Annotated in this window: 53 protein-coding genes and 1 tRNA gene (2 of these 54 running past the window's edge); 30 read left to right on the top strand and 24 right to left on the bottom strand. The window is 65.2% G+C overall.

All coding sequences use genetic code 11. From position 1 onward, the window contains the following. Positions 1–682 carry the 5' portion of a murein biosynthesis integral membrane protein MurJ gene (murJ, locus tag DEIPE_RS16025; RefSeq protein ID WP_015237017.1) on the bottom strand. 860 nt of this gene lie to the left of the window's left edge, so 682 of the gene's 1,542 nt are visible here — the first part of the coding sequence; it begins with the start codon at positions 680–682; its stop codon lies beyond the left edge, outside the window. 261 nt (positions 683–943) lie between these two features. On the opposite strand from murJ, the gene DEIPE_RS16020 reads away from it, so the two are divergent. The 3 genes from DEIPE_RS16020 (at position 944) to DEIPE_RS22465 (ending at position 4,131) form a co-directional block, all read left to right on the top strand. Further along, positions 944–1,033, top strand: a tRNA-Ser gene (locus DEIPE_RS16020). 62 nt (positions 1,034–1,095) lie between these two features. Next, entirely contained in the window at positions 1,096–2,943 is a 1,848-nt protein-coding gene (gene hflX, locus DEIPE_RS16015) for a GTPase HflX (protein ID WP_015237016.1), read from the top strand. A gap of 246 nt (positions 2,944–3,189) precedes the next feature. Then, entirely contained in the window at positions 3,190–4,131 is a 942-nt protein-coding gene (locus tag DEIPE_RS22465) for a hypothetical protein (protein WP_015237015.1), read from the top strand. Positions 4,132–4,222: 91 nt separating this feature from the next. Here the strand turns inward: DEIPE_RS22465 and DEIPE_RS16005 are convergent, their stop codons facing one another. Then, complete coding sequence (locus DEIPE_RS16005) at positions 4,223–5,083, bottom strand: metallophosphoesterase family protein (protein ID WP_015237014.1); 861 nt, start codon at positions 5,081–5,083, stop codon at positions 4,223–4,225. A 103-nt stretch (positions 5,084–5,186) separates the two neighbouring features. Here DEIPE_RS16005 and cysK point away from each other — a divergent pair, with 103 nt between their 5' ends. Further along, on the top strand, positions 5,187–6,155 hold the full coding sequence (gene cysK, locus DEIPE_RS16000) for a cysteine synthase A (RefSeq protein ID WP_015237013.1): 969 nt from the start codon (positions 5,187–5,189) through the stop codon (positions 6,153–6,155). A gap of 17 nt (positions 6,156–6,172) precedes the next feature. Here cysK and DEIPE_RS15995 read toward each other — a convergent pair whose 3' ends face one another. Beyond that, positions 6,173–6,586, bottom strand: a complete 414-nt coding sequence (locus DEIPE_RS15995) for a hypothetical protein (protein WP_015237012.1) — start codon at positions 6,584–6,586, stop codon at positions 6,173–6,175. 54 nt (positions 6,587–6,640) lie between these two features. After that, entirely contained in the window at positions 6,641–9,151 is a 2,511-nt protein-coding gene (locus DEIPE_RS15990; RefSeq protein WP_015237011.1) for a heavy metal translocating P-type ATPase, read from the bottom strand. Between the two features lie 170 nt (positions 9,152–9,321). On the opposite strand from DEIPE_RS15990, the gene DEIPE_RS15985 reads away from it, so the two are divergent. Together DEIPE_RS15985 and DEIPE_RS15980 are read left to right on the top strand one after the other, a co-directional pair. Further along, positions 9,322–9,531 (top strand): CopZ family metallochaperone, encoded by a 210-nt coding sequence (locus DEIPE_RS15985; RefSeq protein ID WP_015237010.1) that lies wholly within the window; start codon positions 9,322–9,324, stop codon positions 9,529–9,531. 86 nt (positions 9,532–9,617) lie between these two features. Continuing rightward, positions 9,618–9,881, top strand: a complete 264-nt coding sequence (locus DEIPE_RS15980) for a metal-sensitive transcriptional regulator (RefSeq protein WP_041230944.1) — start codon at positions 9,618–9,620, stop codon at positions 9,879–9,881. Positions 9,882–10,096: 215 nt separating this feature from the next. Here the strand turns inward: DEIPE_RS15980 and DEIPE_RS15975 are convergent, their stop codons facing one another. Further along, positions 10,097–10,471, bottom strand: a complete 375-nt coding sequence (locus tag DEIPE_RS15975; RefSeq protein WP_015237008.1) for a hypothetical protein — start codon at positions 10,469–10,471, stop codon at positions 10,097–10,099. Between the two features lie 273 nt (positions 10,472–10,744). On the opposite strand from DEIPE_RS15975, the gene DEIPE_RS15970 reads away from it, so the two are divergent. Continuing rightward, complete coding sequence (locus tag DEIPE_RS15970; RefSeq protein ID WP_015237007.1) at positions 10,745–11,689, top strand: lysylphosphatidylglycerol synthase transmembrane domain-containing protein; 945 nt, start codon at positions 10,745–10,747, stop codon at positions 11,687–11,689. Between the two features lie 67 nt (positions 11,690–11,756). On the opposite strand, the gene DEIPE_RS15965 is transcribed toward DEIPE_RS15970, so the two are convergent. Continuing rightward, complete coding sequence (locus DEIPE_RS15965; RefSeq protein ID WP_015237006.1) at positions 11,757–12,908, bottom strand: MalY/PatB family protein; 1,152 nt, start codon at positions 12,906–12,908, stop codon at positions 11,757–11,759. 172 nt (positions 12,909–13,080) lie between these two features. Here DEIPE_RS15965 and DEIPE_RS15960 point away from each other — a divergent pair, with 172 nt between their 5' ends. Genes DEIPE_RS15960 through DEIPE_RS15950 form a run of 3 tightly spaced genes read left to right on the top strand, consistent with a single transcriptional unit; the run spans position 13,081 to position 14,828 of the window. Then, on the top strand, positions 13,081–13,803 hold the full coding sequence (locus DEIPE_RS15960) for a 5'-methylthioadenosine/adenosylhomocysteine nucleosidase (RefSeq protein ID WP_015237005.1): 723 nt from the start codon (positions 13,081–13,083) through the stop codon (positions 13,801–13,803). Between the two features lie 9 nt (positions 13,804–13,812). Continuing rightward, positions 13,813–14,163, top strand: a complete 351-nt coding sequence (locus tag DEIPE_RS15955; protein ID WP_015237004.1) for a CidA/LrgA family protein — start codon at positions 13,813–13,815, stop codon at positions 14,161–14,163. Beyond that, on the top strand, positions 14,160–14,828 hold the full coding sequence (locus DEIPE_RS15950; protein WP_015237003.1) for an LrgB family protein: 669 nt from the start codon (positions 14,160–14,162) through the stop codon (positions 14,826–14,828). The genes DEIPE_RS15955 and DEIPE_RS15950 overlap by 4 nt, the downstream gene beginning before the upstream one ends. Before the next feature lie 13 nt (positions 14,829–14,841). Here the strand turns inward: DEIPE_RS15950 and DEIPE_RS15945 are convergent, their stop codons facing one another. Continuing rightward, a complete protein-coding gene (locus DEIPE_RS15945; RefSeq protein ID WP_015237002.1) occupies positions 14,842–17,760 on the bottom strand; it encodes a GAF domain-containing protein in 2,919 nt (972 codons plus the stop codon). A gap of 45 nt (positions 17,761–17,805) precedes the next feature. Beyond that, positions 17,806–18,477, bottom strand: a complete 672-nt coding sequence (locus tag DEIPE_RS15940; RefSeq protein WP_015237001.1) for a response regulator — start codon at positions 18,475–18,477, stop codon at positions 17,806–17,808. A gap of 67 nt (positions 18,478–18,544) precedes the next feature. Between DEIPE_RS15940 and DEIPE_RS15935 the strand changes: the two genes are divergently transcribed. Continuing rightward, positions 18,545–20,476, top strand: coding sequence for a chorismate-binding protein (locus DEIPE_RS15935; protein WP_052326729.1), 1,932 nt, complete (start codon positions 18,545–18,547; stop codon positions 20,474–20,476). After that, a complete protein-coding gene (locus DEIPE_RS15930; protein WP_015236999.1) occupies positions 20,473–21,210 on the top strand; it encodes an aminotransferase class IV in 738 nt (245 codons plus the stop codon). The genes DEIPE_RS15935 and DEIPE_RS15930 overlap by 4 nt, the downstream gene beginning before the upstream one ends. 71 nt (positions 21,211–21,281) lie before the next feature. Here DEIPE_RS15930 and DEIPE_RS15925 read toward each other — a convergent pair whose 3' ends face one another. The 5 genes from DEIPE_RS15925 to DEIPE_RS22460 form a co-directional block, all read right to left on the bottom strand. Further along, on the bottom strand, positions 21,282–21,890 hold the full coding sequence (locus DEIPE_RS15925; protein WP_015236998.1) for a hypothetical protein: 609 nt from the start codon (positions 21,888–21,890) through the stop codon (positions 21,282–21,284). Between the two features lie 85 nt (positions 21,891–21,975). After that, positions 21,976–22,902: a methylmalonyl Co-A mutase-associated GTPase MeaB gene (meaB, locus tag DEIPE_RS15920; protein WP_015236997.1), complete on the bottom strand. Its 927-nt coding sequence runs from the start codon at positions 22,900–22,902 to the stop codon at positions 21,976–21,978. Beyond that, entirely contained in the window at positions 22,899–23,633 is a 735-nt protein-coding gene (locus DEIPE_RS15915; protein WP_015236996.1) for a histidine phosphatase family protein, read from the bottom strand. Before DEIPE_RS15915 ends, meaB begins: the two co-directional genes overlap by 4 nt. Before the next feature lie 3 nt (positions 23,634–23,636). Further along, on the bottom strand, positions 23,637–24,689 hold the full coding sequence (gene purM / locus DEIPE_RS15910) for a phosphoribosylformylglycinamidine cyclo-ligase (protein WP_015236995.1): 1,053 nt from the start codon (positions 24,687–24,689) through the stop codon (positions 23,637–23,639). Between the two features lie 200 nt (positions 24,690–24,889). Further along, positions 24,890–25,846: an HD-GYP domain-containing protein gene (locus DEIPE_RS22460; protein ID WP_083865834.1), complete on the bottom strand. Its 957-nt coding sequence runs from the start codon at positions 25,844–25,846 to the stop codon at positions 24,890–24,892. A 108-nt stretch (positions 25,847–25,954) separates the two neighbouring features. Here DEIPE_RS22460 and DEIPE_RS15900 point away from each other — a divergent pair, with 108 nt between their 5' ends. From DEIPE_RS15900 to DEIPE_RS15890, 3 genes are all read left to right on the top strand, one after another. Then, entirely contained in the window at positions 25,955–26,929 is a 975-nt protein-coding gene (locus DEIPE_RS15900; RefSeq protein ID WP_015236994.1) for a polyprenyl synthetase family protein, read from the top strand. Between the two features lies 1 nt (position 26,930). Next, positions 26,931–28,178: a cytochrome P450 gene (locus DEIPE_RS15895; protein ID WP_015236993.1), complete on the top strand. Its 1,248-nt coding sequence runs from the start codon at positions 26,931–26,933 to the stop codon at positions 28,176–28,178. A gap of 88 nt (positions 28,179–28,266) precedes the next feature. Continuing rightward, the gene (locus DEIPE_RS15890) at positions 28,267–28,569 is read left to right on the top strand and encodes a hypothetical protein (RefSeq protein ID WP_015236992.1); all 303 of its coding nucleotides are present in this window, start codon (positions 28,267–28,269) and stop codon (positions 28,567–28,569) included. 55 nt (positions 28,570–28,624) lie between these two features. Here the strand turns inward: DEIPE_RS15890 and DEIPE_RS15885 are convergent, their stop codons facing one another. The 3 genes from DEIPE_RS15885 to DEIPE_RS15875 form a co-directional block, all read right to left on the bottom strand. Continuing rightward, complete coding sequence (locus tag DEIPE_RS15885) at positions 28,625–29,350, bottom strand: hypothetical protein (RefSeq protein ID WP_015236991.1); 726 nt, start codon at positions 29,348–29,350, stop codon at positions 28,625–28,627. A 31-nt stretch (positions 29,351–29,381) separates the two neighbouring features. Beyond that, on the bottom strand, positions 29,382–29,585 hold the full coding sequence (locus DEIPE_RS15880; protein WP_015236990.1) for a helix-turn-helix domain-containing protein: 204 nt from the start codon (positions 29,583–29,585) through the stop codon (positions 29,382–29,384). Between the two features lie 279 nt (positions 29,586–29,864). After that, entirely contained in the window at positions 29,865–31,310 is a 1,446-nt protein-coding gene (locus DEIPE_RS15875; RefSeq protein WP_015236989.1) for a pyridoxal phosphate-dependent decarboxylase family protein, read from the bottom strand. Between the two features lie 99 nt (positions 31,311–31,409). On the opposite strand from DEIPE_RS15875, the gene gatC reads away from it, so the two are divergent. Together gatC and serS are read left to right on the top strand one after the other, a co-directional pair. After that, a complete protein-coding gene (gene gatC / locus DEIPE_RS15870; protein WP_015236988.1) occupies positions 31,410–31,712 on the top strand; it encodes an Asp-tRNA(Asn)/Glu-tRNA(Gln) amidotransferase subunit GatC in 303 nt (100 codons plus the stop codon). Between the two features lie 50 nt (positions 31,713–31,762). Then, a complete protein-coding gene (gene serS, locus DEIPE_RS15865) occupies positions 31,763–33,022 on the top strand; it encodes a serine--tRNA ligase (RefSeq protein ID WP_015236987.1) in 1,260 nt (419 codons plus the stop codon). Between the two features lie 76 nt (positions 33,023–33,098). On the opposite strand, the gene DEIPE_RS15860 is transcribed toward serS, so the two are convergent. The 3 genes from DEIPE_RS15860 to DEIPE_RS15850 all read right to left on the bottom strand — a co-directional run bounded on the left by DEIPE_RS15860 (position 33,099) and on the right by DEIPE_RS15850 (position 36,200). Further along, a complete protein-coding gene (locus DEIPE_RS15860) occupies positions 33,099–34,484 on the bottom strand; it encodes a leucyl aminopeptidase family protein (protein ID WP_015236986.1) in 1,386 nt (461 codons plus the stop codon). Positions 34,485–34,561: 77 nt separating this feature from the next. Next, complete coding sequence (locus tag DEIPE_RS15855) at positions 34,562–35,347, bottom strand: HAD-IIB family hydrolase (RefSeq protein WP_245557547.1); 786 nt, start codon at positions 35,345–35,347, stop codon at positions 34,562–34,564. Between the two features lie 49 nt (positions 35,348–35,396). Next, complete coding sequence (locus DEIPE_RS15850; RefSeq protein ID WP_015236984.1) at positions 35,397–36,200, bottom strand: enoyl-CoA hydratase/isomerase family protein; 804 nt, start codon at positions 36,198–36,200, stop codon at positions 35,397–35,399. Positions 36,201–36,314: 114 nt separating this feature from the next. Here DEIPE_RS15850 and DEIPE_RS15845 point away from each other — a divergent pair, with 114 nt between their 5' ends. Continuing rightward, on the top strand, positions 36,315–37,766 hold the full coding sequence (locus DEIPE_RS15845; RefSeq protein ID WP_015236983.1) for an ATP-binding cassette domain-containing protein: 1,452 nt from the start codon (positions 36,315–36,317) through the stop codon (positions 37,764–37,766). 67 nt (positions 37,767–37,833) lie between these two features. Here the strand turns inward: DEIPE_RS15845 and DEIPE_RS15840 are convergent, their stop codons facing one another. The 3 genes from DEIPE_RS15840 to ftsH all read right to left on the bottom strand — a co-directional run bounded on the left by DEIPE_RS15840 (position 37,834) and on the right by ftsH (position 41,626). After that, a complete protein-coding gene (locus DEIPE_RS15840) occupies positions 37,834–38,982 on the bottom strand; it encodes an MFS transporter (RefSeq protein ID WP_015236982.1) in 1,149 nt (382 codons plus the stop codon). Between the two features lie 37 nt (positions 38,983–39,019). Continuing rightward, positions 39,020–39,622: a hypothetical protein gene (locus tag DEIPE_RS15835; protein WP_041231639.1), complete on the bottom strand. Its 603-nt coding sequence runs from the start codon at positions 39,620–39,622 to the stop codon at positions 39,020–39,022. Positions 39,623–39,733: 111 nt separating this feature from the next. Further along, on the bottom strand, positions 39,734–41,626 hold the full coding sequence (gene ftsH, locus DEIPE_RS15830) for an ATP-dependent zinc metalloprotease FtsH (protein WP_015236980.1): 1,893 nt from the start codon (positions 41,624–41,626) through the stop codon (positions 39,734–39,736). Positions 41,627–41,878: 252 nt separating this feature from the next. On the opposite strand from ftsH, the gene dnaK reads away from it, so the two are divergent. The 3 genes from dnaK (at position 41,879) to DEIPE_RS15815 (ending at position 45,416) form a co-directional block, all read left to right on the top strand. Continuing rightward, positions 41,879–43,756: a molecular chaperone DnaK gene (gene dnaK / locus DEIPE_RS15825; RefSeq protein WP_015236979.1), complete on the top strand. Its 1,878-nt coding sequence runs from the start codon at positions 41,879–41,881 to the stop codon at positions 43,754–43,756. 76 nt (positions 43,757–43,832) lie between these two features. Further along, on the top strand, positions 43,833–44,447 hold the full coding sequence (locus DEIPE_RS15820; protein ID WP_015236978.1) for a nucleotide exchange factor GrpE: 615 nt from the start codon (positions 43,833–43,835) through the stop codon (positions 44,445–44,447). Between the two features lie 84 nt (positions 44,448–44,531). Then, a complete protein-coding gene (locus DEIPE_RS15815; RefSeq protein ID WP_015236977.1) occupies positions 44,532–45,416 on the top strand; it encodes a DnaJ C-terminal domain-containing protein in 885 nt (294 codons plus the stop codon). A gap of 140 nt (positions 45,417–45,556) precedes the next feature. Here the strand turns inward: DEIPE_RS15815 and DEIPE_RS22455 are convergent, their stop codons facing one another. Both DEIPE_RS22455 and DEIPE_RS15805 read right to left on the bottom strand, forming a co-directional pair. After that, positions 45,557–46,018: a lipocalin-like domain-containing protein gene (locus DEIPE_RS22455; RefSeq protein WP_015236976.1), complete on the bottom strand. Its 462-nt coding sequence runs from the start codon at positions 46,016–46,018 to the stop codon at positions 45,557–45,559. Between the two features lie 21 nt (positions 46,019–46,039). Further along, positions 46,040–46,771, bottom strand: coding sequence for a FadR/GntR family transcriptional regulator (locus tag DEIPE_RS15805; RefSeq protein ID WP_015236975.1), 732 nt, complete (start codon positions 46,769–46,771; stop codon positions 46,040–46,042). Between the two features lie 140 nt (positions 46,772–46,911). On the opposite strand from DEIPE_RS15805, the gene lhgO reads away from it, so the two are divergent. The 9 genes from lhgO to DEIPE_RS15760 form a co-directional block, all read left to right on the top strand. Beyond that, positions 46,912–48,147, top strand: a complete 1,236-nt coding sequence (lhgO, locus tag DEIPE_RS15800; protein WP_052326727.1) for an L-2-hydroxyglutarate oxidase — start codon at positions 46,912–46,914, stop codon at positions 48,145–48,147. A gap of 26 nt (positions 48,148–48,173) precedes the next feature. Next, positions 48,174–49,154, top strand: coding sequence for a TAXI family TRAP transporter solute-binding subunit (locus DEIPE_RS15795; RefSeq protein ID WP_015236973.1), 981 nt, complete (start codon positions 48,174–48,176; stop codon positions 49,152–49,154). A 1-nt stretch (position 49,155) separates the two neighbouring features. Beyond that, positions 49,156–49,551, top strand: coding sequence for a hypothetical protein (locus tag DEIPE_RS15790; RefSeq protein ID WP_015236972.1), 396 nt, complete (start codon positions 49,156–49,158; stop codon positions 49,549–49,551). Then, positions 49,497–51,602 carry a TRAP transporter permease gene (locus DEIPE_RS15785; RefSeq protein WP_015236971.1) on the top strand — a complete coding sequence of 702 codons (2,106 nt, stop codon included), beginning with the start codon at positions 49,497–49,499 and terminating at the stop codon, positions 51,600–51,602. The genes DEIPE_RS15790 and DEIPE_RS15785 overlap by 55 nt, the downstream gene beginning before the upstream one ends. 88 nt (positions 51,603–51,690) lie before the next feature. Next, the gene (locus tag DEIPE_RS15780) at positions 51,691–52,860 is read left to right on the top strand and encodes a CaiB/BaiF CoA transferase family protein (RefSeq protein WP_015236970.1); all 1,170 of its coding nucleotides are present in this window, start codon (positions 51,691–51,693) and stop codon (positions 52,858–52,860) included. Beyond that, positions 52,853–54,013: an acyl-CoA dehydrogenase family protein gene (locus tag DEIPE_RS15775; protein ID WP_015236969.1), complete on the top strand. Its 1,161-nt coding sequence runs from the start codon at positions 52,853–52,855 to the stop codon at positions 54,011–54,013. Before DEIPE_RS15780 ends, DEIPE_RS15775 begins: the two co-directional genes overlap by 8 nt. Before the next feature lie 68 nt (positions 54,014–54,081). After that, positions 54,082–55,005 (top strand): dihydrodipicolinate synthase family protein, encoded by a 924-nt coding sequence (locus DEIPE_RS15770; RefSeq protein WP_015236968.1) that lies wholly within the window; start codon positions 54,082–54,084, stop codon positions 55,003–55,005. Next, entirely contained in the window at positions 55,002–55,796 is a 795-nt protein-coding gene (locus DEIPE_RS15765; protein ID WP_015236967.1) for an SDR family oxidoreductase, read from the top strand. The genes DEIPE_RS15770 and DEIPE_RS15765 overlap by 4 nt, the downstream gene beginning before the upstream one ends. Continuing rightward, positions 55,793–56,607, top strand: partial view of a 2-hydroxyacid dehydrogenase gene (locus tag DEIPE_RS15760; RefSeq protein ID WP_052326726.1) — the 5' portion only. Its footprint extends 166 nt past the window's final position; the window shows 815 of its 981 coding nt (coding positions 1–815); it begins with the start codon at positions 55,793–55,795; the stop codon falls past the right edge of the window. Before DEIPE_RS15765 ends, DEIPE_RS15760 begins: the two co-directional genes overlap by 4 nt.

The following is a 56,607-nucleotide window of genomic DNA, read 5'->3' as shown; positions in this document are numbered from 1 at the left end:
GCAGCAGTGCCGGATTGACGCGCAGGCGCGGCGTGGGAAGCAGGCCAAAGCGGCGCAGTGCGGGCAGCTGAACCAGGAACTGCGCCAGCCCGCCGACCGTCCAACCGATACCAAGCCAGGTGGCCGTTTTGGGCAGCAGCAGCAACATGGTGATCGAGGCAATGTTGAAGGCGATCGGTGCGAAGCTTGATTCACGAAAGTGCTCATCGGCGTTCAGCAGCCCCATCGCGATGCTCGACAGGCTGATCAGCAGCAGAAAGGGCATCACCAGCCGGGTGATGTAGATGGCCAGCTCCGCGTCGATGTTCGAGTTGCTCGCCAGCAGCACCCCCTGCACGATCCAGGGCGCCGCGAAAATGCCCAGCGCGACCACCAGCAAATTGATGGCGATCAGCACGCCGGTGAACGTCCGGGCGAGCTGCCGGCGTTCTCCTGCATCGAGGCTCTTGTATACCGGAATGAAGGAGTTGACGAGCGCCCCTTCCGCCAGCAGCTCACGAAAGAGGTTGGGAACCCGCGATGCCGCACTGAAGGCATCGACAAGCCGGTCGTCGAAGAGGTTGATGATCTGCTGGCGCACCACGCCCGAGAGCCGCGAGCCGAGGGTTCCGGCCATCACGATCAGGGTGTTGCGCAGGGCGCTGCGAGAAAGCGCGGCCGTCTTTTCGGTGGGTGCGTTCATAAGGCAGGGGCGATCACCCGGCAAGGCGGGCGCACAGCGCTACTGTAGCGCGAAGACTTGGTTGTCCGGTTCCGGCACTTCGCAGCAGGTGGCTCACGACTCAACTCGGATCGTCGCTGCACCCTTTCGTGTCGTCTGAGGCCTTCTTGCCAAGCCCCTGGGCGCGTGCTAAATTCTGGCTTGCCGCTTGGCCTGGGTGCTTTCACCTGGAGCTCTTGTTTCGCGCCCGGTCAACGACCTCGCGCCGAAGCCGGAGCAGATGGAGAGGTGCCAGAGCGGTTGAATGGGACGGTCTCGAAAACCGTTGTAGGGGCAACTCTACCGTGGGTTCGAATCCCACCCTCTCCGCCAAAAACGACCGGACCAGTAAAACTGGTCCGGTCGTTTTTACGGCCGGTAACCCGGCGGGAGACATGGCAGGTTCTGTCTGGGCGAAACTTCACCAAAGTTACGGCGTTTCGGCACTGAAGCGAGTAAGGTGGAGGAACTACTTCCCCGTCCGCCCTTCGTTACAAGCTTCATCAGGAACGCAAAGCTTCTTTGCGGGAGGAACGACCATCGAGAAAGTCCACGGAAATACCAGCGGCCTGAAGAGCGGCCAACTGAAACAACTCTCCAACCTGTACCGCCGCCGCCTGGCGCCCGGCACGCTTACCTCACCGGAACTGGCGCGCAACCTCAGCGAGCTCTCGCACGAGTTGCGCCGCGAGGTGAGCGTACTGATCGACCGCCGTGGGCGTGTCCTCTCGGTCAGCGTGGCCGACGCCAAAGGTACCGAACTTCCGCCCGTGCGCGTGGGCGAAACGCGCCTGGCGGGCTTTCACCTGCTGCACACCCACCCCAAGGGCGGCGCGCTCAGCAAGGGTGACCTGTCGACCCTCTTCCTCAATCGGCTCGACGCGGTGGCAGCCATCGAGGTGCGCCCAGACGGTCTGCCCGGCAACGTGCACTTCGCGCACCTGACCCCGCCCGGAACCACGGGAGAGGAAGAAGACTGGCGCGTGTACCCGCCCCAGAGCGCCTACACCGTCGAGGACTTCGATCTGGGCGCGCAGGTTTCGGCGCTCGAGGAAGAAATTGCGCGCTCGCGACGTCTGCGTGAAGCCCGAAAAGACCGTGAACGCGCCTTGCTGGTGCAGATCGATTCGGGCGCTTTCGACGCCGAGGAGCGGCTGGAGGAGCTGACGGAACTGGCCCACACCGCCGGGGCCGAAGTGGTCTACAAGGAACTGGTGTTCCGGCGACACCTCAAACCTGGAACGCTGGTGGGGGCGGGCAAGCTCGAGGAGCTCACCTCACGTGCCTACCACCTCGATGCGGACCTGCTGGTCTTCGGGCAGGAACTCTCCCCTGCCCAGGCACGCGAAATCGAGGAAGCGACCGGGCTGAAAGTGCTCGACCGTACCCAGCTGATTCTGGACATCTTCGCCCTGCACGCACAGGGTGTGGAATCGCGCCTGCAAGTCGAACTGGCGCAACTGCGCTACATGAAGCCGCGCCTGCTCGGTCAGGGCACGCGCCTGTCACGCATCGGCGCTTCAGGCGGCAGCGCGGCGGGCGGCGCCATCGGGACACGCGGACCGGGCGAAACCAAGCTGGAGATGGATCGCCGGCGCATCAACGACCGCATTGCCTTTCTGGAAAAGCAACTCACCGAAGTGGCCGTGCGGCGCGAAGAGCGTCGCAAGAGCCGCGCACGCAACGACGTGCCGGTCATCTCGATCGTCGGGTACACCAACGCGGGTAAGAGCACGCTGCTCAACGCTTTCACTCACGCCGCCGAGGAACCACGCAAGGTACTGGCCGAAAACAAGCTCTTCGCCACGCTGCGTCCCACCTCACGTCAGGGATTCATTGATGGTGTCGGTCCGGTGGTATTCACGGACACCGTGGGCTTCATCCGTGATCTACCCACCGATTTGCAACGCGCTTTCCGCTCCACCCTCGAGGAAATCGGCGACGCCGACGTCCTGCTGCACGTCGTGGACGTCGCCACTCCCGGTGCGGACACCCGACACGGCGCAGTCGAGCGTATCCTGCGCGATCTGGGCATTCAGGAACTCCCCAGCGTGGTTGCACTGAACAAGGCGGACGCGGCCGACCGGGAAGTGATCGAGCGTGAACGAGACCGGCTGGGCGGCGTGGCTGTCAGTGCCGCTCAAAATACCGGTCTTGACGACCTCAAGGTGGCCCTTCACGAGGCGTTGCGTCCGTATGTGGAAGTCCCGGCGCTCAACCTGCCCGGCCTGCCCGCCGACTGAACCCCGTTTCTGCACGGAGAGACGGCGATGGCTCGCCGTCTCTTTTCCGTTTGACTTGTCCGGCTCCAGAAACCATTTCGCTGCAGGCCGCGTACCCATTTCCGGAGCCAAGCAGACCCAGCCGACGAGCGGCGACGCTTTCCATCGGCTGCGAGGCTGAAGGTTTCGCCAAGCGGACTGTCACCGCGTCCACAGCGGACGCACAAATCATAAAAGGGAGCTCATGCTCCACCAAGGAGGCTTGCGGTGTTCGACAACATTCTGGATTCGCTGAAACGTGGTGCCCAACGCGCCCGCTCACGTGGTGAAGAGGTCGCTCAGACCACCCGCCTCCGCTTCGAGGTGTACCAGCTCAACCGGGACCTCGACGCCCTCTATGGCCGCCTGGGGCGCGCCTACCACTCCGGAGCCGAAGTGGCCATCCTGCAGCCAATGCGAGATGAGATCGCGCGAATCGACGAGGAAATCGCGGCGCGCGAACGGTTGATCACCGAACTGAGCGAAGGCGAGAAAGCGTCAGGTACGGCTCCAGACAGGACAGCCGACTCCACCGACGTGCCCCATGAAGCCGGCACAACGGTCGTCACACCCATGGGACACCGGGTCGAACCAACCTCGCACAGCGCACCTTCCACCACGTCATTCGGTCAAGGTGGGATCATCGGTGGCACGCCGGAGATCGGCAGGCCAGTTCAACCCGCCCCAGCCAGCGCAGGCCCCACTGTAACCGGTACCGTGCCGACCCCGCCCGCCTCGACGATGGCCACGCCCGGCGTTCCCAGCGCCGCGAGCGTGTACCACACGAAACGACAAGAGGAGAACCCCATGGCGCACGACGACCAGACCACCAACGATCACGGCCTGACCAACGAACAGGAACGCAATCCTCTCATCACTTCCTCGAACGAGCGCAGTGCCCTCAAGGACAAAACCAACGAGGATTACCAGCAGCGAATCGATCAGGGACAGCAGGTCTCGCCGGGCACCAAAACCGACGCGGATCTGCACGGTTCCGACGCGCCCATTCCACGCATCGGTACCCAGGCCGGCAATGCACAGGGCATACTTCGCGCGCCCGTGACACCCAACGTCGACGACACCGAGGTGCTGCACGACAAGGCCATGCTGCGCGAGGAGCACATCGAAGCCGAACGGGCCAGCCGCGATCCAAGTCCGCTCGAAGACTGATACGACTTCCGATTAATTGGGCACGGGCGTACCCGTTCAATCGGAGTTGAGCGAGCAGGGCAGCCGGACGCTGGCTGCCCTGCTCGCGGTATCAACCTACGGGCGTCAGGCCGTACTGCGGCAGCACGATTCGTTCGAATTCCCGCCAGGCATTCCAGTCCTTGGCCCGGTTTTCGCCTTCCACCCATTCCCAGAAGCGGGCGTAAATCGGATACGCCGCGGGCAGTTCCTCGCGGAAGATGTGGGCGCTGAGTCCACCGTGCGAAAGCAGGCCACTTTCCTCGTAGTTGCGCAGCACGGCGCTCAGGTCGTAAGGAACGAAGCGGATTTCAGGCTGCCAGCAGTCTCCTTGCAGGCGAAGCAACAGGTACTGCGCACGCGCGTCACGGTTGAAGGGCGCGCCAACCGCGCCCGTATTGATCAGCAGCTTGCTTCCCAGGCGCCACTCGCCGGGAACATGGGTGTGCGAGCCCACCAGGACGTCGGCGGCGGACTCGTCGAGCAGCTGCCCCATGCGCGCCTCGCTCATGCGCCGCCCGATACCTTCGCGGTAATGGTCGGGCGTGCCGTGGGCCACCACCACGCTGGGCGCGCCTGGCACGTCAACGCGCAGCGTCATGGGCCAGCGGGTGAACTCCTGGAGCAGACCCGCCCGACTCAGTTCGTTTGCACACCAGCTGAACGAAGCGAAAAAAGGATCGTGAAACCACTCGGTGGGAATTTCAGGGTCGCGGTCGTGCCAGAGGTTCATCAGTGCGTCGTGGTTGCCCAGGGTGAACTGGGCCCCCTGGGCCAGCAGGTCTTCCATGACCGCCACCCCGTCGGGCCCGCGGTTGACCACATCACCGTTCACGATCAGCCGGTCGGCCCCGACAAGTCGGACATCGGCCAGAACGGCATCGAGGGCCGGCTTGTTGCCATGAACGTCGGCGATGATGGCAAGGCGCACCATCTGATTGTAGGGTGCCGGTCATCCGCGCGTACGGGACACCAGCCATTTCATGCAGCGTGGGTTGCCCGCAATCCCTGCGTCCCTACCCCGCTAGTATCGGGGCATGATTGAAAGGCATATCGGCCATACGCCCATGGTGGAACTGACCCGCGTGGTGGAAAGCGGCATGGCACAAGTCTTTGTCAAACTCGAGGGGCAGAATCCGGGCGGATCGATCAAGGACCGCACGGCCCTCGGCATGATCGAGGACGCCGAAGCCCGCGGTCTGATCAAGCCCGGTGATACCATTGTCGAACCGACTTCGGGCAATACGGGGATCGGCCTTGCCCAGGTGGCAGCGTCCAAAGGGTACAAACTGATTCTGTGTATGCCCGCGCAGATGAGCGAGGAACGCAAACGGACGCTGCAAGCGTACGGCGCCCGGCTGATCCTGACCGATCCGGAGCGACGCATGCTCGCGGCCATCGAGGAAGCCCGGAAGATCGCCGACGACACGGGCGCCTGGATGCCCAACCAGTTCGCTAACCCGGCGAACCCGGCCACCCACGAGCGCACGACCGGCGCGGAGTTGTGGCAGCAGATGCACGGACAGGTGGACGCCTTCGTGTACGGCAGCGGAACGGGAGGCACCATCACGGGCGTGGGGCGTTTTCTCAAGCGCCACCGGGCGGACGTACAGATCGTGGCCGTCGAACCGGCACGCAGCAACGTTCTCTCGGGCGGCGAGCGAGGAGAGCACGGTTTTCAGGGTATGGGGCCCGGTTTTATTCCCGAGAATCTTGACCGGAGTGTCATCGACCGGGTGATTCAGGTATGGGAAGAAGACGCTTTTCCGTTGGCCCGGCGCCTCGCGCGTGAAGAGGGCGTCTTCGTGGGCATGTCCTCAGGCGGAATTCTGTGGGCCGCCCTGCAGGTCGCGCGCGACCTGGGCCCGGGAAAACGGGTGGCCACCATCGCTTGTGACAGCGGCGCCCGTTACCTCACCACAGCGCTGTACAGCGAAAGCGGCGACACGCCCAGCGGCTATCTGCCCTACTCGCGTGAGCGACATGAACAACACCCAGAGCGCTGAACGCACCGACGCGCTGTTCAGGTTGACCGTGGCGCGAGTGCATCTCGCAGACGAACGAGGAGTTCTTCGGCGCGGTCAAAGCCGGGACGCATGAAGATCATGGCCGTGTTGCTCCAGTCCTGCACGGCGGCCACTTCCTGCCCGCCGTCATTGAGTTTCAGATGCGGATATGCGCCGTATTCCACGAAACAGTCGAATTCCTGTGCGACCTGCTCCAGCGCGGTGGTCGTCTGCTCGGTCCAGCGAACCAGATACGGCAGCAAAAACGCGGGCTTGCCGCACGAACCCCCCAGACCGACGAGGGGGAGACCGGCAACGGTGGGAACTTCATCGCGAAAGCGGGCGCGCTCCAGGAACGCCTGACGGTCCCGGACCTGGGCGGGTGAGGTTTTCATGCTGGCGACATACGGGCCGACGGTGAGTTTGGTCATGGGACTCCTGAGAGCAGGGGTAGCCTGCGGGCTGCTCCTGGCATAAAAACAGGTTTACGCGTGGGCTGAGGCTGGTGTCTGGACGGGTGCGGCGTCCAGACGAACGGGCGGCTGAAAATTCCGTAAACGCAGGGCGTTGGTGAGCACGAAGACACTGGAGAAGCCCATCGCGGCGGCGGCGAGCACCGGACTCAGCAACCAGCCGAAGGCAGGGTACAGGACGCCCGCCGCGACAGGAATCAGCAAGATGTTGTACCCGAAAGCCCAAACCAGGTTCATCTTGATGTTGCGCAGGGTCGCCCGGCTGAGGGCGAAGGCGTTGGGTACGCCGCGCAGGTCACCGGACATCAGGATGACGTCGGCGGTTTCCACGGCCACGTCCGTTCCGGTGCCGATGGCGAGGCCCACGTCGGCCTGCGCGAGCGCGGGCGCGTCGTTGATGCCGTCCCCGACGAAGCCGACCTTGTGACCTTTGCCTTGCAGCTCCTTCACGGCGTCACTCTTGCCACTCGGCAGGACTTCGGCGAGAACGTCGTCGATGCCCAGCTGCCGGGCAATGGCGCGCGCAGTGCGAGCGTGGTCCCCGGTGATCATGGCCACCCGCAGGCCCTGCTGGTGCAAGGCGCGGACCGCTTCCAGGCTGCCCTCCTTGATGGGGTCGGCCACCGCGATGATGGCGGCGAGCCGTCCGTCGATGGCCGCGTACAGGGGCGATTTGCCTTCGTCACCGAGTTGCGCTGCCTGATCAGCGAAGCGGCTGAGGTCGACCTTCAGCTGCCGCATGTAGCGGTCCGCGCCAACCTGTACCAGGTGACCTTCGACTCTGGCCTCCAGGCCAAAACCGGGAACCGCTTCAAAGTCGCCCGGTTGCAGGATGGCAATACCGTCCGCCTTGGCGGCGTCCACGATGGCGCGTGCGATGGGATGCTCGCTTTGATTTTCAGCTGCAGCGACCAGTTTCAGGACGGTCACGCGGTCGAAATTCTCGGTGGTGATCAGGTCCGTCAGTTCGGGTTTTCCTTTGGTGAGGGTGCCGGTTTTGTCCATTGCGATGACGTTCAGGCCCTGCAAGCTTTCCAGGGCCGTGCCGTTGCGAAACAGCACGCCGAGTTCTGCGGCCTTGCCGGTACCAACCATGATGCTGGTCGGTGTGGCCAGCCCCATGGCGCAGGGGCAGGCGATGATCAGGACGGCCACAGTGTTGATGACCGCAAAGGTCAGCGCGGTCTGCCCACCAAAAAGCATCCAGGTCAGGAAAGTCAGTGCCGCGATCACCAGCACGGCCGGTACGAAGAGGCTCACGACTTTGTCAGCCAGGCCCTGGATGGGCGGTTTGCTTCCCTGCGCCGTTTCGACGAGCCTGATGATCTGCGCGAGCGCGGTGTCCGCGCCAATGCGGGTAGCGCGGAACTGGAGCGCACCGTTCTGGTTGATGGTACCGCCCACGACCTGCGCACCGGCGTTCTTGGCGACGGGGACGGGTTCACCGGTGATCATGCTTTCGTCCACATATGAGCTGCCTTGCAGCACCTCGCCGTCCACCGGAATTTTTTCGCCCGGGCGAACTGAGATCAGATCGCCAATCAGCACTTCATCCGTTGGCAGTTCGAGTTCCTGCCCGCCACGGACCACTCGGGCAGTTTTGGCCTGCAGGCTCAGCAGTTTCTTCATCGCCTCACTGCTCCTGCCCTTGGCAAGCGCTTCAAAGTACTTGCCGAGCAGGATGAGCGTGATGACCACCGCTGCCGCTTCGTAGTAGACGTGGGCGGTGCCAGCCGGGAACAGGTCGGGCGCGACGGTGGCCACGAGCGAGTAGAAAAATGCGGCGCTGGTACCGATCATCACCAGGCTGTTCATGTCGGGGCTGCGGTGCGCGAGGCTCTTGTAACCCAGCCGGTAAAAGCGCAGACCAGGACCGAACTGGACGGGAATGGCAAGGGCCAGCATGATCCAGTTCATCGTGGTCATGACTTCGTGTCCGTACGTGTTCATCAGCCGGGTTTCGATGCTGGGAATCAGCATGGGAACCATGGCGATCAGCATCAGGGGCACCGCGAAGACCGCGCTGAACATCACGCTGTTGCGCAGGCTGGTGACTTCGTGTTCACGCGCGAGGCGTTCCTGATCTTCGCGGGAGGCACCAACTTGCTGTTCGAGCACTTCGTAGCCGGAATTCTTGATGGCAGCTTTGAGCTGCCCGGCACTGACATTGCTGGGCAGGTACGTGACCGTCGCCCGTTCGGTGGCGAGGTTGACGCCGGCGTCCAAGACGCCGTCCACTTTTTTGAGTGCGCGTTCGACCCGGCTGACGCAACTGGCGCAGGTCATGCCCTGCACGCCCAGTTCCAGGCTGCTGACGACAGGCTCGTAACCGACGTCTTTGACTTTGGCCAGCAGCGCCTGTGGGCTGGTGAGGGCGGGATCAAAGGTCACAGTCGCCCGTTCGGTGGCCAGATTGACGCTGGCGTCATGTACGCCTTCGACTTTCCTGAGTCCGCGCTCCACCCTGCCGACACAGCTGGCGCAGGTCATGCCTTGGACGCCAAGTTCGATGGTCTTGCTCATACGTCTCCTTGGTATCCCCCTCGGGGGGATGATCTGACATCAGCATAGTACGGGACCATAGGGGGATGCAACAGTCTGTAGAGAATTCCGCATCCCATAATGAACTTTCCTGCTTCCGAATTGACACCCACCTGGGGTGGATGTAGAATATTGCCAAGGAGGTAGCATCCATGAGTCAAATCGAACTGGACATTACCGGCATGACCTGCGGACACTGCCAGGCTGGCGTGACCAAAGCCCTCAAGGACGTTCCCGGTGTACAGGACGCGCAAGTTGACCTTGTCACCGGCAAAGCCATCGTGCAGGGCGACGTCGAGCCGCAGCAGCTGGTCAGTGCTGTCGTGGAGGAAGGCTACGGCGCCCAGGTAGCCAGCCGCTGATGACCGGACGCGCGACCGCCCCTCAAGCAGAAACCACCCCCCACCCGGGGGAATCCTGCCACTCGCACGGGCCTGACCACCTCTGCATGCCAGAGGAGGCCCGCAGGAAAGCGGCGCGCCGTCTTGCCATCGCGCGCGGACACCTCGAGAGCGTCCGTAAATCTCTCGAAGACCCCGACGTGTACTGCGTCGATGTCCTCAAGCAACTCAAAGCCGTGCAAGGTGCACTGCAAGGCGCAGCGGGTGTCGTGCTGCGCGGTCACCTCGAATCACACGTCGCCACCGCACACGAACGCGGCGACGAGCAGAGAATCGTCGATGAGCTGATGGAAGTCTTCAAGTACACCTGATCGCAAGCTGCGCTGCCTGCTTCACTGCGCTCAGCCACGAGGTTGCATCAATAGAGGAGCACCCGAGCGGTGTTCGCAAGGGCTCCGAAATTCAGGCGAGTTCGTACAACGACACGATCAGGAATGACGCGAGGGCTACGCTTCACCTCACTTCATTGCCCCACGGGCGTCAGCACACGGCCGGTCCACTCAAGGACCGGCCGTGTGCGTTATTGTCAGTCCGCGCGGCGGTTCAGCGTCTCAACGGCAAAACTGACGGCAACCGAGGTACCGTTGTGGTGCCGGTAGTATTTCAGGCAGGCAAATCCCTGGGAAGGCAACTGAGACGGCTGGACGTCGGCAGGATCCAGGATCGCCTGCAACCGGCGCTCACCATAAGTCTCCGCGACCAGGAATATCTGGGTCGGCTGATCACGACGCATCAGGCCTTGCCACTCGGTCCATGACCGGCTCCAGCTGGTAGGGCCGAAGTGCCCATGATGGATATCCAGGTCGGCCTCCCAGGTGCCCAGAGCAGGTTCTGTCTGCGCCAACGCTGCAGGTGCGGGGCTGCGCCACCGTCGATTCAGCCAGCGCCAGGTAATCGTCATGCTTCTACACTAAATACAGCTTCATGACAGATTTCTTACCACACGTTCATGCCTGGCTCAGCGTTAACTCCCAGCAATCGAGATTCAAGGTCAGACCGGGAAGCTGGGTTGTCGGTTGCACGACCCGGTGTGGGGGTGTGAATGTACGCGTTTCTCGCACTCCGGGGCGTTGGCGAGTTAGTGTGCTGACGTGATCGACGTGCTTACGGCGGCCCATACCGCAAGGTCGCAGCCTGGCCCGCGCCGTTCCAGGTGTCTTCTGTCGGAGCTCGGATGAAGCGGTCGTGGACGCTGCTGCTCAACGGAGCCGTTCTGGCTGGGCTGGCGCTGGCCGTTCACCGCTATGTCAACGGTGAGGACCTGCTGGCGCTGTTGCGGACCACCCGGCCCGCCGAGGCAGTGGTCGTCATGCTGCTGGGTCTGGTGTACACGCTGATCAAGGGCGCGCGTTTTGTCGGTATGGCCGTGGCAGTGGGAGCGCCCAACGGCGCTATGGTAATGCACGCGTACCTGGCCGCCGAAAGTGCGACCGTACTGCCCGGCGGCGTGGCCTTCCGGGCTGCCCTGCTGGCTCAGGCGGGACTTCCCGTGGCGCGGGGCAGCGTTCCCGTCGTGCTGTCGAGTGTCGTGGACCAGGGTGTGTTTGCGCTCTGCACACTGCTGGCGGCGCTGCTCGATCCACGCGCGCATGAGGCCGTGCTGACTGCGGGGCTGGTGCTGGGCCTGTTCGCGCTGGTCTGGATGTTTCCCGCGGCCCGCCACCGACTCGCAAGGTGGTTGCTGTGGCTCTTCGGACAGCTGAGGATCGCCGAGACCTTTACCGTCTTCCTTGCCGGCGCGCACGCTGCCCTGCGTGCGGGCCCACTACTCAGCGCCGTGGGGCTGACCCTGGTCTCGCTGGTGGTCAAGGTGCTGACCTTGCAGGCGGCGCTGGCCGCCCTGGGCACGGCGGCGCCCTGGCTTGTGGTGTTCGTAGCCGTGATTGTACCCACCATGCTGGGCCGACTCACTCCCGTACCCGGAGGGGTGGGCGTCACCGAGGCAGGGATGGTCGGCCTGCTGGTATCAGGCAGCGAGGTCGGCACCGAGGCGGCACTGGCAGCCAGCCTGCTCTACCGGGTATCCACCGTATTTCTGCCCGTGCTGCTGGGCGGTCTGATCTACTTTCTGACCTGGCAGCGGGCGGTGAAGATGAGCGGGCAGCAGGCCCGGGGCTGAGAAAGTATGCCGGTTCCCGCCGGCGCTGATTCAGCAGAATGCAGAGCGCATCGGACGATTGGCCGTCTCAGGACGCCGCGTGGACAATGCGGGCGAGGGCCTCTTGCAGCACGGCGCGCGAGGTGGCGAAATTCAGGCGCAGGAAGCCCTGGTATCCGGGGCCGAACGTCGGCCCATTGTTGAGCCCCACCCTGGCCTCGCGCAACAGAAATTCGTATGCCTCGTCGCTCCAGCGAAAAGCGCGGAAATCCAGCCAGGCCAGGTAGGTGGCCTGAGGTGGCGTAAACCGCACCTCGGGCAGGTTGTGGCGCAGTTCCTGCGCCAGGAACTCGCGGTTGCCCTTCAGGTAATCCAGAACCTCGCCGAGCCAGCGCTCTCCGTGGGTGAGGCCAGCCCGCCACATTTCGATCGAGAGCGCGCCCGGATGCGCCATCACGCCCCGGGTCGCAAGTTGCAGCCGCGCAATCAGCGCCGGGTTGGCACTCATCGCGGCTCCAATCGGCAGACCGGCCGTGTTGAAAGTCTTGCACGGGCCAGTCAGGGTGACCGTGCGCTGGGCAATGTCTGCACCAAGGCTCGCCAGGGAAACAAACTCTCCATCGAGGACCAGATCGGCGTGCAGTTCGTCGGACACCACCCACAACCGGTGACGGAGTGCGAACTCGCCGAGGCGCTCGAGTTCCTCGCGCGTCCAGACGCGGCCCGTCGGATTGTGCGGCGAGCAGAAGAGCAGCAGCCGGGTGGCCGGCGTGACACTGTCCTCCAGAGCGCCCCAGTCGATCTCCCAGCCGCTCTCCTGCTGCAGGAGCGGCACCGGGCGCGTCCGTCGCCCGTGATCTTCGATGGCGCTCAGGAAGGGCGGGTAAATGGGCGTGTGCGTCAGCACTTCTTCGCCAGGGCCGGTCAGGCCAAGGACGCTGGCATAGAGTCCCGGAACGACGCCCGGCAGCAGCCACATTCCTTCGCGCGGCAGGTCGGGGTGACCGCGTGCGGTCTGCCGCGCGGCGAGCAGATCGAGCAACGCGGGGTCGCCCTGCAATTGCGGATAACCGACCGAGCGCGTGAGCCGCCGGTGCAGCGCGTCGGTGATTTCCTCGGCCACGGGAAAATCCATGTCGGCCACCCAGAGCGGAAGCACCTCCGCGGGGTGGGTGGTCCACTTGTACGAATCGGCGTGGCGAAGGTCCTCGGGGCGCACATCGTCAAACAGGTGCGGCATGAGCCATCATGTCATACGGGCACGTGGTCCGCGTGTCCGGCGCATTCGCAGATGCTGGCTTCGTGTGCAGGCGGTCACCAGGAGCGCCACCAACACTCAAGCGGCCCTCGCCCCACGTCAGCGACGGCAGTGCTGCCCACCGCCCCGAAGCCCGCTATACACTGGCGGCAGCATGAGCAAGGCAGCCCCAGAATCCGCGCGCGGTACCATCGGCATCATCGGTGCGATGTCCCAAGAAACCGAACTCCTCTGCGCCGAACTGCAGCACAGCGACGAGCGTGAGGTCATGGGCTTTCGTTTTTATGCCGGGCAGCTTGATGGCCAGCAGGTCATCGTCACGCAATGCGGCATCGGCAAGGTCAACGCGGCCATGGGCACGACGGCTTTGTTGTCGCAGGGCGTCTCGCGCGTCATCTTTACCGGTGTGGCCGGCGGGGTGCATCCGTCGCTGAAGGTCGGTGACATGGTCGTCTCGACCGACTGTCTGCAGCACGATGTGGACGTGCAGGCCCTGGGGTATGCGGCCGGCCTGATTCCCGGCGAGGCACTCTCCTGGCCGGCTGACGGCGAACTGCGCAAGTTGGCCGTGCAGGCGGCCCGCACGGTCGAGGGCGTAGGCGTGCTGGAAGGGCGGGTGGTGAGCGGAGACCAGTTCATCGCTTCTCCGCAAAAGGCGGAGTGGCTGCGCACCACGTTCGGCGCCGTCTGTGCCGAAATGGAAGGTGCGGCGGTGGCGCAGGTGTGCGCCCGCTGGAACGTGCCGTTCGTGGTGATTCGCTCTATGAGTGACACGGCCGATCACACTGCCAACGTCGATTATTCCAGCTTCATGCCCGTCGTGGCCCGGCGCGCCAAGCAGGTCGTGCGGGAGATGCTGCGCGGCATGGCCCGCTGACGGGACCACATGCTGCCCCTGCATCAAGGACTGGTCGGGCTGGGACTCCTGTTTGCCTTCACGGCGCTGGGTGAGGGCATGGCGCGGCTGCTGCACCTGCCCTTGCCCGGATCGGTCATCGGGCTGGCGTTGCTGTGGGCTTCCCTGAGCGCCCGCGTCATCAAGTTGTCGTGGATCGAGCGGGCCGCCGACGCACTGCTTTCCGTGCTGGGACTGCTGTTCGTGCCAGCAGGCGTGGGGCTGATGGCTTACCTGGACCTCTGGCGGGCCTGGCCGGTGTGGTTTGCCATCGTCGCGCTGGGCGTTCTGGTCGGCGCGACGCTGTCCGCGCGGTTGGCGAGCCGACTGGAGCACCGATGACTTTATACGCGGCACTGCTCGCCCTGACCTTGCTCACTTACGCGCTGGGGCTGACACTGCAGCGCCGCTGGCGCTCTCCCCTGCTCAACCCCACCTTGACCGCCGCAGCGCTGCTCATCCCCGTCCTGCTGCTGCTCGGCGTGCCTTATGGGCAGTACGTGCAGGCCACGACACCGCTGAGCAGCCTGCTTGCCCCGGCAGTGGTGGCGCTGGCCGTTCCGATGTACCGGCAGCGTGCCCTGCTCGCCCGGCAGTGGCGCGCACTGCTGCTGGGGAGTGCATTGGGCACCCTCACGGCCGTCTCCGTCGGTGCGTTCACCGCGCACCTCGTGGCGCTGGAAAGGCCGGTGGCCCTGGCACTCACCACGGCGAGCGCCACCTCGCCCGTGGCGCTCGCCGTGGCACAGCGGCTGGGCGGCGCCCCGCCACTCGCGGCCACGCTGGCGATTGTGGCGGGCCTGATTGGCGCCGCGCTGCTTCCAGCCCTCTTCGATCGCCTGGGGTTGCGTTCGCCGCTCGCGCGGGGTGTGGCCGTGGGAAGCGTCGCGCACGGCATCGGCACGGCCCGCATGCGCGAGGAAAGCGAGCTGGCCGGAGCGGCCAGCACCCTTGGCATGGGTCTGGGCGCGCTGTGGGTGACCTTCGTGAGTGCGTTCCTGTCGTGATTCCCCGGGCGTGTCAGCCCGGCAACAGAAACTGCAGCACCGAACCGCGCCCGGGTTCGCTGGTGACCGTCAGTGAACCCCCGGCCAGCTCCACCCGCTCGCGCAATCCCATCAGGCCCAGGTGCCCGCGCGAAGCGAGTTCCCCGACGCGGTCGAGCGGATCACCGTCACCATCGCCAGGCACCTGGAAGCCCTGACCGTCGTCGTACACGCTGATGTCCACACCGTGCGGCTGGAACTGCACCCGCACGGCAGCGCTGTTCGCCTGGGCGTGCTTGTCCACGTTGGTGAGGGCTTCCTGTACCAGCCGAAACACCGTCAGCTCGATTCCGCTGGGCAGGCGGCGTTCGCTTCCCTGCACTTCCAGGCGGGTGGGCGTGCGGGCCTGCTGGGCGATCCACTCGAGCGCGGGCAGCAGGCCCAGGTCGTCGAGCACACTGGGACGCAAATTGCGCGCGAATCGCCGCACCGACTCGATGGCGGCATTCAGATCGGCCCGCACGTCCTCGGCCTTGCCCCGGCTTTCACCCGCGAGTTCCTTGACCAGCCGGTCGAGCCGCCGCCCGATGGCCACCAGCACCTGAGCGGTGTCGTCGTGCAGTTCACGCGAAATACGCCGCCGCTCTTCTTCCTGGGCCTGCGTGAACAGGCTCAGGTAGGAGCGCAACTCCAGCTGTCGTGCTGAGGCGGCTTCGAGCGCCTGGCCTCGGCGGGTGATTTCTTCGGCCAGCCGGTGCTGTTCGCTCAGGTCTCGCGCGACCAGCAGCACACCCAGCACCTCGCGCTCACGCACGACAGCGCTGAGGCGCACCTCCAGGCGCAGGCCGCCGGGCAGGCCCGTGACCTCCACCTCACAGGTCACACCGCGCTCGGGCGCGCCCAGGCAGTCTCTCCAGGCCCGCTCGAACACGGCCCGCCACTCTTCGCTCAGCAAGTCGCGCAGGCTGCGTCCGGCAAGCTCTCCCAGCAGACGCCGGGTAGCGGGGTTGGCGTAACTGACCTTTCCAGCCGCGTCGCAAGCGAGAATCAGGTCGTGCACGCCTTCGGCCAGCAGACGGTAACGGGCTTCCTCGCGCTCCAGTGCACCCAGCAGACGCTCCTGCCCCACGGTCAGGGCGATCTGGTCGGTGATGGCGCGTGACAGTTGCAACACCCGGTCGCTGGGCGCTTCTTCGCGCAAGGAATCGGCGTATAACAGACCGAAGACATTACTGCCCGAGCGGATCGGTACGATCAGCGCCGAATTCGCTCCCTGCAGCGCTCCGCGCCGGGTGATGCGCCGGGGGCCCCGGCCCAGTTGAGGCAGCAGTCGCATGGCCTCCCGCAGAGGAACGTTCAGGTGGTAGCGCCCCAGCTCGGCCTCCTCACCGCGCTCATCGAGCAACAGAATCAAACCGCGCTCGGCGTTCAGGGCCAGCACCGCCCGCTCGGCTGCTTCGTCCAGTGCACCGTCGGTCCGACCACTGCCCAGCAGGCGCGACAAGTGGAGCAGCACTCCGGACTCGCGCTCACGGCGCACCTCCTCTTCGTACAGGCGGGCATTCTCGATGGCCAGCGACGCCTGGGCCGCCAGCACGTCTGCCAGCGAAAGGTCGTTTTCATCGAGGTCGAGCGGACCCTCGAAAAACAGCGCCAGACCGCCGAAGGGTTTCCCACGTGACGCCAGGGGCAGACCCAGCACACCCCGAAAGGGATAGCGGCCGGTTGCCAGAAGCTGGCGCGTATAGCGTGAACCGGCTTCGCTGCGCTCCTCTACCACGTCATGCACACCGACGCGCGCACCACGTTCGACTGCACGGCCCACCACGCCCACGCCCACCTTCGACTGCGCCCGCAGGACATACTCCGAGCTGAGGCCAAGCGCACTGCGGATGCACAGCGTACGCCCGTCGCTCTGCAGCTCATAGACCGCGCAGGCCGAGGCGTGGAAGAGTGTCCGCGCGTGGTAGAGCAGCTTTTCCAGGGTATCGGCGAGCTTCAGACTGCCCGACAAGGCGCTGCCGACCTCGCGCAGCACCTCGGCCGAGCGGCGCTTGCGCGATTCCTCCTCGTACAGGCGGGCGTTGTCGATGGCCAGTGCGGCCTGCTCGGCCAGCGCGAGGGCCAGCCACACATCATCCTCACCCAGCGGCGCACCAGGCCGCTGGGTATCGACGTACAGTACGCCCAGCGGTCGCCCACGGGCGGCCAGCGGCACGAGCAGGCAGCGCTCGGGCGCCAGGTACGACAGGCCCGCAGCCAGCGGCGAATGCTCGTCACGTGCCCGGTCGTACAGAATCGGTTCGCCACGCCGCACCAACCGATCGAAGGACATCGGACCCACCGTGATGCCACGCTCGAAGGCGCCTTCGAAGCCGAAGGTGAACACCTCACCGGTCTGGGCGGTGCTGTCACCCACCATGCTGAACAAGCCGACGAAGGCCCGCTCGAAGGTCAGCGCCCGTGCTGCCGATTCCGCCGTCGCTGTCAACACCTCGCCCAGATCAAGCGAGCCACCCAACCGACGCACGAGGTTTTCGACGACTTCGGCCGTGCGCCCCCGGCCCCGCCGGGCGTCACGGGCCAACATCCCCTCAAGTGCCAACCCCAGAATGGGCAGCCAGGGCGTCAATTCGGACAGTGCGTCCTGATCGGCGCCGAACATCTCCAGCACGCCGCAGCCGAGCGGCAGGGCGCAGACGTTGTCCTCACAGCACACTTCACCGACGCGTGCACGGGCGGCGAGATCTTCACGCAGTAGGGCGAGCCCACGGCCCTCTTCGGCGAGTGTCACGAGAGCCGCGTCCCGGACCAGGCTCACCCGAGCCCCGTGACCACGGGCGAAGTTCAGCGCCAGACGGCACAGCTGAACCGCAAAAGCATTCGCGGTGGGCACCGAGGCCAGGGCCCGCGCCCACTCACCCGGCCGCAACGACTTGGCTTCGGTGGTCATCCGCTCTCCTGACAATTGCGCACGGTCTGGGTTTACCCTGACGCGTCAATCGATGGTCGTGACGTCGATCCAGCCGCGCTTGATCCCGTACAGAACCGCCTCGGTGCGGCTGCCCACGCCCAGCTTGCTGAAGATGTTGGCGAGATGCACCTGCACCGTGCGCGGCGAGATATCGAGGTCACGGGCGATTTCCTTGTTGGTGCGGCCCGTCGCGGCGATGCGCAGCACCTCGAGTTCGCGCGGCGAGAGCAGCTCCTCGGCGGGCGTGGGGGCGACGTGATTGGAGAAGCGCTCGAGCACCTTGCGGGCCACCGATGGATGCAAGGCGCTCTCACCGGCTGCCACGGCGCGTACGGCCCCCAGCAGTTCGTCCTCGGTGGCGTTCTTGAGGATGTACCCGGCCGCACCCGCTTCGAGCAGGGCAAAGACGTAGGCGTCGTCGTCGTAACTCGTCAGCACCAATACCCCAATGGTCGGCATCTCGGCCTTGATGTGCCGGGTAGCCTCGATGCCGTTCATGCCGGGCATGCTGACGTCCATCAGAATCACGTCGGGGCGCAGGGCGCGGGCCTGCGTGATGGCTTCCTCGCCGCTTTCGGCCTCACCGACCACGTGCAGGTCACGTTCTCCCTCCAGCAGGTCGCGGGTGCCCTTGCGCACCACCGGATGATCGTCGACAAGAAGCAGCGAGATGGTCTTGGCTTCAGCGGTGTCCATGATTCCAGTGTAATGGCGCGGGCGCCGGGTCAGATCACGGAGTGCGCCCGGACGCTAGACTTTCCGTGTGAATTCGCGCTGGGCGTCCTGCCTGCCTCAACTCTCGCCGCGTAAGGTGCTGCTGCGCCTGCGCGCCGCCGGGCTGCCGGGCCTGGCGCTGCTGGAATCGGCCGGTCCGCTGACTCCCGATTCGCGCTTTTCATATTTGAGCGCCGCGCCGACTCGTTTCACGCAGGAGTTGCCAGCGCGTCCGGGCGGCACAGCGGCCTTTCCGGCCTGGCTGGGCGGCCTCAAGTACGAAGCGGCCTTGACGTTCGGACTGCCCGCGCATCCTCCGTGCGGACCGGCGCAGTTCTGGGGCTACTACCCCTCCGGGCTGGTGTGGGACCGCGAGCAAGGCACCCTGAACGTCGTGGGCGAGGCGCACCTGGACTGGTCAGGTCTGCTCGGTGCCCAGACCCCAGACCTGCCCGAGCTGCAGTTGGGCGACTGGAGCGCCGATGATCTCGACTTCGAGCAGGGCGTGGCGACCGTGCAGGAGTTGATCCGTGCTGGTGAGGTGTACCAGGTGAATCTGTCACGCGGGGTGCACGCGCACGCACAGGGCGACCCTTTGGCCGCCTATCTGAGGGTCGCGCAGCTGAACCCCAGCCCCTTCATGGCGTACCTGGAGCTGGGCGACGAGGTGGTGGTGAGCGCCTCACCGGAGCGGCTGGTGGAGTGGACGGGCGAGCGCATTTCGGCACGGCCCATTGCAGGCACACGGCGGCGCGGCGACACCACGGCAGAAGACGAGGCGCTGGAGGCAGAACTGCGCGCCAGCAGTAAGGAGCAGGCCGAGCACATCATGCTGCTCGATCTGGTGCGGCACGATCTGGGCCGCGCGGCCCGGCCCGGCAGTGTCTGGGTGCCCGACCTGATGCTGGTCGAGCGTTACAGCCACGTCATGCACCTCGTCAGTGAGGTCCGCGCACAGCCCCGCGCGAACCTGAGCGTGCTGGAACTGTGCGAAGCGACCTTTCCGGGGGGCACCATCACCGGCGCGCCCAAACGGCGGGTGATGCAGGCCATCCGTGATCTGGAGCCCGGAGGACGCGGCTGGTACACCGGCAGTGTCGGGCTGATCAGCGCCGAGCGCGTCGACCTGAACATCTTGATTCGTACTGCGGCCTTCTCGCGCCGGGCAGCGGGCTGGGAAGTCAGCGTGCGAGCAGGCGCGGGTGTAGTGATCGATTCGCGAGGCGAGCACGAAGGGCGCGAAACCAGGCACAAGGCGGCGGCCCTGCTGCAGGCGCTCACGCCGGGCGCGCCGGGCCGGGCCGCTCAACAACCAGAACTGCCCCGTCCGGGCCGCGTCTGGCGTCCCAGCCTGGCCGACAGTCAACTTGCACGTCCACCCCGAGTGCTGTTTCTCGACAATTTCGATTCGTTCACCTTCAATCTCGTGCATGACCTGCAGGCGCTCGGAAGCGAGGTGCTGATTCGCAGCGCGACGTGTTCGCTAAGCGAACTGCTCGCCCTTTCACCGTCGCACGTGGTGATCGGTCCGGGTCCCGGCACGCCCCAGTCGAGCGGGGTGACCCTGGAACTGACACGCTGCGCCCTGAACCGCGACCTTCCGCTGTTGGGCGTCTGCCTCGGACATCAGGCGCTGGGTGAGGCCCTGGGCGCACGCGTGGAACGCGCCGCCACACCGGTTCATGGCCAAGCGGAAACCATCACGCACGACGGTTCGGGCATTTTCGGGGGCCTGGAGCAAAACGTGCAGTTCACGCGCTACCACTCGCTGGTCATTCGGCAATTGCCTTCAACGCTGCGGGTCACGGCCCGCAGCCGGGACGGCGAGGTGATGGGCATCGAGGTTCCCGGCAAACCCGCCTGGGGCGTGCAGTTTCACCCGGAATCCGTGCTGTCCCGTGAAGGCCGCCGACTGCTCGGTAATTTCTTGAGGTTGGGAGAGCAATACACGCAACGCCCACAGGAGCACGCAGCACGGTGAGTTCCGAGTTTCAGCCACCGCGGGCGTTGCCCCAGGAACTCGACTCACCCGCGTGGCTGCACGGCCTGAGTGCCTTTACGACCATCCGCACGCAGCGCGGTTGCCCGCTGCTGTGGTCCGCGCACCTCGCACGGCTTTCGCACACCTGCGCATTTCTCGGCTTGCCCGAGCCCAGTCTTCCTGCCGAGGCCGTCCTCGCACAACTGGAGCCGCTTCCCGAAGGGCGTCTGCGCCTTACGGTGACCGGCGAGGAGCTCTGGTGGTCTCACCGTCCGCTGGTCCCGGTACCACGTGTTCCCGTGAGCGTCTGGCTGGGCGAGGTACAGGTCCACGCTCAGCTGGGCCGGCACAAGACCGGAAATTACCTGCCGTACGTTCTGGCAGCCCGCGAAGCTTCCCGTCACGGCACCTTCGAAAGCTGGCTGGTCGACGAAGCCGGGTGCGTGGTGGACGGGAGCCGCACCAGCCTGCTCGTTGAAGTACAAGGTGAACTGCTCATCCCCTGGGGCGGCTTGCCGGGCGTGACGTGCGCGGAGCTGTTGCGCGCCTGGCGCCGTCCGGCGCGCCGGGACCACCTTTCGCGCTCTGTCCTGATGCAGGTCGAGCGCGCCTGGATCACCGGCAGCGGAATCGGCGTGCTGCCCGTGCGGGAGTTACGGTGGGCGGGCGGCGGGCGGGAGCTGCGGGTTGTCTGGCCGGACGTGACTCACCCGGCGTTGCAGCCTCCACAGTAGAGCGCCAGGGCGATGCCCCGGCGCTCTACTGTGACTCGTTGTTTTGGTGGTCGGTCCGGAAATTCCCGCCCTCAGCGGTGACGGTCCTCACGGTGCGGACGGCGTTCGGATGACAGACGGCCCCCACCAGTGCCTTCGTCGAGTTCGATGGCCCCGGCGGACTTCAGGATGGCGGTCGCTTCGTCGGCCCGCTCCTGTTCCTGATCGCGGGCGATCACCATCACCTTGCCGCGCTTGAGACCGTCGTAGTAACCCAGCGCGATGCGTTCGGGCACGCCCATGCGGCGCAGCAGCTTCACGTAGTCCCCGTGATCGCCACCGGACAGTGCGCCGAACGCGGCACCCAGGCCCAGGCCGCTGATCGCACCGAACATAATGCCGATCAGCCCGCCTTCGTGCATCGGGCGCGTTTCGGGAATGATCAGCATCAGGAGCCAGGTGGGCAGCGCCAGGCCGACCCCGGCCAGCAGGCCCAGGCCCGCGCCACGAAACACCGAGCCCGCACCGGCCGGCGCGCCCTCTTCGTGCGACACGCCGATCTCACTGGCCAGATCTTCCTGGGCAACGACATCCAGCAACGAGAATCCCAGCCGGTCACGCTCGAATCCACGGTCGAGCAGCCTGCTCAGGGCCGTCCTGGCCTGAGAGGGTTCGTTAAACAGCGCAACGACAGTTTCCATCTCATGAGTTGTAGCACGCCCTCCGCGCGTCGTGCAGGGGACAAACATAACGGACGTTCAGAAATGGCGCCGTGGCGCCGGTCCCTCAGCTGCCTCTCAGCAGGTGATCAGCCGCTTCGCCGGCACTCAACTTGCCCGCGGCGACCGCACGCAGCACGTCGCTCTCGGCGCGCCCGGCCAGGCGCGAGGCGCGCTCCTGCACTTCCGCGCGCACCTCGAAACGTGCACGCTCCAGACGGCGCTCGGCCAGGCCCGCTTCACCCAGGAACACGCGGTGCTTCAACACGGCGTCCAGCACGTCACGTGCACCATCTCCGCTCGACGCTACGGTCTTGAGGATCGGCGGCAGCCAGGTGAACTCGTCATGCGCACCCAAGCCGAGCGCGGCGCGCAGTTCGCGCACCATGCGCTCGGCTCCGGGCAGATCGGCTTTGTTCACGATCAGGAGGTCGGCGATTTCCATGATGCCAGCCTTGAAGGCCTGCACCGCATCTCCACCGGCAGGCGTCAGGACCAGCAGGGTGTGGTCGGCCACCGAAGCGATGTCCACCTCGCTCTGCCCGACACCAACGGTTTCCAGAAAAATCCAGTCGAAATCAAAGGCTTCCATCAGCGACACCACACCCATCGCACGCTTGCTAAGGCCCCCCAGCGCGCCACGCGAAGCGAGCGACCGCACAAACACGCCCGTGTCGGCGTGATGGCGCAGCATACGAATACGGTCGCCCAGAATCGCTCCACCGGAAAAAGGACTCGACGGATCGACGGCCACCACACCGACCCGCTCACCCCGCTCGCGGGCGCTCGCGATCAAGGCGTCTACCAGCGTGCTTTTGCCGCTGCCGGGACTGCCGGTCACGCCGATCACCGGTGCGCTGGGCGTCCCACTTCGCAGTGCCGACAGCAACTCGGCGCCCAGCGGCGTTTCGGACTCGACCAGGGTGATCAGCCGCGCCAGGGCGCGCGGATCGCCGGCACGAAAGCGCTCCAGCAAAGAAGAGGAGAGCGTCACCGCGCCGCACCTCTCGTCCCTTCGCGGTCGCCCGCCAGATCATCGTGCATGTCCGGTTTCTGCACACGCTCCAGGTGCGCGACGTCGTTGAAGGAGAGGAGTTGACCGCCCGCCGGACCCAGCGCAACGCGGGTAATGGCGGTGTTCGCCACGGACAGACGCGCCCAGACGTGTCGGCTGTCCTCGCCGATGGCGAAGCTGACCGCGACCCGTACCACACCTCCATGGGTGACCATCAGGACACGCTCGCCATGATGACGCTCGCAGAGCTCGTCAAAGGCCGCCCTGGCCCGCAAGGACAAATCGGCCATGCTCTCGCCGCCCGGACGGCGGGCATTCCAGGGGTCAAGCCGTAATGCCTCGATGTACTCGGGAAACTCGGCCTTGATTTCGGCAGGCACCTTGCCGGCCAGTTCTCCCACGTCGATTTCACGCAGACCGAGTTCCGTGCGCACCTCGGGTGCTCCTCGCAGCGTGGCGGCGACTGTGCGGGCGGTATCGAAGGCGCGGATCAGGTCGCTGGAGTACACCGCGTCGAACGCCATGCCGGTCAGGCGTCCGGCCAGACGGGCAGCCTGTTCGCGGCCCGTCTGTGACAGGGGCACGTCGGTCTGTCCCTGATAGCGGCCAGAAGCGTTCCATTCGCTTTCCGCATGCCGCACCACCCAGAATTCGGTCAGGCGGCTGTGGTCGAGAGGTTCGAAACCCGTAGGTGCACGTCTCGTCGGCACGGCTTACCTGACCTCGAAGGCGACACCGCGCCCACGGCGCAGCTCTCCGACCCAGCAGGGCGCTTCCCCCGCGGTCAGCAGGGCAGCCTCGGCGGCTTCACGCTGCGCGGCGGGCACCATGAACAGAAAGCCGAGGCCCATGTTCAGGGCCCGGTAGGCCTCGAGCGGCGGCACTCCAGCGCGCTCGCAGATGAGGGTGAAAAGCGGCGGTACGGGCCAGCTTCCCTCCCAGATCACCGCGCCCAATCCGTCGGGAAACACCCGGGGCGGATTGTCGACAAGGCCTCCCCCGGTCAGGTGTGCCATGCCACGCACCTCGACTCCGGCGCCCAACAGGGCGTCATAGGCGCCGACGTAGGCACGGTGTGGTGCCAGCAGGGCTTCTTCCAGGGTGTTGTCGATGTCGCTCCGGAATTCCTGCCAGTCCAGGTCGGCAAGGGCAGCGCGCGCCAGACTGTAGCCGTTGGTGTGCAGCCCGGTCGAGGGCAAGCCGATCAGCACGTCACCTTCCTGCAGCCGGCTGCCGTCCACGATCGCTGCGCGGTCCACGGCGCCGACAATCGTCCCGACGATGTCGAGCTCGCCCTCGACGTAGACGCCGGGCATTTCGGCAGTTTCACCGCCCAGCAGGGCCACGGCCAAAGCTTCGCAGGCGCGCGCGGCGCCTCCCACGAATTCAGCGACCACCTGAGGATCGAGTTTGCCCATCGCGACATAATCCAGAAAAAAGAGTGGCCGGGCGCCCTGCACCAGGATGTCGTTGACGCAGTGGTTGACGATGTCGGCGCCCAGCCCCGCGAAGCGGCGCGCGCGCGTCGCCACCTTGGTTTTGGTGCCCACGCCGTCGGTGGAGGCCACCAGCACCGGGTCCTGAAGGGCCGTGAGGGCACGGGCGCGGAACAGTCCGCCAAAGGAACCCAGGCCGGCCAGTACGTCTGGCGTGTGGGTACGGGCCACGGAGGCCTTCATGAGTTCGACGGCGCGCGCTCCCGCATCGATGTCGACGCCTGCACGCTTATACGCGGTTTCCGGATTGCCTGACTCGCTGTGTGCCACGTTCTGCTCCCATTTTCGCCTGACGACCGCCCGTAAGGCGTGCGCGCCCAGTCTATCCGAGAACCGTGACCCGGCACACCCCGGCACCCTGCGGCGTGCAAGCCGCCCTTCTGGTGTGATCTGGACTGGTGTTCACGGGACAGGACAGCGCAACGAGGACAGGCCGCCGCCCGTCCTCCCCGTCAGTTGCGGGGTTCGCCTCAGTTGAGCAAACGCGGGCTGCTCGGCAAAACGGTCTCGATGGGCACGGCGACCGGCTCGGCAGGACGTGGAGCCGTCTCGCTGGCCGCAGCGAAAGCGACCGCCGGCATGGCCAGAAACGCCGCCACGACTTCAGGGTCGAATTGCCGGCCAGCCTGTGCCGAGATTTCCATGCGGGCCGCCTCGGGCGTCCAGGTCACCTTGCCCTCGCGCTCCCCGGTCAGGAAGTCATAGACGTCACAGACCGCAAAAATGCGCGCCAGCAGCGGAATCTGCGTTCCTTCGAGACGTGCGGGGTACCCTTGCCCGTCCCAACGCTCGTGATGATAGCGAATGACGCTCAGGGCGCCGCGCGACAGGCCGGGCAGACGCGCGGCGATGTCAAAGCCCCGCTCGGGGTGGCTGCGTTCCTGGGCCCGTTCGTCTTCGGTCAGTCCGCTGGTTTTGCCCAGCAGGCTGTCGGGCAGCGTGAGCTTGCCGATGTCGTGCAGATAAGCGCCCTGCTTCAGCTGCTCTTGCTGCGCCGGGTCGAGGTCCATGGCTTCGCCGAGCGCACAGGCCAGCTGCACGACGCGCTCGGTATGACCGGGCACCTCGAAACCGCGCTCCTCCAGGCTCCAGCCCATCGTCAGCAGGCCACCGTCCAGCGTGCGTCGCAGCTGCTGCACACGCAGCGCGTCACGGCGCGCCCTTTCCAGACGCCGCGCCAGCCAGACCAGTGCACAGCCCACCAGCAGCACCGCCAGCAGGTTGAGCGGATGAAGAACATTCACCGGCCACAAAGACGGACCCGCCACGGGCAGCGCCGCGTGCAGGACCGACGCAGGGCGACTTTCGGCACCCCAGGCTGCGCCCAGTCCTGCGCAGGCCAGCCCAAAAGTCAGGAGGGCAGCGAGAGAAGAGGCATAACCGCGCCGTGACATCAACCGCGAGTAGAGGATCATTCTGATCTTCATCTTGTGAAATCAAATCTAACAGAACTCTTAACGAGGCAGGGCGTCTTGCGTGAACGAGCACGCCAGCTGCCTGCCCGCGCCCCAGCACCGACCCTGTAGACTGCCTCCGTGCGTCCTGAAGTGATCGAGCGAATCGAGGCGTTGCTGCCCGCGCAGCATCACCGGCCCGAAATCGAGCTGCTGTACCGCATGATGCGCGACTATCCCGCCCGGGGGGGCAAAGGTATTCGCAGCGAGCTGCTGCTGCGAGGTGCTGCGGCCTACGGCGCGCCGCCGGGTGCGTCGGCCTGGCTGGCAACGGCCATCGAACTGTTTCAAAGCTGGGTGCTGATTCACGACGACATCGAGGACGACAGTGAAGAACGTCGCGGCCAGCCTGCGCTGCACCGCCAGCACGGCGTCGCCCTGGCCATCAACGCCGGGGACGCCCTGCACGCCTACATGTGGGAGGCAGTCCTTCACGCGGGCGTGGAGGGCGCTCCCGGTGAGTTCGCGCGCATGATTCACCGCACCGCCGAAGGCCAGCATGTCGATCTCGCCTGGGTACAGCACCACCAGTGGCAACTGACGCCAAGCGACTACCTGGAAATGGTGAGGCTCAAGACCGGGTATTACACGGTCGTGGTGCCCCTCCGGCTGGCCATGATGGCCGCCGGGCGTGCTCCCGATCCCCGTCTGGAAGCGCCAGGGCTGGACCTGGGGGCTGCGTTCCAGATTCGTGACGACGTGCTCAACCTTGTCGCGCAAGGTCAGGGCTACGGCAAGGAAATTGGTGGCGATCTGCTGGAGGGCAAGCGTACGCTGATCGTGCTGCATTGGCTGCAGGGCGCTTCGTGCGGCGAACGCGAAGCCTTCCTGAGCGAGATGGCCAAGCCGCGCAGCGCCAAGGACGCAGAAGTGGTGGCCGCTCTTCTGCACTCGATTCAGCACAGTGGCGCCGTGGAGCACGCGATGACCGTCGCGCACGACCTGGCCGAGCGTGGCCTGAACGCATTGAGCGGCGTGCTGCAAGAAGCGCCCCACCCGGCAGAGGCCCGTCACATTCTCGGCCTGATGCGCCAGCTCGCCACGCGGGAGGCCTGAGGTGAACATTCCCGAGCGACACTTCGACCTGAACGACCCGGCGTTCATTCGCAATCCCTATCCGCTGCTGGCCGAACTGCGCCAGGAGACCCCAGTTTTTTTCGAGCCCACCTGGAACAAGGTCTTTTTCGCGCGTTACGACGACATCGCGGCCATCCTGCGCGACCGGCGCTTCGGACGCTCGATCACCCACATTCTTTCGCGCGACGAGCTCGGTTGGCCGCCGCCTGATCCCCGGCAGGCCGCCTTCGACCATTTTCAGGATCACCACCTGCTCGACGCCGAGCCTCCCCGCCATACCCGGCTGCGCAGCCTGGTCACCAAAGCGTTCACCCCCCGGCGGGTTGAGGAACTGCGCTCGCGCGTCGAGGGGATCGTCGCGCGCAGCCTCGACCGGCTGGGCGAGCATCAACAGTTCGATTTGGTGGCCGATGTTGCCGAGGAGCTGCCGGTGACCGTGATCGCGGAGCTGCTGGGCGTACCCGAAGAGGACCGACATCGCTTGCGGCCGTGGTCGGCAGATATCGTGAAACTGTACGAGTTGGGCTTCACCCCGGAAGATCAGCTGCGCGCCAACACCGCCGTTCTGGATTTTTCGGCATACCTGCGTGCGCTGGCCGCCGAGCGCCGGGCCCGGCCCCGCGACGACCTGATCTCGGCCCTGGTGCAGGTCGAGGAGCAGGGCGAGCGGCTGAGCGAGGACGAACTGATCGGGACCGGCATCCTGCTGCTCAATGCCGGACATGAAGCGAGCGTCAACGGCACGGTGGCGGGCGTGCTCGCCCTGATGCGCAGGCGGGAAGCCTGGGATACGCTCGCGCAGGCAGCCAAGGCGGATGGTCCGCCATCCTTGCTGTTCAGAAGTGCGGTGGAGGAGTTGCTGCGCTTCGACTCTCCCCTGCCGATGTTCGAACGCTGGGTGCTGGACGACACCGAGGTTGGTGGCGCCGTGCTGGAGCGCGGCATGGAGGTGGCCTTGCTGTACGCCTCGGGCAACCGGGATCCAGGCAAATTCGAACGCGCCGACGACCTGATTCTGACGCGTGAACCCAACGCACACCTGACGTTCGGCCTTGGCATTCACTACTGCCTGGGCGCACCCCTCGCCCGGCTGGAGATGCAGATCGCCCTGCACGCGCTCGCCTGGCGCTTTCCGAAGCTGCAGCTGGCCGATGAAACGGCGAGCGTTCCGTACGGCAAAGGGTTCGTGATTCGCGGTATACAGCAGCTGATGGTGCGCCCCGACTGAACGTTTAGCAGGAATTGCTGCGGCAAGTGCGCCTCAGTGAACTTCACACCCGAAGAGCGCTCTATTCTGTGCGGGAGAAGGAGGCCCTATGGAGCACCCACCCATGCCGGATGTACAACGCGACGAGCAAGGCAACCCCAGAAACCTGCACGAAGGCGCGAGGAGCGGAGAGCGCTATTTTCTGTCTGCCCTTTCCCAGGTGGTGGAGGTGATCGCGGTCTGCCCGGTGTTGTGGAAAAGCTGGGAAGGTGACGACGTGGCGTACGTGGTCCGCCTGGAGGACGGCTCACGCAAACTGATCTCCGGCCTCGATGAGGAGGAACTGCGCGCCAAGATCAGCGAGTACCGCCGGGCGATCGAACAGACCGAACACCTGCTGTCCCAGCTGTAACGAACGACCGGATGACGACACGTCAGGAATGCCTTGAACCTGAGACAGCAGTGTCTCAGGTTCCGGTGAGTTCGCCGGCGCTCGCTTCTGTGGCGGCTTCTTCCAGGCGTCCCAGTGCACGCAGGGCCTGTACACGTGCCGGCGAGGCGGGTCTGCTGCGCTGCAGCGCTTTCTCGGCGGTCGCCTGCGCCTTTCGGGGAGAGCCGACGCGCATCTGCACGTGTGCCAGCACCGCCAGCAGGTGTGCATCGGCAGCCTGACCGGCCACTTCTGTCACCTTGAGCCCTTCGGCCAGTGCGTGCAGGGCTGCTCTGGCCTCCCCTCGCGCCAGCAGCGTCTCGGCGATCAAGGTCACCGCCGCGACCAGTGCGGCCGCGTCACCCTCCTGACGGGCGAGATCGCGGGCCTGCCCTGATGCTTCCAGAACGTCTCCGGGCGGGTCCGTGCCCTGTGTTCCCGACCACAGCGACAACGCCCGTGCGCGCAGAACGGCGACGCGCGCAGTCAGCGGCGCGGGCTGCAACGCGTGCCAGGCTGCCGCGCCCGCGCCCAAACGACACAGGGCGGCAGCGTGCCCCAACCGTACCTGAAGGTCTTCGCCTGTGCCTGCAGCGAGCGCTTCTTGCCACCACCGTACGGACAGCGATGGACAACCCAGTTCCAGGGCCAGCCGGGCTGCCTGGGGCAGCTCCTCGGGAACAGGAGAGAACGAAGACAGCGCAGTGCGCGCCTCGGCATACTGCCCTGCAGAAACGCGTGTCAGAAGGTCGTCCAGACGCACGGCGCCAGTGTAGCGTCAGGCGCCCGGCCCTTCAGGCACTCAGGGCGATATCCAGACCCAGGAAACGCCACAGGGAGCGTCGGGGGACCCGCAGGCCCGCACCGCTCTCGACGGCGCTGAGCCGTCCGTCACGAATCCAGCGGCGCACGGTTCGTTCGTGACAACCGGTGTAATCGCAGACTTCGCTGACCTTGAGGAGCTTCGGCAAACGGTCGAACTGTTCACGTAAGGTCACTGGTGCCTCCTGATGTTCCGCTGTGCCCGAAACGCCTTGCGTGGAGGAAGCGGTCACGCTGTCCACCATCCGCAGAAAACACGAAAGGCCGCCACAAGGGCGGCCTCTCCAACCGAAATGCTCCGAACCGGGAAGTCCAGAAGAGCGACTGGACGACGGGTCACGCTGCAGTGCAGGCAAATCGTGTTCAACTTGCCTCAGTGTACAAAAATCCACGTCAGCGGTATGTCAATTGTTTGCATAGCTTTGTTTTGCCGTACCTTGCCTCAGCGTTGCCGCTCAGCTGGAAGTGGGCACGGGCCACTCAGCCGCGACAGCCTCCGCGGTCTCGCGCATCACGGTCCACAGTTGACGGACGTGTTCAAGCTCGGTCGTCACTGAACCGACCGAGACGCGAACCATCCAGCGTCCCTCCAGCACCGCCGGCGTGAGGTAAGCCACACCCGAATCGTTGATGCGCTGGCACCACGTCCGCGTGAAATCATCGAAATCGTCACCGCTCAGACCGTCAGGTTCGTAGCGCAGGCAGACGGTCTGCAGGGGCACTGGGGCCAGCCGGACCCACCGTGGCGCAGCGTCGACCTGATCGGCAAGCCAGCGGGCATTGTGCAGATCGCGGCGCAGCCTGGCCTGCAGGCCCTCTACACCCTGCTCCCGAATGAGGCACCACAGCTTGAGTGCACGAAAACGCCGTCCCAGCGGAATACCCCAGTCCCGCAGATTTCTGACCTGATCGTCCACGCTGCTGTGCAGGTAGCTCGGGTTGGTGGACATCACACGAATCAGGTGCTGCGGATCACGCACGTAGTAGAGCGAGGTGTCGAACACGGCGCCCAACCACTTGTGGGCATTCACGACAATCGAGTCGGCTTCTTCGACACCCTCCCAGAGTGAGCGGCATTCGGGCAGAATCATGGCGCTGCCCGCCATCGCCGCGTCCACGTGGAGCCACAGACCGTAGCGCCGGGCGATTTCGGCCGCAGCTTTGACCGGGTCGATGGCGGTCGTCGCAGTCGTGCCGGTGGTGACAACCACCGCGCAGGGAATGCGGCCCGCCGCCAGGTCGGCCTGGATGGCACTTTCCAGGGCCTCAGGCCGCAGGGCGTGCAGTTCGTCGACCGCGATGGCGCGAATGTTGTCCCGACCGAAACCGGCGAGCAAAGCGGCCTTGTCGACCGAGCTGTGGCCGTGCACGCTGGCGTACACCGTGAGAGGCGCTGTCTGCGCCTGCAGTCCGCCGCGCCCCATCGCGTAATCCGACACCTTTTCGCGGGCACACAGCAGCGCCACCAGCGTGCTCGTCGAGGCGGTGTCCTGAATCACGCCGCTCCAGTTGACAGAGAGACCCAGCATCTGCCGCAGCCAGTCGGTCACCACCTCTTCGAGTTCCGACAATGCCGGACTCGACTGCCAGCTCAGACCCAGCACTCCCAGACCCGAACTGAGGAAATCACCCAGCACGCTTTCGAGGGGGGCATTGGCCGGAAAGTAGCCAAAAAAGCGCGGGCTTTGCCAGTGTGAGAGCCCGGGCACGATGACATCGTTCAGGTCCTGGAAGATCGCGTCGAATCCTTCCGGCTGCTGGGGTGGCGTGGACGGCAGCGCGGCGCGCACCTCGCCCGGCTTCACGGTCGACATGACAGGCAGACTTGCCACCTGTTCGCGGTAGTCGGCAATCCAGTCGATCAGTTCGTAACCGATGCGTCGGAATTCCTCGGGGGTCATAAGTCAGGCTACCAGCCGCCACCCGAGGTACGCACGCTCCTTGACGAATGCCGACGTGGGCAAGCCGGGCGCCTGACGCTCCCGGCTATAATCCTTCGCATGATCGACGCGGCGGAAATGGCTCACCTGACCAAGCTCGCCCGGCTGCAGCTGACCGAAGACGAAACAGCGCGCATGCAGGGCGACCTCAACAAGATCCTCGGGTACTTCGAAAAGCTTCAGGAACTCGACACCGAAGGCGTTCAAGAAATGCAGCGTCCTGTAGCGCTGGAAAACATCATGCGTGAGGACGAACCCGAAGGGCCCGAGCGCAGTGAGATGTTCTCGCAGGCACAAGCCCTCGAACTCGCCGTCGAGCAGCAGGAAGGCTTTTTCAAGGTGCCTCGCACGGTGGAACAGTGAACGGCAGGACCGAACGGCACGTGCGCCTTTTCCGGGAAAGGGTCCGCTGAGTGCTCGACCTCAAATTCATCCGTGAAAACCCGCAGGTTGTCCGGCGGGCCATCGAAGTCAAGCACCTCGCCCTTGACCTCGACCATCTGCTGCGGGTAGACAGCGAACTTCTGGCCCTCCGTCAGAAACTCGAAATCTTGCAGGCCGAACGCAACGGGAACGCCAAACTGGTTCCCAAAGCGAGTTCCGACGAGCGCCCCACGTTGATTCAGCGTGGCAAGGACCTGGCCGAGGAGATCAAGGCGATGGAGCCCGAACTGCGCGCGCACGAAGACGCCCTCAAGATGCTGCTGCTGCAGGTTCCGCAAATTCCCGATGAACGTGCGCCGATCGGGGCGTCGGACGAGGACAACGTCGAGCTTCGCCGCGAAGGAACGCCGCGCGAGTTCGCCTTTCCGCCGCGCGATCACCTGCAGTTGCTCGAACTGCACGGCTGGGCCGACCTGGAACGCGTGGCGCGCGTGTCCGGCAGCCGCTCGTACCTGCTCAAGGGCGACGCGGTTCGTCTGGAACAGGGCCTCATCAGCTTCGCGCTGGATTTCCTGGAGGAGCGGGGCTTTACGCTCCTCAGCACGAGCGCCCTGGTGCGCCCGGAAACCCTGGTGGGCACCGGGCATTTCCCGGGAGGCGAAGATCAGGTTTACAAGATCGAGGGCGAGGACCTGATGCTGGCCGGCACGGCCGAAGTGCCCGTCAACAGCCTGTACGCGGACGAAATTCTCGGTGCGGGAGATCTGCCGCTCGCTTACGCTGCGTTGTCCGGCGCCTTCCGAAGCGAAGCCGGGAGCGCGGGGCGCGACGTGCGCGGACTGATGCGCGTGCACGAATTCAAGAAAGTCGAGCAGTACGTCCTGACACGCCCCGAAGACGCCTGGACATGGTTCGAGCGAATCCTCGCCAATGCCGAGGGGCTGCTGCGCGCCCTGGAGCTGCCTTACCGCGTGATGGCCAACAGCACCGGTGACATGGGGCGCGGCAAACTGATGATGTACGATATCGAAACCTGGGTGCCCAGCGAAGGGCGCTACCGGGAGACGCACTCTTGCTCGTACCTGGGCGACTGGCAGGCGCGGCGCACGAACCTGCGCTACCGCGACGAGGACGGCAAGGTCAAGTTCGCGCACACGCTGAACAACACCGGAATTGCCGTGCCACGCATTCTGGTGCCTTTCCTGGAAAACCACCAGCAGGAAGACGGTCGCGTGCGGATTCCAGAAGCGCTGCGTCCTTATCTCCGCGGGCGTGAATTCATCGGCTGACCGCGTTCACCCAGCAAAGCACAAAAGACGCAAGCAGCGAGGACAGGGCTGTCCTCGCTGCTTGCATCCTCCACGTTTATGCGCGGGGAGCGATCAGTTCGACGAGGGTCATCACCCCGTACCCTGTCCCACCTGCCGGGCCGAAGTCGTTCTCGCTTTCACTGAGGGCGTTGCCGGCGATATCAAGGTGCGCCCAGGGCCGCGTCACGAATTCCTGCATGAACAGTGCCGCCTTGATGCTGCCCCCGGCGGGCTTGAGGTCGCTGTTTTTCAGGTCGGCGGGTCCTTTCTGGTATCCCTTGAGGTACGGCGCGTGCAGGGGAAGCTGCCACAGAGGCTCTCCGGCGCGTCCTGCGGCGCTCAGGAGTTCGCGTGCCAGCGCGTCATCGTTGGCAAACAGCGCGGCGATGTCCTCTCCGAGCGCGGTCACCTTGGCGCCCGTCAGGGTAGCGAGGTCGATGATGGCGTCGGGCGCGTCGTCATCGGCCACCGCGAGGGCGTCGGCGAGGGTCAGGCGCCCTTCCGCGTCGGTGTTGGTGACTTCCACGGTCTTGCCGCTCGCGCCCCGGAAGATGTCACCCGGGCGCATGGCGTGATCTGAAACGGCGTTGTCCGTGGCGGCCACGTAAGCGCGCACCTCGACCTGCGGGGCCAGCAGCGCCACAGTCTTCATGGCGCCGAGTACGGCGGCAGCGCCACCCATGTCGCACTTCATGGTGACCATGCCCTGTGAGGTCTTGAGGCTGTACCCGCCCGTGTCGAACATCACACCCTTGCCCACCAGGGCGATGACCCGCGTCGCCTTCTCGGGCCGGTGACGCAGCTGAATGAACTGCGGTTCGTGCGACGTGCCCTGAGCCACTGCCAGGAACAAACCCAGACCGCGCACTTCGCATTCGGCGCGGTCCCAGACTTCCAGTTCCAGCGCGTGCGCCTCCGAAAGCTGAGCGGCGACGCGCGCCAGCCCCCTCGCGTCGAGGGCGCTGAAGGGCAGGTTGACGAGGTCACGGGCAAGCGTGACGCCCTGCGCGACCGCGTCCACCCGCTGCACATCCTCATGGCGCAGGCCACCCACCGAGAGTTGCTCGAGCTGCGGTTTCTCGTCACTCTTGAAACGCGTGAAGCGGTACGCACCCAACTGCACGCCCAACGCCAGTTCGTAGGCGAGGTCGGCAGGCAGCTCGTTCACGCGCACGCTCCGGGCACCCAACTCGCGGGCCGCCCGGGCCAGCAGCACACCCAGCCGGCGGGCAGACTGCGCGTCCTCGGGCATGCTGGCCAGGGTCAGGTCACCCTCGGTCCAGCGAATCGGGCTGAGCTGATCGTCCTGCACTTCGCGAGCGACACGAGCGAGCAGCGCGGCGAAATCGGCACCGAAATCAGGCGCCCCCATGGGGGCGCCTGCCTGAACGAACACGAGCTGAAGGTCTGCTGTTCCCACGACATCGCTTTGAAGTTGCATGGCGCAACGCTAACACCATAGCCACCGGACGGGCGTAAGCCATTTTGCTCAGCAGCGCCTTGCTCAGCCGGGTGAGGTCACGCCCTTGGCAGTTCACGGGCCAGCTCGCCCAGGTAGTATTCCAGCCAGCCGGGCAGCCCCAGCGCGGCACAGCTTACCTGATGATGCCCCCGGCCCACGAGGCACTCGGCTTGACCCACCTGCACGGCCGTACCGGCCACCTGAAACATAGCCAGGTCATTGTCGCTGTCACCAAAGGCCACAGTCTGCGCGAGCGGCACGTCCAGGGCACGCGCGATGTCCCGCAGGGCGTCGCCCTTGTTTGCCCGGGCGGGCGTGACCGTGAGGAAGTGTTCGTAGGGCGCCACTCCACCCGTGACGGTCATGTCCCCGAGCGCCTCGATGGTCTCACGGTAACGCCAGGCTTCGGGATGGCGCACGTTGAACTTCAGCACCCGCCCCCTCGCGGCTTCCTCCAGGGGTTTCAGGGTGCGTCCGCTCAGCCAGTCGAACACCTGCGTGTGCGGATCACGGGCGTAGACCGCGTCGGTACCGAAGGCGATGACCTCGGCATCCTGGGGCACGAGCGCGTCCACCGCGCGGATCTGCTCTGGCGTCAGGAGGTGCTCGATCAGCATCTCCTCGCCGACGGCAATGCTGCCGCCGTTGCTGGTCGCGGTGGCCTGCGGACGGACAGTGGACATCACGTCATCGGGAACGCGCGCCCGACCGGTGATGACCGCGAACAGGCAGCCATGAGCGCGCAGCTGCTCGATGACGCGGGAGCTACGCTGTGGAATGCTTTTGTCATGATCGAGCAGGGTGCCGTCGAGGTCAAAGGCGATCAGGCGCATACTGGGCATTGTTTCATGGTCGCCCGGCGAGGAAGGTGACGCTTCGCCGCTGCTGCGTTCACAGGGGCGCGTGCTCCTCGAAGTTGGGTGGTCGCTTCTCGCGCAGGCTGGCCAGTCCTTCGCGCACATCCGGACCGGTGAAGCCGAGAAACTCCAGCGCGAGGCTGGTATCGAACGTCGGTCCGGCCAGACGCAGCCAGTTGTTCAGGGCATACTTGGTCCAGCGCACTGCCGTGGGGCTGCCGTTTGCCAGCTTGCGGGCCACATCAAAGGCTTTCGGGACCAGTTCCTCTTCCTCGACGCACAGGCTCACGAGGCCGATGCGTTCGGCTTCTTCCCCGCTGAGGGGCTCGTTCAGGAGCAGGTAGTACTTGGCCTTGTTCAACCCGCACAGCAGCGGCCAGATGATCGCGGCGTGATCGCCGGCGGCGACGCCCAGGCGGGTGTGTCCGTCGAGAATGCGCGCGTTTTTTGCGGCAATGGAGACGTCGGCCAGCAGCGCCACCGCCAGTCCCGCGCCGACGCAGGGCCCGTGAATGGCACTCACAATCGGTTTGGAGCAGTTGATGACGTTGTACACCAGGTCGCGCGCTTCCTTCCAGACCCGCGTGAGCGCGTGAAAGTCCTGGCTCATTTCCTCGATCAGCTCGAAATCGCCTCCGGAAGAAAAACCGCGTCCTTCACCGCGAATCAGCACCGACCGAACGGTATCCGAAGCGTCGATGTCGCGCCAGACGTAGGCCAGTTCGCGGTGCATGCGCCGATCGGCAGAGTTGAGGCGTCCTTCGTTGCTGAGGATGATTTCCAGAAGACCGTCCGGGTGCTGCTCAAACTTCAGGGCGCTATAGGGCTGAACATCCATGTCTCAATCTAACGGTTGTTTGGCCCGGTCTGAGTATCCTGGGCATTCACGGTGTCTCCTGCCTGGAGGCGCTTCGCTTGTCGCGGACCGCCTGGAAGGCTCTAGACTCGCTGCATGACGCCCCTGCTTCAGCTCGAACACGTCAGCGTGAACGTCGCCGGGCGGGCCGCCTTGCACGACCTTTGCTGGACGCTCGCGAAAGGTGACGTGTGGGCGATCACCGGTCCCAACGGCGCGGGCAAGAGTACTTTTTTCAGACTTGTGCGCGGTGACCTGTGGCCCACCCTGGGGGAGCGGACATACACACTGAACGGCGTGCCCACCCGCAGTCCCCTGCAGGCGCGCGAGCGCTTCGCCCTGGTCTCTCCCGAACTGAGCGACTGGTACGCCCGCAGCGACTGGACGCTGAGCGGCGAGCAGGTGGTGCAAAGTGGCCTCAGCGGCTCGGCGCTGCCGCCTTTTCCGTTGCAGGACGGGCAACAGGAACGCGCCCGCAGCGCCATCGACCGGCTGAATCTCGCCCACCTCGCGCAGCGGGATATCCGCTCGCTCTCGACGGGCCAGCGCCGACAGGTCCTGTTGGCGCGCGCCCTCGCCGGTGAGCCACAGGTGCTGCTCCTCGACGAATTCTGGGAAGGCGTGGACCGCGCCTCGCACATCAGGCTGCGCGAACTGGTCGACGATTTGGCCGGACAGGGCCTGACCGTGCTGTACAGCACGCATCGCCGCGAAGAGTTCCTGGCCAGCACCACGCACCACCTGCAGCTGGTCGGGGGAAGCGCCACGTGCAGCGGCCCGGTGCGGGCCCACCAGGAGCGTGCGGTACCGCGGCGCGCTCCTGCCCCCTCCCCAACGGGCGAGCTGCTGGTGGAAATCGAGGAGGCGGACGTGTACCTGAACGACGTTCGTGTGCTGCGAGAAGTGAACTGGCACCTGCGGACGCACGAACACTGGGCCCTGGTCGGCCCCAACGGCGCCGGAAAGAGCAGCCTGGCCCGGCTCATCGCGGGCGAGGTGCATCCGGCCGTGGGCGCGCGGGTACGGCGTTTTGGCCTCTCTCCACGCGCCACCCTGACCGAGCGGCGGCGCCTGATCGGCCTGATCTCGGCCGAGGAGCAGGCGCGTCACAAACGGGACGTTTCAGGCGCCACCGTGGTGGCTTCGGGCTTTTTCGGCTCGGTCGGGGTGGCCGGGGCGCTGACGGAAACGCAGCAACAGGTGCTGGCCGGAATCACCAATCGGCTGGATCTGACGCCGCTGCTGGAACGCCCGGCGCTCGAACTGTCGCACGGACAGCTCAAGAAGTTGCTGTTCGCCCGCGCCCTGGCAGCACAGCCACGCCTGCTGTTGCTCGACGAACCGTTCGATTACCTCGACGACGCCTTCAAGGCGCGGCTGATGGAAGAGTTCGAGCGGCTGGCCAGGCTGGATACGCAGTTTGTCTTTGTGGTCCACCGCCTGGCAGACCTGCCGCCTTTCGTGACGCACGCCGCACACCTGGAAGTCGGGAGCATCGTGCAGCAAGGCCCGTTGGGCACTGTTTCCTTGCCGTCACTGCTGTCCTGAGGCTTCTCGGTACGCGGCCCACATTCCGAAAAGCACATTCCAGTGCTGAAGGCGTCCGCGCAAACGCTCAGGCCGGAGTCCGCCAGGTCCGCACTCCCAGCACGGCAGCCACCCCCAGCGCGGCCAGGACTGCCGCTACCGCGCCAGGCCAGCCCACGCGGGCGTAGACCAGACCGACCAGCACCGCCCCGGTGGCGCCCCCAGCGTAGTACACCGCGTTGTAGAGGCCTGAAGCGAGCGAACGGCCACGCTGCACCGAAAGTGCGACGTATCCGGTGGCCGTGGCCTGCGCAATGAAGATGCCACTGGACCCGATTGCCAGACCCAGGACGATCAGCGGCAGATCGGAAAACAGCGTCAGCAGAAAGCCCGCTGACGCCATGCCCAGCGCACCCAGCAGCACGTGCTGATGCCCGAAGCGGGCCACCAGCCGCCCTGAAGGCGGCGTGACCACGACGCCCAGCAGGTAGACCGCGAACACGCTGCCGAGCGCGGAAGGTCCGAGGTGGTAGGGAGCGTCAGCGAGGTGAAAATTGACAAACGTAAAGATTCCCACCAGCGCGAACAGCAAGCCGAAGCCGACCGCGCAGGCAGCCAGCAGGGCCGCGTTCCCCAGGTGCTCGCGCAGGCGGGGCAGCGATTGGCCGACTGCCTGAGGCACGAAATGGCGTGCTCGGGGCAGTGCCAGCCACACAATGAGGGCCGCGAGAACGTTCGTGACGGCCACCACCTCGAACGCCGTCCGCCAGTGGTAGGCCTCCGCCACGAGACCACTGATGAACCGTCCACCGAATCCGCCCACCACCGTACCCGTGATGTAGGCGGCCAGCACCGAGGGAACACGCCGGGGATCGCATTCCTCGACGATGTAGGCAGTAGCGACGACGGTCACGCCGGGAATCAGCACGCCCTGGACAAAGCGCCAGGCCGTCAGCGCGCTCAACGTGGTGGCGTGGGCGATCAGCAGACATGGGGCGGCCAGCAGCAGCAGGGCTGCGACGAGCAGTCGTTTGCGTCCTGACGCGTCGGCCAGCAGGCCCACGAGTGGAGAGCACAGCGCCATGGCGAGGGTGGTGGCGCTCACGGTGGCCGCCACGGCGATACTGGAAGCTCGGAACTCGCGGGACAGCTCGGGCAGCAGGGCCTGGGTGGTGTAGACGTTCAGAAACACCGCGCAGCCGACCAGGGCAACCACCAGGGTCGGAAAGCGGGTCACCGGCCCTGGCTGGTCAGATCGGGTCACGTGGAGCGGTTCACGCGCCGACCACACCGAACTCGTTCACCAGCACGCGCGACCAGCCGAGCTGGGCAGCCAGTCGCTCGTCTGGCTGCCCAGCTCCTCCGGCAAAAATCAGGGAGGCGCGCCCGTCGATGGCAACACTTCCCTGCGCGTCCAGTCGTTCCAGTACGGCGTCAAAGGTCCAGTCGCGCGACCAGAGCTTTTTCAGGGCGATCAGAGCCTGCGTTCCAGGTGGTGTGACGCGGGCTTCTTCGACGTCAGAGCCTTCGTCACGCCGGACGTGCAGCCGTCCCTCGTTGAGCGCGGCGGCGCTCAGAGCCCGGTAAAAGCGCTGCACGTCGTCATCGAGCAGGTACGACGCACGTACGAGTGCCTCTGCCTTGAGGCACAGCACCTCCAGTGCGTCTTCATCGACGCGCCGGGGATTGATCGGGGAGAACAGGGAGCGGAGTTGCTCGGGCAGATTGTTGTTGCGGTAAAACTGCTCCTCGTAATCTGCAGGCAGCACGAGGCCAGGGGCGACGCCGTGGTGAGAATCATTCAGGGACACCAACCGCAAAACCTCGCGTCCCACTTCCTGCGGACCGTGCTGCGCGGCCTCCGTGAAGGTATGCACGATGGCAGTGTAACGCACACGCAGAAGACCTCCGAAGGCCGCCTTGAAGAGGACTCAAGGCGGCCTTCACGCAACCGGGTCATGTCAGGGGCGGGGGCTGGCAAGGGTCGCTCAGGCCTTGCCGGGCTGCAACGCACCAAGCGGCGACGGTCCGTCGCGTCCGGATTCCGCTTCTTCATGCTCCGGGGCAACTTCGGGCAGCGTGCCACCTGCAAGCACAGTAGTGAATTCCTCGCCGCTCAGAGTTTCGCGCGTCAGCAGCACTTCCACAATCCGGTGGATATGGTGCAGGTTCTCTTCCAGGAGTCCTTTGGCGCGCTCGTATTCGGCATCGAGAATGCGCTTGACCTCGGCGTCGATGACCTGGGCGGTCGTTTCGCTGTACAGGCCCTGCGCGGTTCCACCGCCCAGAAAATTTTCCTGCTCCTGGGCGTGGGCCACCTTGCCCAGCACCTCGCTCATGCCCCATTCGGTGACCATCTTGCGGGCGATGCTGGTGGCTTTCTGAAAGTCGTTCTGGGCACCCGTGGTGATCTGTCCCAAGGCGATTTCCTCGGCGGCCTGTCCGGCCAGTGCGACGCAGATCATTTCGCTCAGCACGTTGCCGGTGTAGTGCATGCGGTCTTCCGGGGTGTACATGGCCATCCCGGCCGCGCGCCCACGCGGCACGACGGTGAGCTTGTGAACCCGGTCGGCGTGCGGCAGCAGCTGCGCCACCAGCGCATGCCCCACCTCGTGGTAGGCAGTGACGCGTTTGTCTTTTTCGGGAATGACCAGTGAGCGCCGCTCGGGGCCCATCAGCACCCGGTCACGGGCGTCGTCGAGGTCGCGCATGATGATGCGCCGCCGGCCGGCACGTGCCGCCAGCAAAGCGGCTTCGTTGAGCAGATTCTCCAGGTCCGCCCCCACCATGCCCACGGTCCGCTTGGCCACCAGCGCGAGGTTGACGCTGGGATCGAGGGGTTTTTTGCGGGCATGAATCTTGAGGATGTACTCGCGGCCGCGCACGTCCGGGGCGTCCACCACCACCTGCCGGTCGAAGCGGCCGGGCCTCAGCAACGCCGCGTCCAGCACGTCCGGTCGGTTGGTGGCGGCCAGGATGATGATGTCGTGCTTGCTTTCGAAGCCGTCCATTTCCACCAGCAGCTGGTTGAGGGTCTGTTCGCGTTCGTCGTTGCCGCCGTTGAAGTTCATGCCACGTTTGCGTCCCACCGCATCGATCTCGTCGATGAACACGATGCAGGGCGCGGCTTTCTTGGCTTGCTCGAACAGATCGCGCACGCGGGCGGCGCCGACACCGACGAACATCTCGACGAAGTCACTGCCGCTGATCGAGAAGTAGGGCACCCGGGCTTCTCCGGCGACGGCTTTGGCCAGCAAGGTCTTGCCGCTGCCGGGAGGGCCCACGAGCAGGATGCCGTGGGGAATGCGGGCCCCCAGCTGGTGGAAGCGTTCGGGCGACTTGAGGAACTCCACCACTTCCTGCAGGTCCGCTTTCGCTTCATCACATCCCGCCACGTCGGTAAAGTTGAGCTTGATGGAACCTTCGGCCATCAGGTGGGCCCGGCTCTTGCCGAAGTTGCCGGCGGCGTCTCCTCCACCGTTGCCCCGGTTGCTGCGCAGCAGATAAAGAATCAGCACACCGATCAGGGCAACGGTGAGCAGCGTGGAAATAATGGAGATCCAGCTGAAGCGGCTGACCGGCTCGATACTGACGCTGCCCTCGGGCCCCACCTGCTTGCTGAGGGTTTCCAGATTGATCAGGGGATCAGTGGTGATGGTCCGGGTGACAAAGCGTCTCCCGTCGGTGTAGCTGCCCTGCAGTTCGGCGGTGGCGGCATCAAAAGAAATCCGGACACTTTGAATACGGCCCGCGTTCAGGGCCTCGGTGAAGTTGCTCAAGCTGATGACGTCGTCCTTGGGCCGTGGAGCGGCCACACTGACGACGACGATCACGGCGATGACTGCGGCCAGCAGCCACCAGACCCAGTTCCCCTGCTTCATGGATTCAGTCTAGAGCCTCACCCTAAGGTGCTGTGAGAAATCGGGGCGCGTTCAAGGAAATATGCAGGCCACATCACGAATTCGTGAATCGGGCGGCAAGGCTGTTCATTTAGGTGTCGGACTTGATATAACCTGACTCAAGTCTCTTGACTCCCCCAAACTGTGGGCTTATGATGTTCGCAGTATAGAACTGTTTCCCATGGCGGGAACAGAAATCTGAGGAAACCCAATCCTGCTACAAGGAGCCTGAACATGCCAAAAGCTGTCGGAATTGATCTTGGTACCACCAACTCCGTGATCGCCGTGATGGAAGGCGGCAAGCCCGAAGTGATCGTCAACGCCGAAGGCGGGCGCACGACGCCCAGTGTCGTCGCCTACAAAGGCGAGGAACGCCTGGTCGGCCAGATCGCCAAGCGGCAGGCGGCGCTCAACCCCAAAGCGACCCTGTACGAAGTCAAGCGCTTTATCGGCCGCCGCTGGGACGAAGTCAAAGAGGAAGCGGCCCGCTCGCCGTTCACGGTCAAGGAAGGCCCCAGCGGCTCCGTGCGAATCGAAGTCAACGGCCAGGACCTGGCGCCCGAGCAGGTCAGCGCGGAAGTGCTGCGTAAGCTCGTCGCCGACGCCAGCGCCAAAGTGGGCACCGGCATCAAAGATGTCGTCATTACCGTGCCCGCCTACTTCGACAACAGTCAGCGCGAAGCCACCCGTCAGGCCGGAGAGATTGCAGGCCTGAACGTGCTGCGCGTCATCAATGAGCCGACCGCCGCCGCGCTCGCTTACGGCCTGGAGCGCAAGGGCAACGAGACCGTGCTGGTCTTCGACCTGGGGGGCGGTACGTTCGACGTGACGATTCTGGAGCTGGGCGAAGGCGTGTTTGAAGTGCGTTCCACGGCCGGTGACACCCACCTCGGCGGCGCCGATTTCGACCACCGCATCGTGGACTGGCTCGCGGGCGAATTTCAAAAAGAGCACAACTTCGATCTACGCAAGGACCCGCAAGCCCTGCAGCGCCTGATCGAATCGGCGGAGCGCGCCAAAATCGAACTCTCCAGCGCCACCGAAACGACCCTCAGCCTGCCCTTCATCACCTTCGACCCCGAAACCCGCACGCCGCTGCACCTGGAGCGCACGCTGTCACGCGCCAAGTTCGAAGAACTGATCGGTGACCTCCTGAAGCGCGTGCGCGAGCCCGTGCAGCAGGCGCTGCGTGACGCCAAGCTCAGCCCGAACGACATCAACGAAGTGATTCTGGTGGGCGGCTCCACCCGTGTGCCCTCGGTCAAGCGCATCGTGAAGGACATCGTCGGCAAGGAGCCCAACGAAAGCGTCAACCCTGACGAAGCGGTCGCGCTGGGCGCTGCCGTACAGGCGGGCATCATCACCGGTGACGCCAACCTGGGTGACATCGTGCTCGTTGACGTCACGCCTCTCACCCTCGGTGTCGAGGTCAAGGGAGGCATGGTCGCGCCCCTGATCACCCGCAACACTACCGTGCCCGCCAAGAAGACCGAGGTCTTCACGACGGCCGAGAACAACCAGCCCGGCGTGGAAATCAACGTGGTCCAGGGCGAGCGACCCATGACAGTCGACAACAAGAGCCTCGGACGTTTCAAACTCGAAGGCATTCCACCGATGCCCGCCGGTCGCCCGCAGATCGAAGTGACCTTCGACATCGACGCCAACGGCATCCTGCACGTCACGGCCAAGGAGAAGAGCAGCGGCAAGGAGTCCTCGATCCGCATCGAGAACACCACCACTCTCGACAAGAGTGAAGTCGAGCGGATGGTGCGCGAAGCCGAGCAGAACGCCGCCGCCGACAAGGCCCGGCGCGAGAAGATCGAGAAACGCAACAATCTCGACAGCCTGCGCGTGCAAGCGCTTCAGCAGATCGAGGAATCGCAAGCCGAGCAGAGCCTCAAGGACCGCGTCAAAGCGGTCACCGACGAAGTCGAAGGCGCGATTGCCGGCGACGACGACGCACAGATCGCCGACGTACAAAAGCGCCTCGAGGAAGCGCTGCGTGAACTGATGCAGGCCGGAAGCGGGCAGGATCAGGGCCAAGGTGCCCAGGCGCAGGGAAAAACCCAGCCGGATGACGTGATCGACGCGGACTTCAAGCCCGCAGACTGATTTCACGGTCTGATCCCCTTCAGGGGCGAGGCGGCGCCTCGCCCCTCTGCGCACGAGGCCCCGTAGGAGGACTGAGATGACCAACGACAACACCAAACAGTTTGAAGACCAGCAAGCTGAGCAGGGCACAGAACAGGAAGCCCGCGAAATTGAAGCCGAGCTGCGCGAGGAAGCCGAACTCGAAGACGAGGACACCGCCTTTGACCCGGCCATGTTCGCGCAGGTCGAGGAGGTCATGAAGAAGCTCGAGCGCGTGGACGAACTGGAGCGCGAACTGAACGACACGCGAGGCAAGTACGCCCGCTTGCTCGCGGACTTCGAGAACTACCGCCGCCGCACCAACCAGGACGTGCTGGACGCCCAGGGCACCGGGGTTGCCAAGGCCGTCGAGGCGCTGCTGCCGGTATTCGACGACCTCTCACGGGCCGTCGAGCACGCCGAGAAGGACCCTGGCAGCATTGTGGGCGGCGTGAGCAGCGTCCGCGACGGCATGCTGCGCACCTTCGAGCGCCTCGGGCTGACCCAGACCGGTGCCGAAGGCGAAACCTTCGATCCCGCCTGGCATGAAGCGCTCACCGTCGTGCCGGGTGATCGTGACGGCGAGATTCTGCAGGTCTACCAGGTGGGCTTTCGGTTGGGTGAGCGCCTCGTTCGCCCGGCACGCGTCGTCGTGGTGAAAGAAAGCAACTGAAGCGGTCGGCTTTCAGCAGGAAACAGTGAACGCTGAAGCCACAGTGAGCTGCCTGCTGATCGCTGAAAGCTGATGGCTACTTCTATGGCCTACAAGGATTACTACTCTATCCTCGGAATCGACAAGAGCGCCAGCGAAGCGGACATCAAGAGTGCTTACCGCAAGCTGGCCAAGCAGTACCATCCTGACAAAAATCAGGGTGACGACAGCGCAGCCGAGCGATTCAAGGAGATCGGCGAAGCCTACGCCGTGTTGTCCGAACCCGAAAAACGCAAACTGTACGATCAGTACGGCCATACCGGAAACATTCCACAAGGCGCGTACCAGGGCGGCGCAGACTTCGGAGGATTCGACGCCAGCCAGTTCAGCGACTACTTCCAGGGTCTGTTCGGCGCGGCGGGCGGACGAGGTGGTTTTCGCACGGGCAGCGCCCAAGTCGACCTCGAAGATCTGCTGGGCGGTTTCGGCGGCGGACGCCGTTTCGTGCAGAATGTCGAAGGCGAGTTGACCGTCACCCTGCAAGAAGCGCTGCACGGCACCGAGCAGACCATTGGCGTGGGTGACCGACGCATTCAGGTGCGCATTCCCAGCGGCACCCGCGACGGCACACGGTTGCGTCTTGCCGGACAGGCTCCCGGCAATGGGGACGTACTGCTCACCGTGCGCGTCCTGAGCGACACGCGCTTCGACCTGACCGGTGACGACGTGTATGTCACCGTCGACGTGCCCGCGCCCCTGGCGGCAGTCGGCACCAAGCTCAAGGTGGCTACCCTGCGGGGCAACGTGGAGTTGGGCATTCCGCCGGGCAGCTCCTCCGGCCGCACCCTGCGACTGCGTGGTCAGGGCTGGCCGAAAGCCGGAGGCGGGGCAGGTGACCTGTACGTGAAGCTCAACCTGACCTTGCCCCCCGACCTGACCGAGCAGGAGCGCGAACTGTACCGTCAACTGGCCGAGCTGCGCCCACAATAGGCGCGTTCATCCGAGCACGCGAGTATCCGAGGCATTCGCACATAAGAAGGGCACGACGCAGGCGTCGTGCCCTTCTTCTTGTGATGCGGCGGCTTGATGCAGCCGCGCGACCGAAGGTCAGCCTGGCCAGCGGCAGGGCGTCAAAAACAACTCTCGCGCCTCCACAGGATGCGGCGGGTGTAGTGTCGGCCTTGGTATGGAAAGGGCGGCGCGGACAACGTGAGTTGTTCGCCCTGAATCACCGCGAAGCGCACTTCGGCACCGGCCAGGTAATTGGGATTGAGGCTGACGTCGGGGTAGTGCTCCACGCGGTCGGCAAAGGCGGTCCAGCGCCCGCTGTAGGCGATGCAGGTCCGGGCGAGCGGCGCGAGTTCGGCGTCGCTCGCCACCAGGTGCACCGGAACGCTCAGGGTTCGCTGGCCCGCCGTCATGACCACGGACAAAAAGCCGCCCGGCAGGTAGGCGATGCGGCCGCGCACATCAGGCCCCCAGGGCAGCGTCACCTGCCCGAGGTCGTCGACAAGTTCCAGACAGTCAAGGAGCCAGGTTCCGGGAAGCAGGAGGCCGAGATGCTCGCCCTGAGGATGTCCGGCGTGGGTCACGTCAGTCGCCTTTTGGGCTCATCAGCTCACGTTTCCGGCGGCCAGCTTGCTGAACCGGTCGGCGCGATCGAGCATTTTGTCGATGCTTGCAAAGGCGGTCCTGGGGTCGCCCTGGCACAAGGCGTCCAGCATGATGCGGTGGTCTTCGAGGCTCTGGTGAAGCTGCCCGTTGCGGTAGAGGTTCTCGACGTTGCCCCGCAACTGGCGCAGCAGTGGCGCCTGGATGATGCGCATCAGGCGGCTGACCACGCGGTTTCCGGCCATGTCGGCAATGGTCATGTGCAGGCGCATATCGGCTTCGACATAGCGCGCCGGATCGTTCAGTGCGAGCTGCATGTCTTCGAGAATCGAGTAAAGTTCGCGCCGGTATTCGGGTGTTACGCGCTGTGATGCCGCCCGTACGGTGAACTGTTCGAGCAGACGCCGGGTTTCGAGCAAATCCTGCAGTTCGGTCTCGCTGCTGGCAAGGCCCAGCCAGCCGTCGAAACCTGGCGCCGCGCTGGTCAGGGTTCGCACGGTCGTGCCGTGTCCCGTGCGGGAATCGAGCACCCCGCTGGCCACCAGCACGCTCAGGGCTTCACGTACCGAGGGAACGCTTGCCCCAAAACGCCGCGCGAGTTCACGCTGGCTGGGCAACGTCGAACCGGGAGGATAGGTACCGTCCTGAATCAGTCGTTGAAGCTGCGCCGTAATGTCGGCGCCCACCGAAGGACGGCGCTGCAGGGGTCTGATCTCTTCCAGTTGCTCGCTCATGCGCGCCTCGTTCCAGGGGATTCAAGCTGAAGTGTTCAGAACACTTGGTCTTCTGCCATCAGTATGTTACCCTTCAGGCGGAACTGCAAATCACACCACATCAGCCAGTCGAGTCCAGGCCGGAGGAGGTACAGATGCTTATGGAAGACGTCCAGGTGGCCATCGTCGGCGCAGGCCTGGTTGGCCTGGCGACAGCGCGCGCCATCGTGCGGCGCTACCCCAACCACCGCGTGGTGGTGCTGGACAAGGAAGCTGAGGTGGCCACCCACCAGTCCGGGCACAACAGCGGTGTGATTCATGCCGGGCTGTACTACCAGCCCGGATCGCTGCGGGCCCGTCTGTGCCTGAAGGGTCGCCTGATGCTCGAACAGTACTGCGAACAACACGGCGTGCATTATGAACGCTGTGGCAAAGTGGTCGTCGCCACGGACGAAAGTGAGCGGGAGCGCCTCCTGAACCTCGCCCATCGTGCCCTGCAGAACGGCATCCACGTCCGGCCGCTTGGCCCGGGCGAACTGCGCGAGTACGAGCCTCACGCGTCGGGCGTTGCGGCGCTGCACTCGCCGGAAACCGGGATTGCCGATTACAAGGGGCTGGCCCGCAGTTTGCGCGACGAACTCGTGAAGAGCGGCGCCCGGATCGTCACGGGTGCGCGCCTGACCGGCCTTTCAAGGCGTGCGGACGAGCAGGTGCTGCATACCACCGCGGGCGACGTGCGCGCGCGCTGGGTCATCACCTGCGCGGGTCTGTACGCCGACGAGGTCGCGCGTACCTGCGGGGTGGATCCGCAGGTACGCATCGTTCCCTTCCGGGGCGAGTATTACGATCTGAAACCCGAGCGGCAGTCACTGGTCAGGAACCTGATCTACCCGGTTCCCGATCCGCGTTTTCCCTTCCTGGGGGTTCACCTGACCCGCATGGTAGGAGGCGGCGTCGAGGCCGGGCCAAATGCCGTACTCGCTTTCGCGCGCGAAGGGTACAAACGCCACAACGTCAACGTGGGCGAGCTCGCGAACACCCTGCGTTACCCCGGCTTCTGGCGGCTGGCCGCCCGGTATCCCACCGTCGGCGCCTACGAGATGTACCGTTCGCTCGTCAAGAACGAATTCACCCGCAGCCTGCAGCGCCTGGTGCCCGAAATCACCTCGGCCGATCTCGTCCCGGGTGGTTCGGGTGTCCGTGCCCAGGCACTCGATCCGAACGGTCGCATTCTCGACGACTTTGCCATTCACGAATCTGCCAAGGCGCTGCATGTCCTGAATGCTCCCTCGCCCGCCGCCACGGCGTGTCTCGCCATCGGTGAGCACCTCTCACAGCTCGCTGCCCATAACTTTTCCTGGCAGTCTCCTGCTGCCCCCGTCGGTCTGTCGTCCTGAAGCCCCCCGCTCCCTGGAGGTTTACCATGCGTATTGCTCACGTCACCGCCGCGCTCGTCCTGCTGTCCGCCACCACCTTTGCCGCTGCCCAGAAGCCCCGCGTCGTTATTGCCACGGGCGGCATCGGCGGCGTGTACTACTACTACGGCACCGTGCTCGCCGAACTCTTCAGCAAGCATGCCGGCGTCGAAGCCACTGCGATCCAGACGGCCGCCTCGATCGACAACATCCTGCTGATCACCGAGCGGACCAATCCTCGCAACAACACTTACTACTGCGGCCTGGTGCTGCCGGAATCCGCCCACCTCGCCTATACCGGCGAGCACGAACGCTTCAAGGCCAAGCCGGCCACCAGCCTGCGCACCCTGTTCGCCACCTACCCCAACTACCTGCACATCGTGACCACCAAAGGCACCGGCAACGTCTTGCAAAACCTCGAAGGCAAGCGCATCTCGCTGGGCGCGCCGGGCTCGGGCACCGAAATCGAAGCGCAGCTGGTACTGCAAGCCGCCAAGATGGACCCGAAGAAGTTCTCGAAAGTCGAGCGCCTCGGCGCCAACGAGTCGGCCCAGGCGCTGGCCGACGGCACCATCGACGCGTTCTTCTGGTCGGGCGGACTTCCCACCGGCTCGATTGCCGAACTCTCCCACACCCTGGCGCGCAAGGGCAAGCAGATCGATTTCGTCGCCATTCCCAAGGGCAGCTCCGTAGCGACGGCCTTCGACAAGGCGTTCCCGAGCCTCGCGAGCGTGCAGACCCTGGACAAGAAGGTTTACAACTCGGCGCGCACGGTCAGCACCCTGGCCTTCTGGAACGCGTTTGCCTGCTCGGCAGACATGCCCAAGGAAGTCGCCGAGGCCCTGACCAAGACGACCTTCGAGAACTTGCCCACGCTCACCGCGGCCGTGAAATCTGCCTCGGATACCACGCTCGCCAACGCCATGAAACTCGGCAAGAGCAAGGTGCCTTACCACGAAGGTGCGCTGAACTACCTGCGGAGCAAGTAAGGTGCCGGGCGCACGGCGCGCCGGCGTCATCGTGTTGACGCTGGCGCTCGTGCTGCTTGCCAGCCAGTTGCGGGTGATCGGCGTGCAGGGCCGCATGGTACTGGGCTGGGCATGGCAGGACGGGCAGGTCGCGTTCACGAACTCCGTGACCGGCCGACCCGTCCGCATTCAGTTCAGCCTCCGCCGTCCTTTCAGTGAATTCCGCATGATCACCGACCCGGACACGGAAGGCTATTACACCGGTGGTGAGTACCGCATCAACGATCAACTCAAGCATGAATACACCCGCCAGCTTGACTACTGTTCGGAAGTGGGCATGCAACTGAACATCGGAGCGAAAGAATGGACCATCTCACAGAAGTGCATGACGATACGCGCCCTGTGGCCCCTTGGCTGAGGCACCTCACGTACGCCGTCCTGCTGATTGCCGCGCTGTACCATCTGTATCTCGTCGCGCACCCCTTCATGCCGTGGTCGGCCTCGGGCATCGCGGTGCTGGAGCTCACGCAGGTGCAGCGGGCCACGCACGTGTTCTTTATCGTCCTGGCCGGGTACCTGCTCAGTGCGCAGGCACACGGGCGCAAGTTCACGTCGGGAGCGGGGGTCTTCGCGGTGCTGATGATCCCGTTCCTGTACGAGTTCCTGCGCCTCGATTTGCCCTTGCCCGCCAAGATCCTGGGCTCTCTCGCGTGGCTGGCGATAACCCTTCCGGCCGTCGTACCGAAACTGCAGCGCTACCTTGACCTGCTGGTGGCCGTGTTCGCCATCGCTCCGTACGTCTACCTCATCACCCAGTACGAAACCCTGATCTACCGTGCGGTACTCCCCGAGCCCTGGGACCTCGCGATGGGCTTTGGCCTCACGGCGGCAGTGCTTGGTCTGGCCTTTCGGATGCTGGGCCCGGTGCTGCCGAGCCTTGTGCTGGTCTTCACGCTCTACAACGTGCACGGCTCGTCGCTGCCCGGCGCCTTCAGCACTGCCGGGATGCCGCTCGACATGCTGGTCGGCAAACTCTACAGCGAAACCGAGGCAGGGCTGTTCGGCATCATCACCGGCGTCTCGCTCAAGTATCTGGTGTACTTCACCATTCTCGGAAGCGTGATCACCGCGCTGGGCTTCGGACCGATCATCGCGCGCCTGGCGCTGCGCGCGGTGGGCCGCTCTCCTATGGCTCCCGGCCGAGCCGTGGGCCTGATGAGCGTCTTCATGGGTTTTTTCAGCGGCTCGGGCGCCGCCGATACCCAGTTCGTCGCGACGGTCACCAAACCCATGATGGAAAAATCAGGCTACGATCGCCTCACGGCCGCCGGGCTGACCGCCACGGCAGGCTCGATCGCGCTGATCACGCCGCCCGTGCTGGGCTCCATTGCCTTCGTGATGGTCGAGGTGCTCAATATCGATTACCTCAGCATCACCATCATGGCGCTCGGTCCGTGCATCCTGTATCTGGCCGGCGTGTGGTTCTACAACGAGTTCCACGTGCGTCGTCAGGGCATGAAGGGTGACGTGATGGGCCACCAGGGCAAGGTCGCGCGTTACACGTACGTGTTCCTGCCGCTCGTGCTGATCATGGGGATGCTGTACCTAGGCTACAACGTCAGCCTCTCGGTGACCATCGCGACCCTGGCGTTCATTGCGCTCGCGTTTCTCGACCCGACCCTGCGCCCACCCTTGCGGCGGGTGTTCGACGGACTCGCAAGCGGCTTCGCGCACCTCGTGCCCATCGGCGCGGCGGTTGTCTGCGCCAACATCATCATGACCCTGATGGTCCTCACGGGCCTGCCGTCCAAGGTCTCGCAGTTCCTGACGCTGGTGTCCAACGAGAACCTGCTGATTGCCACGCTGCTCGCCGCGGGCTTCAGCCTGATTCTCGGCATGGGTGTGCCGCCCATCGCAACCTACGTGCTTACCTCTGCCCTGCTCGCGCCCGCGCTGGTCGCGCTCGCGGTCAACAACGGCATTCCCGAGGTTGCGGCGCTGCTCTCCACCCACATGTTCCTGTTTTATTACGCGGTGCTGGCCGACGTGACTCCACCGGTGGCCCTGTCTGCCTTCGCGGCGTCGAGTGTGTACGGCACCGATCCCATCAAAACAGGGGTCGCCACGGCGCGCGTTGCGCTGCCGAAGTACTTCCTGGGGATGTTCTTCATTCTGGCTTATCCGGCCACGGCCATCCTGATCGTGCCGGTCGTCGCGCACCAGGGCCTCGCCGCAGCCCTGCCATTGATCATCTACCGCTTCGCGGCGTCGATTCTCGGGGTGCTGTTCATGTCTGCCGCCACGGCCGGGTACGCAAGGCGCGAGCTGCAACGCTGGGAGAGCTGGCTGCTCGGCATTGCCGGGGTCGCGCTGCTCAGCCCCTACTGGACCCTCAACGCCCTGGCGTTCGTGGTTGGTGCCTACTTCTTCCTGTTCGGTCGGGGCCGCCAGACAGCCCCGGCCGCGTGATTCAGCCTGACTGCAAGTTCAAGGAGAACGTGTTCATGACATTTCACCTCTCACCTCGCGCAACCACTCCTGAACGCCGGGGGGCGCGTTGACGCTTCCGCTGCAGGGCGTGCGGGTCGTGGATTTCACGCGGGTCCTGACCGGCCCGTACGCCACCATGCTGCTTGGCGACCTCGGCGCGGACGTCATCAAGATCGAGCCGCCGCAGGGAGACGATACGCGGGCCTGGGGACCTCCCTTCAAGGGAACGGAAGCGACTTATTACCTGAGCGTCAACCGCAACAAGCGCTCGATCGTACTGGACCTCAAGAACCCGGACGATGTACGGACCGCGCTTGACCTCATCGCCACGGCGGACGTGCTGGTGGAAAATTACCGACCCGGCACCATGGACCGGCTGGGGCTGGGGTGGGAGGAGCTGCACGAACGGCACCCAAGCCTCGTGTACGCCGCCATCAGTGGCTTCGGGCAGAGCGGACCGTACCGCGACCTTGCCGGGTACGACATCATCGCGCAGGGCATGAGCGGCCTGATGAGCTACACCGGGGACGCGCACGGTGAACCCATGAAGCTCGGGGTGGCCGTCGCCGATGTCTTTGCGGGCGCCCTGATGACGCAGGGCATTCTGGCGGCGCTGTTCGAACGTGAGCGCAGCGGTACGGGACGGCGGGTGGACGTGAATTTGCTGGAAGGCATGATGAGCCTCGGCACATACCAGCTCTCGCGCTACCTGAATGCCGGAGAGGTCGCCGAGCGGCTCGGCAACGAGCACCGCTCGATCGTGCCGTACGGGTTGTTTCGCTGCCAGGACGGCTTTATCAATCTGGCCGTCGGTAATGACGGCCTGTGGCGCCGCTTCTGCAGTGGTCTCGACATGCACGACCTGCTGGCCGACGAGCGCTACCTCACCAACGCCGGGCGAGTCGCGCACCGTGACGAGCTCGTTCCCGAACTCACCGCACGGTTCGGGCGATTCAGTCGTGTAGAGGTTATGAAGCGCCTGCAGCAGGCCGGTGTGCCGTGCGGTCCGGTGTATGACGTGCGGGAAACTTTCGAGGATCCGCATGTCCAGGCCCGCGAACTCACGGTGCCCGTATCACATCCCACCCTGGGTGAAGTCACGCTGACGTCGCCCCCGTGGGAATTCGACGGGCAGCACCTTCCTATCCGGCGGGCTCCGCCCACCCTCGGGCAGCACGACGCAGAAATACGCTCGGAACTCACCCAACAACACATCAACGAGGAAACGCATGCTTGATTACCTGAAGGTCAGCGACCTGCTTACCCCCGACGAACGACTGATGCGCGAGAGCGTGCGCAGCTTCATCGACGCCGAACTGATGCCGCACATCGAAGAGTGGTTTGATTCGGGCGACGTCCCCACCCGTGACATCATGCTGAAACTGGGCGAGATGGGCCTGCTGGGACCCAACTTGCCCGAGGAGTACGGCTGTGCGGGCGTGAGCGGCACCGCCTACGGCGCGATGATGTACGAACTTGAACGCTGCGACAGCGGTCTGCGCTCCACCGCGAGCGTACAGGGCAGCCTGGTGATGTACCCAATCTACGCTTACGGCAGCGAGGAGCAGCGCCGCACCTACCTGCCCGAACTCGCCTCGGGGCGCATGATCGGCTGCTTTGGCCTGACCGAGAGCGACGGCGGCTCCGATCCCGGCGCGATGCGCACCCGCGCCCGCAGGGACGGCGACCATTACGTCCTGAACGGCAGCAAGATGTGGATCACCAACAGCCCGGTCGCCGATATCGCGCTTGTCTGGGCCAAGGACGACGCGGGCGACATTCGCGGTTTTATCGTGCCAACCGACACGCCCGGCTTCAGCGCGCCCAAGATCAAGCGCAAGATGAGTTTGCGCGCCAGCGTCACCGGGGAAATCGTGCTGGAAGACTGCCGGGTGCCCGCTTCGAGCATGCTGCCCAACGTCAAGGGCCTCAAAGGGCCGCTCGGCTGCCTGACCCAGGCCCGCTACGGCATCGCCTGGGGCGCGCTGGGCGCGCTGGAAGCCGTGTACAACGCCACCCTGACCTACACCAGCGACCGCACGACCTTCGGCAAGCCCATCGCGTCGCGCCAGCTGGTGCAGGACAAGCTGGTCTGGATGCTGAGCGAGCACAGCAAGGGTCTGCTGCTCGCGTGGCGCCTAGGAACCCTCAAGGACTCCGGGCAGCTGAACTACGCGCAGGTCAGCCTGGCCAAACGGAACAACGTCCGCGTGGCCCTGCAGGGCGCGCGCCTCGCGCGCGAACTGCACGGCGGCAACGGCATCACCACCGAGTACCCGGTGATCCGCCACATGCTGAACCTGGAGACGGTCGACACCTACGAAGGCACCCACGACATCCATACCCTGATCGTGGGACGGGACATCACCGGCCAGAACGCGCTCGGCTGAAATGGTACCGTGGCAAGGCGCGATCGGGCGCCTTGCCGCGTCATGATCTGCCAAAAGGAATGAACACCATGACTGACAACAAGCACCTGCAGGGCGTTTACACCATCATGCCCACGCCCTTCACTCCCGGGGGCGAAGTGGACCTCGACAGCGTCTCGAACCTTGTGGACTTTCAGATCGAGGCGGGCATTCACGGCCTGGCAATTCTGGGATTCATGGGTGAGGCGCACAAGCTGAGCGGACGCGAACGCCGCGCCGTCATTGCCCGCGTCACCGAGCGCGTTGCGGGTCGGGTGCCCGTGTGGGTCGGCATTCGCGCCATCGGCACGCCCGCCACGATCGAGCAGGGCATCGAAGCGCAGGAACTTGGAGCTAGCGCCGTGTTCGCCGCGCCCATCGACGTACAGGCCGACGCGGCCATCTTCCGGCATTACCAGCAGTTGCAGGCAGCACTTGAGATTCCGGTGCTGATTCATGATTTCCCGGAGAACTTCGGCATTACCGTCAGCCCGGAAGTCGTCGCGCGCCTGGGCAAGGAAGGCGGCGTTCACTACATCAAGATGGAAGAGCCGCCCGTGAACGTGAAAACCACCCGGATTCTGGAACTGAGCGACGGGCAGGTGCACGTGTTCGGAGGCCTGGGCGGCACCTTTTTTCTGGAAGAACTTGAACGGGGAGCGGTGGGCACCATGACGGGCTTTGCTTTCCCGGAAGTGCTGCTCAGGATCTACGAGCTGTTTCGCGGCGGGGACCACCAGGGTGCCGCGCGCGTGTTCGACCATTACATGCCGCTGATTCGTTACGAGTTTCAGCCCAAGCTCGGCCTGGCGCTGCGCAAGCACACCTACTTCCGGCGCGGCATCATCGCGTCCGATCACGTGCGCGCGCCGGGCGCGAACATCGACCCGGTGACGGTGGCGGAACTCGAGCGCATCGTGCGGCGCGTCGGCTTTCAGTTCGACGTGACGGGACCGCAGGCGGTGCGGGCATGACGGGCTCGGGCACTTCGCATGACTTTGTGGGAAGACACGCGCTGGTCATCGGGGGCAGCGCGGGCCTGGGCCTTGCGAGCGCCAAAAAGCTCGCGGCAGGCGGAGCGCGGCTGACGGTGGTGAGCCGCAGCGTCACGCCGGAAGGACTGAGCGCCGAGGGCCTGCCTCGCGAGCGAACACTGGCCCTACAGGCCGACACCGTCAAGGTGGACGCCGGGCAGCTCGTGCAACAGGCGCGCAGTGCTTTCGGCCCGATCGACACCTTGATTCTCAGTGGCGGTGGCCCCAAACCTGGTACCTTCGTCTCGCTGAACGACGAGGACTGGACGGCCGCCTATGAGCTGTTGCTGCTGGCGCCCGTACGGATCATCCGCGCCGCGTTGCCCGACATGCAGGACGCGAACTTCGGCCGGATCGTCGCTGTCCTGTCGAGTGGGGTGAAGCAGCCGCTGCCGAACCTGATCCTTTCCAACGCCCTGCGTGCCGGAGCGCTGGGCATGTTGCAAAGTCTGGCGCGCGAAGTGGCACCGCAAGGCGTCACCGTAAACGGCGTGGTTCCCGGTCGCATCGACACCGACCGTGTACGTGACCTGGACGCGCGGGCTGCCGTGCGCGAAAACCGCACGCCCGAGGAAGTGCGTGAACGCTCACAGGCCACCATTCCGCTCGGGCGCTACGGACGCAGCGACGAATTCGCCTCGGCAGTCGCGTACCTCGCGTCGAGGGACGCCAGTTACGTGACCGGCAGCCTGCTGGAAGTCGACGGTGGGCTCATCAACACCCTGACATGAGCGGGCACCAGCTGACAGGGGCGGTTGCGGATTCCCGCCCGGAGGTGCTGGTGATGACGCCGCGCATTCCCTTTCTGCTGGGGCGGCTGGAGCAGGCGTACCGGGTTCACCGCTTCTGGGAGGCGGCCGACCCCGCCAGCTTCCTGAGCAATGTGGGCCAGGGCGTGCGGGTGGTGGTCACCAACGGGGTCGTGGGCTGCCCTTCGGACGTGATGCGCGCGCTGCCGGACCTCGGTCTGGTGGCGGTGGGCGGTGTCGGACTCGACGCGGTGGATCTGACTCAGGCCCGCGAACGGGGAATTCAGGTCACGACCACGCCGGATGTACTGACGGACGATGTCGCCGATCAGGCGCTCGCACTGCTGCTGGCCGTGTCCCGTCAGCTGCTGCGAGGCGACCGCTACGTGCGCGAAGGAGGGTGGGAGCGCGCAGAAGAGCTGCCACTCACGTCGCGCGTCAGCGGTAAGCGTGCCGGGATCGTCGGGTTGGGACGCATCGGCAAAGCGATCGCGAAGCGTCTGGTGGCCATGAACATGAGGGTGGCCTACACCGGGCGCCACCAGCAGAACGACCAACCCTACCGCTTCATACCGGACGTACTGGAACTGGCCCACCACGCCGACGTGCTGATCGTGAGCAGCGCGGGCGGCAATGGTACCCGCCATCTGGTCGGTGCCCAGGTGCTGCAGGCTCTGGGTCCCAGTGGAATTCTGATCAACGTCGCGCGCGGAAGCGTCGTCGACGAGTCGGCTCTGGTCGGCGCCCTGCAAGGGGGCCGCCTGGGCGGTGCGGGGCTGGACGTATTCGCCGA

Origin of the sequence: Deinococcus peraridilitoris DSM 19664, from assembly GCF_000317835.1 — a bacterium.
Lineage (GTDB): Bacteria > Deinococcota > Deinococci > Deinococcales > Deinococcaceae > Deinococcus_A > Deinococcus_A peraridilitoris.
Note: the sequence above shows the minus strand (reverse complement) of the source record. Positions and strands in the feature narration are given on the sequence as shown.

Bases quoted from the DNA above. Each gene is read 5' to 3' on its own strand.
- DEIPE_RS15850 (WP_015236984.1), bottom strand. From the start codon at position 36,200: ATGGATGTTCAGCCCTATAGCGCCCTGAAGTTTGAGCAGCACCCGGAC.
- DEIPE_RS15995 (WP_015237012.1), bottom strand. From the start codon at position 6,586: ATGACCAAACTCACCGTCGGCCCGTATGTCGCCAGCATGAAAACCTCA.
- lhgO (WP_052326727.1), top strand. From the start codon at position 46,912: ATGGAAGACGTCCAGGTGGCCATCGTCGGCGCAGGCCTGGTTGGCCTG.
- DEIPE_RS15815 (WP_015236977.1), top strand. From the start codon at position 44,532: ATGGCCTACAAGGATTACTACTCTATCCTCGGAATCGACAAGAGCGCC.
- DEIPE_RS15845 (WP_015236983.1), top strand. From the start codon at position 36,315: ATGACGCCCCTGCTTCAGCTCGAACACGTCAGCGTGAACGTCGCCGGG.
- DEIPE_RS15875 (WP_015236989.1), bottom strand. From the start codon at position 31,310: ATGACCCCCGAGGAATTCCGACGCATCGGTTACGAACTGATCGACTGG.
- DEIPE_RS15950 (WP_015237003.1), top strand. From the start codon at position 14,160: ATGACTTTATACGCGGCACTGCTCGCCCTGACCTTGCTCACTTACGCG.
- DEIPE_RS15980 (WP_041230944.1), top strand. From the start codon at position 9,618: ATGCCAGAGGAGGCCCGCAGGAAAGCGGCGCGCCGTCTTGCCATCGCG.
- DEIPE_RS15960 (WP_015237005.1), top strand. From the start codon at position 13,081: ATGAGCAAGGCAGCCCCAGAATCCGCGCGCGGTACCATCGGCATCATC.
- dnaK (WP_015236979.1), top strand. From the start codon at position 41,879: ATGCCAAAAGCTGTCGGAATTGATCTTGGTACCACCAACTCCGTGATC.
- DEIPE_RS15985 (WP_015237010.1), top strand. From the start codon at position 9,322: ATGAGTCAAATCGAACTGGACATTACCGGCATGACCTGCGGACACTGC.
- DEIPE_RS15805 (WP_015236975.1), bottom strand. From the start codon at position 46,771: ATGAGCGAGCAACTGGAAGAGATCAGACCCCTGCAGCGCCGTCCTTCG.
- DEIPE_RS15970 (WP_015237007.1), top strand. From the start codon at position 10,745: ATGAAGCGGTCGTGGACGCTGCTGCTCAACGGAGCCGTTCTGGCTGGG.
- DEIPE_RS15775 (WP_015236969.1), top strand. From the start codon at position 52,853: ATGCTTGATTACCTGAAGGTCAGCGACCTGCTTACCCCCGACGAACGA.
- hflX (WP_015237016.1), top strand. From the start codon at position 1,096: ATGGCAGGTTCTGTCTGGGCGAAACTTCACCAAAGTTACGGCGTTTCG.
- DEIPE_RS15955 (WP_015237004.1), top strand. From the start codon at position 13,813: ATGCTGCCCCTGCATCAAGGACTGGTCGGGCTGGGACTCCTGTTTGCC.
- DEIPE_RS22460 (WP_083865834.1), bottom strand. From the start codon at position 25,846: ATGAAGATCAGAATGATCCTCTACTCGCGGTTGATGTCACGGCGCGGT.
- DEIPE_RS15795 (WP_015236973.1), top strand. From the start codon at position 48,174: ATGCGTATTGCTCACGTCACCGCCGCGCTCGTCCTGCTGTCCGCCACC.
- DEIPE_RS15770 (WP_015236968.1), top strand. From the start codon at position 54,082: ATGACTGACAACAAGCACCTGCAGGGCGTTTACACCATCATGCCCACG.
- gatC (WP_015236988.1), top strand. From the start codon at position 31,410: ATGATCGACGCGGCGGAAATGGCTCACCTGACCAAGCTCGCCCGGCTG.
- DEIPE_RS15965 (WP_015237006.1), bottom strand. From the start codon at position 12,908: ATGCCGCACCTGTTTGACGATGTGCGCCCCGAGGACCTTCGCCACGCC.
- DEIPE_RS15945 (WP_015237002.1), bottom strand. From the start codon at position 17,760: ATGACCACCGAAGCCAAGTCGTTGCGGCCGGGTGAGTGGGCGCGGGCC.
- DEIPE_RS15765 (WP_015236967.1), top strand. From the start codon at position 55,002: ATGACGGGCTCGGGCACTTCGCATGACTTTGTGGGAAGACACGCGCTG.
- DEIPE_RS15785 (WP_015236971.1), top strand. From the start codon at position 49,497: ATGGACCATCTCACAGAAGTGCATGACGATACGCGCCCTGTGGCCCCT.
- DEIPE_RS15860 (WP_015236986.1), bottom strand. From the start codon at position 34,484: ATGCAACTTCAAAGCGATGTCGTGGGAACAGCAGACCTTCAGCTCGTG.
- DEIPE_RS15925 (WP_015236998.1), bottom strand. From the start codon at position 21,890: ATGGAAACTGTCGTTGCGCTGTTTAACGAACCCTCTCAGGCCAGGACG.
- DEIPE_RS16005 (WP_015237014.1), bottom strand. From the start codon at position 5,083: ATGGTGCGCCTTGCCATCATCGCCGACGTTCATGGCAACAAGCCGGCC.
- DEIPE_RS15990 (WP_015237011.1), bottom strand. From the start codon at position 9,151: ATGAGCAAGACCATCGAACTTGGCGTCCAAGGCATGACCTGCGCCAGC.
- DEIPE_RS15975 (WP_015237008.1), bottom strand. From the start codon at position 10,471: ATGACGATTACCTGGCGCTGGCTGAATCGACGGTGGCGCAGCCCCGCA.
- DEIPE_RS15890 (WP_015236992.1), top strand. From the start codon at position 28,267: ATGGAGCACCCACCCATGCCGGATGTACAACGCGACGAGCAAGGCAAC.
- cysK (WP_015237013.1), top strand. From the start codon at position 5,187: ATGATTGAAAGGCATATCGGCCATACGCCCATGGTGGAACTGACCCGC.
- DEIPE_RS15820 (WP_015236978.1), top strand. From the start codon at position 43,833: ATGACCAACGACAACACCAAACAGTTTGAAGACCAGCAAGCTGAGCAG.
- ftsH (WP_015236980.1), bottom strand. From the start codon at position 41,626: ATGAAGCAGGGGAACTGGGTCTGGTGGCTGCTGGCCGCAGTCATCGCC.
- DEIPE_RS15855 (WP_245557547.1), bottom strand. From the start codon at position 35,347: ATGCCCAGTATGCGCCTGATCGCCTTTGACCTCGACGGCACCCTGCTC.
- DEIPE_RS15940 (WP_015237001.1), bottom strand. From the start codon at position 18,477: ATGGACACCGCTGAAGCCAAGACCATCTCGCTGCTTCTTGTCGACGAT.